The sequence below is a fragment of the Kitasatospora sp. MAP12-44 genome (assembly GCF_029892095.1).
Classification (GTDB): Bacteria; Actinomycetota; Actinomycetes; order Streptomycetales; family Streptomycetaceae; genus Kitasatospora.
This window is the reverse complement of record NZ_JARZAE010000004.1, coordinates 4,347,515-4,404,777: the sequence shown is the minus strand read 5'-3', so window position 1 is coordinate 4,404,777 and position 57,263 is coordinate 4,347,515. Positions and strand designations below refer to the sequence as shown.

The window sequence follows — 57,263 nt, the reverse complement described above, 5'->3', positions numbered from 1 at the left end:
AGCACACAATGGCGAAGCCGCCTGCTCGCAAGCCTAAGAAGAAGGTTTGCGTCTTCTGCAAGGACAAGGTCAACTACGTTGACTACAAGGACACGAACTTGCTCCGCAAGTTCATCTCCGACCGCGGGAAGATCCGCGCCCGCCGGGTCACCGGCAACTGCACCCAGCACCAGCGTGACGTCGCCACGGCCGTGAAGAACAGCCGTGAGATGGCCCTGCTGCCCTACACCAGCACCGCGCGCTAAGAGAGGGTGACCAAAGAATGAAGATCATCCTCACTCACGAGGTCTCCGGCCTCGGTGGCGCCGGCGAGGTTGTCGAGGTCAAGGACGGTTACGCCCGTAACTTCCTCGTCCCGCGCGGCTTCGCCATCCGCTGGACCAAGGGTGGACAGAAGGACGTCGACGCGATCCGTCGCGCCCGCAAGGTCCACCAGATCCAGACCCTTGAGGCTGCCAACGAGTTCAAGGGCAAGCTGGAGGGCCTGCAGGTCAAGCTGGCCGTTCGCTCCGGCGAGGCCGGCCGTCTGTTCGGTTCGGTGACCCAGGCCGATGTCGTCGAGGCCGTCAAGGCCGCCGGTGGCCCGGCTGTGGACAAGCGCGCTGTCACGATCGCCTCGCCGATCAAGACCGTGGGCACCCACAAGGTCTCGGTCAAGCTGCACGCCGACGTCCAGGCCAACCTCGACGTCTCCGTCGTGTCTGCCTGAACTGCCTAGCAGTCGCTTGACCTGAGGGCCGGCGTTCCGTTCGCGGAGCGTCGGCCCTCAGGCTTTGTGCGCCGACCTGCCGGCGATCTCAGGCCCGGACGGCGCCGGTCACCAGCCAGTGGCCACCGCGGACCCGGCCCAGCAGGAAGCCGCCGCGCAGCAGCATGAACAGGTTCATCGCCCACCACAGACCCGGCAGCCCCCAGCCGAGCGCGGGCACCGCCAGCGCCAGCGGGGCGAAGCCGGCCAGCGTGCCGAGCATCGCCCAGGCCAGGTAGGGGCCGTCGCCCGCGCCCATCAGCACGCCGTCCAGGATGAAGACCAGGCCGGCCATCGGCTGGGTCAGCGCGACCAGCAGCAGCACGGCCGAGAGCCGGGCCTGCACCGCCGGGTCCGGGCTGAACAGCGGCACGTACAGCGGACGGGCGGCCACCACCAGCAGGCCGAACAGCACGCCGGAGCCGACGCCCCAGAGCACCATCCGGCGGGTCGCGGCGCGGGCCCCCGGCGCGTCCCCGGCGCCCAGGTAGCGGCCGATGATCGCCTGGCCGGCGATGGCGATGGCGTCCAGGCCGAAGGCGAGGAAGCTCCACAGGGCCATCGCGATCTGGTGGGCCGCGACCTCGCGGTCGCCCAGCCGGGCGGCCACCGCCGTGGCGATCATCAGGACGGCGCGCAGGCTGAGCGTGCGGACCATCAGCGGCCAGCCGGTCCTGGCGCAGGCCCGGATGCCCGCCGCGTCCGGCCGCAGCCCGGCCCGCTCGCGGCGGGCGCCGCGGACCACCACGACCACGTAGGCCACCGCCATCGAGGTCTGCGCCAGCACCGTCCCCCAGGCGGAGCCGGCCACGCCCAGGCCGGCGCCGTAGACCAGGCCGAGGTTGAGGCCGATATTGGCGGTGAAGCCGGCCACCGCGACCACCAGCGGTGTGCGGGTGTCCTGCAGGCCGCGCAGCACGCCGGTGGCCGCCAGCACCATCAGCATCGCCGGGATGCCCAGCGAGCTGATCCGCAGGTAGTCGACCGCGTACGGGGTGGCGGTGGGCGAGGCGCCCAGGGCGGCGGCGATCGAGGGGGCGAGGACGAGGGCGAGCAGGACCAGCGGGACGGCGAGCAGCAGGGCGAGCCAGATGCCGTCGATGCCCTGCTGGATGGCGCCGCGGCGGTCGCCGGCCCCGATCCGGCGGGCCACCGCGGCGGTGGTGGCGTACGCGAGGAAGACGAACACCCCGGTGATGGTGGAGAGCGCCGCGCCTGCCACGCCGAGGCCGGCCAGTTGGGAGGTTCCCAGATGACCGACAATGGCGGAGTCGGCCATCAGGAAGAGCGGCTCGGCGACCAGGGCCCCGAACGCCGGAACGGCCAGTGCGAGGATCTCGCGATCCTGGCGGCGCCGATCGGCTCGCGGGGCCGAGGTGGCTGCCGTGCGGGTGACCGTTCTCATGGGGGTAACCGTAGTCATCCACAGGTAAGTGCTGCAATAGCGTCTCAGCTCTTACTCGTACCTGTGAGCGACCGGCCGGTAGCCGGGTCTGCGGGGGTGGATCCCTACCTGTGTGAAGTATTTCTCATGCACAGCCATCAGATCGTGTCATCGCAGGTCAGCAAGTTGACACCGAGTGGATGGTCTGGTTATCCACAGGTCCGTCCACATGCTCGTGCACAGGTTTCGGGCAGTTGTCCACAGGATAGGTCCCGTCATCCACACGCCCTGTGGATAACCGTCTTGGTCGAAGGCCCCTCGGCCCCTTAGCGTGGGCGCTCGTCCGACGCGCCAGATGCCCACCCGGCGTCCGTTTTGTCGGCCCTGTGGCGTAAGAAGGAGGTGGACCGGTTCGTGACCCCGTCCGCCCGCCTTGGCCCTGATGCCTTCGCACCGCACTCGCACCGCTCGCTGATCGGGGAACACGCGTGACCGGCCCCCAGTACGACGACCACGAGGTGCCTCCGCCCCCGGAGGACGACTGGCAGCCGTCCGACGACGCCTTCTCCGGTCCCTACCAGCCGGACGGGCCGGGCGATCGGCTGCCCGTCTCGCGCAGCCGTACGGCCGTCGCCGCGGGCGGTGGCGGTGGCAAGGGCGGCCCCGGCGGCGGTGGTGGCAAGGGCGACTTCCGCAAGCGCGACCAGGACGGCGACAAGGGCGGCGACCGCGACCGCTCCGGCGGTGTCGAGGGCTTCGAACGGGTGCCCCCGCAGGACCTCGCCGCCGAGCAGTCCGTCCTCGGCGGCATGCTGCTCTCCAAGGACGCCATCGCCGACGTCGTCGAGGTGCTGAAACCGCACGACTACTACCGCCCGGCCCACGAGCTCGTCCACAGCGCGATCCTCGACCTCTACGCCCGCGGCGAGCCGGCCGACCCGATCACCGTCGCCAGCGAGCTCACCAAGCGCGGCGAGCTGGTCCGCGTCGGCGGTCCCGGCTATCTGCACACCCTGGTCAACTCCGTCCCGACCGCCGCCAACGCCGAGTACTACGCCGAGATCGTCCACGAGCGCGCGGTGCTGCGCCGCCTGGTCGAGGCGGGCACCCGGATCGCCGGCATGGGCTACGCCGCCGAAGGCGACGTCGACGAGATCGTCAACGCCGCCCAGGCCGAGATCTACGCCGTCACCGAGCAGCGCACCAGCGAGGACTACGCCCCGCTCGCCGACATCATGGAGGGCGCCCTCGACGAGATCGAGGCCATCGGCTCCCGCCAGGGCCAGATGTCCGGAGTCCCCACCGGCTTCGCCGACCTCGACGCCCTCACCAACGGCCTGCACCCGGGCCAGATGATCGTCATCGCCGCGCGCCCCGCGATGGGAAAGTCGACACTGGCGTTGGACTTCTCGCGGGCCTGCTCGATCACCAACGGCCTGCCGAGCGTGATCTTCTCGCTCGAAATGGGCCGCAACGAGATCGCCATGCGCCTCCTCTCGGCCGAGGCGCGGGTCGCACTGCACCACATGCGCTCGGGCAACATGACGGACGACGACTGGACCCGGGTCGCCCGCCGGATGCCGGACGTCACCGCCGCGCCGCTCTTCATCGACGACTCCCCCAACCTGTCGATGATGGAGATCCGCGCCAAGTGCCGCCGTCTGAAGCAGCGTCAGGACCTCAAGCTGGTGGTCATCGACTACCTCCAGCTGATGCAGTCCGGCGGCTCCCGGCGGGCCGAGAGCCGCCAGCAGGAGGTCTCCGACATGTCGCGAAACCTCAAGCTGCTGGCCAAGGAGCTGGAGGTCCCGGTGATCGCGCTCTCCCAGCTGAACCGTGGTCCCGAACAGCGCACCGACAAGAAGCCGATGGTCTCCGACCTGCGTGAATCGGGCTCCATCGAGCAGGACGCCGACATGGTCATCCTGCTCCACCGCGAGGACGCCTACGAGAAGGAGTCCCCCCGCGCGGGCGAGGCCGACCTGATCGTCGCCAAGCACCGAAACGGCCCCACCGCCACCATCACGGTCGCCTTCCAGGGCCACTACTCCCGCTTCGTCGACATGACGCGGGACTGAGCCGGCCGGTAATTGGTGGGCGGTAATCCGTTTGGCCAGGGCGCCGGCGGGGTGCGCTCGCTCGTGGGCTGAGGCCTCGATCTCGGTGGTCGGAAAAAAGTTCACCCGGGCTGTCGAATCGGTCGACCGCTGTTCGACGCACCGGTAGAGGCTGGGTTCGCCGGGCGGGAGACCACCCGGGGGCCGGGGCCCTGATCCGTCAGCGGATCACCGATCACCGAGGCCGCCAAGGCCGCCCGAGGGAACGAGGAAGACGATGCGATTCATGATGCTGGTCAGGGCCGACGAGGCCACCGAGGCGGGCGTGCTCCCCAGCAGGGAGCTGGTCGAGGAGATGGGCAGGTACAACGAGGAGCTGGTCAAGGCGGGTGTGCTGCTGGCGGCGGACGGGCTGCACCCCAGCTCCAAGGGGGCCAGGGTCGAGTTCCACGCGGGCCGGCCGACGGTCACCGACGGGCCGTTCGCCGAGGCGAAGGAGCTGATCGCCGGCTTCTGGATCATCCAGGTGACGTCGAAGGAGGAGGCCGTCCAGTGGGCCTCGCGGGTGCCCTTCGGTGAGGGCGGAGTGGTGGAGCTGCGCCAGGTGTTCGAGCCGGGGGACTTCCCCGAGGAGATCGTGACGCCCGAGGCCGCCGCGCGCGAGGAGAAGCTGCGCGAGGAGCTGCAGCGGCAGTCCGCGCAGCGGTAGCGGGTGGGGGAGGCACGGAGTTCGCTTGCGGCGGCCCCCGGAGCACTGCTCTGATGGGTTGCCGTGAGCGATTCCGAGGTGCACCGCACCATCGACGCTGTCTGGCGGATCGAGGCGGCCCGGCTGATCGCCGGGCTCGCCCGGTTGGTGCGTGATGTCGGGGTCGCCGAGGAGCTGGCGCAGGACGCGCTGGTCGCGGCGCTGGAGCAGTGGCCGAAGGAGGGCATCCCGGACAATCCGGGCGCCTGGCTGATGGCCACCGCGAAGCACCGCGCGATCGACCTGCTGCGCCGCAAGGAGCGCCTGGCCCACAAGCTGGAGCAGCTCGGCCATGAGCTGGAGACCGGCGCGTCCGGCGCCGCGGCGCCCGCGCCGGACGCGGTGGCGGAGCGGGACGGCACGATCGAGGACGATCTGCTGCGCCTGGTGTTCACCGCCTGCCACCCGGTGCTGTCCACCGAGGCGCGGGTCGCGCTGACCCTGCGGCTGCTCGGCGGGCTGACGACGGACGAGATCGCCCGGGCGTTCCTGGTCGCGGATTCCACCGTCGCGCAGCGCATCGTGCGGGCCAAACGGACGCTGGCCAAGGCGCAGGTGCCGTTCGAGGTGCCGCAGGGCCCGGAGTTGGCGGACCGGCTCTCCTCGGTGCTCGAAGTGGTGTATCTGATCTTCAATGAGGGGTACGCGGCGACCGCCGGCGACGACTGGATGCGGCCGGCGCTCTGCGAGGAGGCGCTGCGGCTGGGCCGGATCCTGGCCGAGCTGGTGCCCAAGGAGCCGGAGGTGCATGGGCTGGTCGCGCTGATGGAGATCCAGGCCTCCCGCGCGGCGGCTCGGACCGGGCCGGGCGGCGTGCCCGTACTGCTGCTCGACCAGGATCGCGGGCGGTGGGACCAGCTGCTGATCCGGCGCGGGCTCGCGGCCCTGGAACGGGCTCAGGAGCTCGGTGGCGCGGGCGGCGGGTACGCCCTGCAGGCCGCGATCGCCGCCTGCCACGCCCGGGCCAGGACGGCGGCGGAGACGGACTGGGTGCGGATCGCCGCGCTGTACGCGGCGCTCGCGCGGCGCACGCCGTCGCCCGTGGTGGAGCTGAACCGGGCGGTGGCGCTGTCGATGGCGTTCGGCCCGGCCACCGGTCTCGAGCTGGTCGACCAGCTCACCGAGGAGCCGTCGCTGAGGACGTACCACCTGCTGCCGAGCGTCCGGGGTGACCTGCTGGCCAGGGTCGGGCGGCTCGACGAGGCGCGCGAGGAGTTCGTCCGCGCGGCCGCGCTGACCCGCAACGAGCGCGAGCGCGCCGTGCTGCTGGCGCGGGCGGCCGACTGCGTTCAGCGGCCGGGTGAGGCCGGCCCGCCGCCTTGACGCAGCAGGTGGCCGCGGCCGGGGGTCAGCAGGAGGAGGGCGGGCAGGACGTGGGCGGGCCGGCGCGGTCCGCGAGGTGGGTGGAGGCCCAGCGGTGCAGTGCCTCCAGCGCCGGGCCGAGGGCGAGGCCCGCTTCGGTGAGCTGGTAGCTGACCCGCAGCGGCGGGCCCTCGTCGACCTGGCGCAGCACCAGGCCGGCCTCGGCCAGTTCGGTCAGCCGGTCGGAGAGCATCCGCTCGCTGATGCCCGGGATCGCCCGGCGCAGTTCGGAGAAGTAGCCGGGTTGCTGGGTGAGGACGGCCAGGATCAGGCCGGACCAGCGCTTGCCGAGGAGCTCGAACACCCGGTGCATGGCGACGTCCACACCGGAACAGGCGTTGGCCGCGGTCGTGGGTGCTGCTGGCTTGCTCATGCCTCCAGGGTACTGGCTCTCCGCTAGTGACTGAAGAAAAGTAAGCTGCTACTGTAAAAGCAGCTGCCGAGGAAAAGGCAGCAACTACCCAGATCTCGGAGGATCGCCATGGCCACGCTGCTGCACATCGACTCGTCGGCTCTTTTCGAGGGTTCCGTCTCCCGCGAGGTCTCGGCCGCCTTCCGTACCGAGTGGGAGGCCGCCAACCCGGGCGGCACGGTGATCTACCGCGACCTCGCCCTCACCCCCACGCCGCACCTGGACGCCGCCGCGATCTCGGGGGCCTTCACCCCGGCCGACCAGCGCACGCCCGAGCAGCTGGCCGCCCACAACGTGCGCGACGAGCTGATCTCCGAGCTGGAGCAGGCCGACCACGTGGTCATCGGCGCCCCGATGTACAACTTCGCCATCCCGTCCTCGCTCAAGGCCTGGATCGACCAGGTGGTCCTCTTCGGCCGTACCGCGGGTGCGGAGAAGTCCGCCGCCGGCACCCCCGTCACCGTGATCGCCTCGCGCGGTGGCTCCTACGCCGCGGGTAGCCCGCGCGAGTCCTTCGAGTTCGCCACCAACTACGTGGAGAAGGTGCTGACCGAGCTGCTGGGCCTGGAGGTCACCCTGGTGGTCCCCGAGTTCACCATGGCCAAGGCCAACCCGGCGCTCGCCGAGTTCGTCGAGACCGCCGAGGCCTCCAAGGCCAAGGCCCTCCAGGACGCCGCCGCGATCGCCAAGGCCACCGCGGAGCGCGTCGCGGTCTGACGCCACACGGCCTCACCCGGCCGGGCGCTCCCACCGGGCGGTCCGGCCGGGCGGCTTCCATGCTGGTCCCGACAGGGCCCCCGCGCGGCGGGGGATCCGTGCACCGCCGTGGACCAGGGAGAGCCAGTGACGTCGTCGCCACCGCCCGAGGAGAGTGCCGACCGGCCCGGCGGCGCGAACGGCGGCGGTCGGCAGGACGGTTCGAGGGGCGCCGCGGCGCCCGGGCCGACGCTGGAGATCGACGTCTTCGTCGGCCCGGAGTCGGCCTTCTTCGTCACCTCCACCCTGATCATCGGCCGGCGCGACGCGATCCTGGTCGACGCCCAGCTCACCCGCAGCGCGGGCCGCGAGCTCGCCGAGTGGATCGCCGGCAAGGACCGCAACCTGCTGGCCATCGTGATCACCCACCCGCACCCCGACCACTACTTCGGTGTGGAGGAGGTGCTGCGGCTGTTCCCGCAGGCGCATGTGCTGGCGGCGCCGCAGGTGGTCGACGAGATCGTCCGGACGGCGGCCGGCAAGGTGGTCCAGTGGCGCCCGGTCTTCGGTGACGACCTCCCCGAGGCGCCGGTCGTCCCGCGCGCCCTGCTGCCGCAGCCGCTGATGATCGACCGCCAGCTGATCCGGGTGCTCTACCTCGGGCAGGGCGACAGCGCGCACTGCACGGTCGTGCACGTCCCCGGCGCCCGGACGGTGATCGCCGGCGACCTCGTCTACAACGGGACGCACGTGTGGACCGCCGAGACCACCCCCGCCGAGCGCGGCGTCTGGGCGCAGAACCTGGGGCGGATCGCCGACCTGGGCGTCGAGCGGGTGATCGCCGGGCACCGGGCACCGGACCAGGACGACGACGCGGCGCGGGTGCTCACCTTCACCGACGACTACCTCAAGGAGTTCGACCGGCTGCTCGCCGAGCACCCGGGCGACCCGGAGGGGCTGGTCACCGCGATGAGCGAGCGCTTCTGGCTGACGCTGCCGCAGTTCCTGGAGCTGGGCGCGGCGGCGAACACCGCGCGGCCCGCGGAGCCCGTGAGCCCGGAGGAGGGCGACGAAGGCAGCGAGGGCGACGAGGGCGACGAAGGCGCGGAGGACGAGGAAGCCTGAGCGCCGGATACTGGCCGCATGACGACGCCCTATGACGCGATCGTGCTGGCCGGCGGCGCCGCCCGCCGGCTGGACGGCGCGGACAAGCCGCAGCTGACCGTCGGCGGCCGCCCGCTGCTCGACCGCGTCCTGGCCGCCTGCGCCGGTGCCCGGAGCATCGTGGTGGTCGGCCCGCCCCGCCCGGCCGCCCGGCCCGGCCCCGTCCCGCACTGGACCCGCGAGCAGCCGCCCGGCGGCGGACCGGTGGCCGCCGTCGCGGCCGCCCTCGCCGAGCCGGCGATCTCGGCGGAGCGGGTGCTGCTGCTCGCCGCCGACCTGCCGTTCCTGGACGCCGCCACCCTGGGGCAGCTGCTGTCCGCCGTCACCGGCGAGGTCGAGGCCGCCGTCCTGGTGGACGCCGACGGCCGGGACCAGCCGCTGGTGGCGGCCTACCGTACCGCCGCGCTGCGCACCGCCCTGGCCGCGCTCGGCGACCCAGTCGGTGCCCCGCTGCGCCGCCTCACCGCCGGCCTGCGCACCGCCCGGGTGGCGGACCGCGACGGCGTCTCGTACGACTGCGACACCTGGGCCGAGCTGGCCGAGGCCCGCCGCCGGGCGCCCGAACGGGGCGGGCTCACCGCGCCGGACAGCGCGGTGTGAGCGCTCCGAAGCACCTTGGTCATCCGGATGGCACAGCAGGACCCGGTGGATCGGGCAGCATGTCCACCATGGAGCGCACGCTGGACGACTGGATCGCCGAGGCCAAGACCGAGCTGGGTATCGACCTGGAGGTCGACATCCCCGGCCTGCTCGACCTGGCCCGGGTGGTCGCACACGGGGTGGCCCGGCCGGCCGCGCCGCTGACCGCCTTCCTGGTCGGCTACGCGGCCGCGACGCGCGGCGGCGGGGCGACCGAGGTGGCCGAGGCCAACCGGCGGATCGCCGCCCTGGCCGAGCGCTGGGCCGACCAGCAGGCGCCGGGGCCGCAGTGAACGCGGCGGTGCCCTCGCTCGGCCCGGGCAGCCGGCCCGCCGACCGACCGTCGCGGTCGGCGGCGGCCGGGCACGACTGCCCCTGGCCGAAGGCCCGCGAGCTGGCCGGGCAGGCCGTCCGCGCGCCACTGCCCGCCGAGCGGCTCGACCTCGCGGCGGCGCTCGGCCGCACGCTGGCCGACCCGCTCACCGCGCTGACCGACCTGCCCGCCTTCGACACCTCCGCGATGGACGGCTGGGCGGTGGCAGGACCCGGCCCCTGGCGGCTGGCCGGACGCGTGCTGGCCGGCCGCACGCCGCCCCCGCTGGCGGACGGCTGGGCGACCGAGATCGCCACCGGCGCCCAGCTCCCGCCGGGCGCCACCGCCGTGCTGCGCCGCGAGCACGGCCGGGCCGAGGGCGGCACGAGCCTGCACGAGCTGGTCGCCAGCGGGCTGCCGCCGGGCCAGGACGTCCGGCCGCGCGGCCAGGAGTGCCGCCGGGCGGAGGCGCTGCTGCCCGCCGGGACCGTCGTCACCCCCGCCGTCCTCGGGCTCGCCGCGGCCTGCGGCTACGACCGCCTGCCGGTCCGGCGCCGGCCGACCGTGGAGCTGCTGGTGCTCGGCGACGAGTTGCTCGCCGCGGGTCTGCCCCGCCCCGGGCTGGTCCGCGACGCGCTGGGACCGCTGCTGGAGCCCTGGTTGTCGGCGGCCGGCGCGGAGTTGATCGGCCGTCGCTTCGTACAGGACGATCTCGGACTGCTCCAGGACGCCATCGGGCAGTCCCCGGCCGAGGTGGTGGTGACCACCGGCGGCACGGCGGCCGGTCCGGTCGACTTCCTGCACCCGGCGCTCGCGGCGGCCGGCGGGCGGCTGCTGGTGGACGGGGTGGCCGTCCGCCCCGGGCACCCGATGCTGCTCGCCGAGCTGCCCGGTGGCCGGCACCTGGTGGGACTGCCCGGCAACCCGCTGGCGGCGGTGGCCGGGACGGCGACCCTCGCGCTGCCGCTGCTGCACGGGCTCGCCGGCCGCCCGCCCGGGCCCGGCCGCTTCGCGCGGACGCAGGCGGCGCTGCCCGGCCACCCGTCCGACACCCGGCTGCTGCCGGTGCGGCTCACCGAGCACGGCCCGGTGCCGCTGGCCTTCGATGGCCCGGCGATGCTGCGCGGCCTCGCGCTCGCCGACGCCCTGGCGGTCGTCCCCCCGGGCGGACTGCCCGCCGGCGGACGGGTCGAGCTGCTCGCCACGCCGTAGCGCGCGGGCGGCTACTTGGCGATCTCCTCGCGGACGGCGGCGGTGATCCGCTCGGCGCGGGTGGCGATCTCGTCCACCCGCGCGGTCTCGGCGACCAGTCCGCTGCGCACCCGTTCGTCCCGCAGCCCGGTGAGATTCACCTCGACGTTGACCCGCGCGGTGACGGCCGCCGCGCGGGCCGCCTCGGCCGCCGCCGCGATGTCCGTGATCACGTTGGGGTTGCCGATCGGCAGCAGCGCCTCGGCGAGCTCGACCAGGTCCAGGGCGACCGCGATCACGTCGGCCGGCGGGCGGGCCGCTCCGGCCAGCGCCTCGGCGATGGCGGCGGTCCTGGCGGCCTTGTCCTGATCGCTCTCGCGGGGCAGCCGGTAGGCGTCGGTGACGGCGGTGAACGCGGCCGCGTCCTGCTCGGCGAGGGTCAGCGCCCGGGCCCGCAGGGTGTCGCTCTCGCGGCGGATCCGCTCCACCACCTGCTGGTGGGCGGCGTACTTCTCGCCGCTCGTGTAGCGGGCCACCATGCCCAGCAGGGCGCCCGCCTGGGCGGCCTGCAGGGCGGCCGACGCGCCGCCGCCGGGGGCGGGGACCCGGTCGGCCAGGCGGTCGAGGAAAACACTGATCGGCTCGTCGCGCACGGGACTCTTCCTTCGGAGGATCGGTGATCGCATCCTCGCATGACTGATGGACCGTCAGTTCATCCGGTCGGCACGGGAGTCGGCAGGGTGACGGCATGGTGGCGGCACGGGGTCGGCGCGCTGCGCCGGGCCATCGCCGAGTCATCGTCGATCTTCGGCACCGCTGACGGTAGCTTCGGGGCATGTATGCGATGACGATTCCAGAGCCCGGTGGACCCGACGCACTCGTCTGGGCCAAGGTGCCCGACCCGACGCCCGGCGAGGGCGAAGTCCTGGTCGAGGTGGCGGCGACCGCCGTCAACCGCGCCGACCTGCTGCAGCGCCAGGGGTTCTACAACCCGCCGCCCGGCGCCTCGCCCTACCCCGGCCTGGAGTGCTCGGGCCGGATCGTGGCGCTGGGTCCCGGGGTGGCCGGCTGGGCGGTGGGCGACGAGGTCTGCGCCCTGCTGGCCGGCGGCGGCTACGCCGAGCGGGTGGCCGTGCCGGTGGGCCAACTGCTGCCGATCCCCAAGGGCCTGGGCCTGGTGGCCGCCGCCGCGCTGCCCGAGGTGGCCTGCACGGTCTGGTCCAACGTCTTCATGGTGGCCCATCTGCGGCCCGCCGAGACGGTGCTGCTGCACGGCGGGGCGAGCGGGATCGGGACGATGGCGATCCAGCTGGCCAAGGCGGTCGGGGCGAAGGTGATCGTGACGGCGGGCAGCGCGAAGAAGCTCGACCGCTGTGCGGAGCTGGGCGCGGATGTCGGGATCAACTACCGCGAGCAGGACTTCGTGGAGGCGGTCCGCGAGGCCACCGGCGGGGCCGGGGTGGATGTGATCCTGGACATCATGGGCGCCAAGTACCTGCAGCGGAACGTGGACGCGCTGGCGGTGAACGGGCGGCTGGTGATCATCGGTCTGCAGGGCGGTGTGGAGGGCCAGTTGAACCTCTCAACGCTGCTGGCCAAGCGCGCCGCGGTGGCGGCCACCTCGCTGCGTCCGCGGCCGCTGGCGGAGAAGGCGGCGATCGTGGCGGCGGTGCGTGAGCACGTCTGGCCGCTGATCGAGTCGGGGGTGGTGAAACCGGTGGTGGACCGGGTGATGCCGCTGACCGCCGTCGCCGACGCGCACCGGGTGGTGGAGGCGAGCGAGCAGGTGGGGAAGATCGTGCTGCAGGCCTGAGAGCGGGAGATTCTCCGCAACGGAGTTCCGTGAGAGCGGGCAGTCGTTCACGGCAGCCTCACTCGAAGGAACTCCGTTTCCCCTCCCATTATGCTGTCTGGGTGACGGATCTGATCGAGCTGGTGATCTTCGACTGCGACGGCGTGCTGATAGACAGTGAGCGCCTCGCGGTTCGGGTGGATGCGGTGGTTCTCGCCTCGCTCGGGTGGGAACTGTCCGAGGAGGAGATCATCCGCCGCTTCGTGGGACGCTCGCACGCCTACATGGTCTCGGAGATCGAGGCGCACCTGGGCCGTCCGCTGCCGGCGGGGTGGGAGGAGGAGGTCCAGCCGCTCTACGACCGGGCCTTCGAAGACGAGTTGACGCCGGTCGAGGGGATCGTCGAGGCGCTGGACCTGATCACCCTGCCGACCTGTGTCGCCTCCAGCAGCAGCCATCAGCGCCTGCGCCGCACCCTCGGGCAGACCGGGCTCTACCCCCGCTTCGAAGGTCGTGTGTTCAGCGCGAGCGAAGTGGCGAACGGCAAGCCGGCCCCCGACCTGTTCCTGCACGCGGCCACCCGGTTGGGGGTCGACCCGGCGAAGTGCGTTGTCGTCGAGGACAGTCAGTACGGGGTTGCCGCGGGTCGGGCCGCCGGGATGCGGACCCTCGGGTTCGCGGGCGGCCTGACGCCTGCGGAGTGGCTGGAGGGGCCGGGCACGCTGGTCTTCGAGAAGATGCGGGACCTTCCGGATCTCCTTCGGTAGTCGGTAGGTGCTCAGCGCGCAGGATCGGTCGTCGACCTCTTGCCGAGGAGGACGCCGCGCCCTGCGTAGTAGCGCCGCACGGTCGGCCAGGGGACCTCGACGAACTCCTGCGAAACCCCGTACCAGCCGGACGGGTTGTGGATGGTCAGCGAGTCGGCGTCGGCGCCCACTGCCAGGACCAGATGGCCGCCCCGGGTGGGTGGTTCGATCTCGGCGCTGCGGATGCCCGGGTGCACGGACAGCATGACCAGGCGTCCTGAGCGGACCTGCCAGCCGATCTCGTGCAGTGGCAGCCACGGGCGGGACTCGGCGTAGAGGCCGAACCGTTCCCGTGTGTGGCGGGCGAACGGCTCGTAGATCAGCCCGTGCAGGCCGCCCTCGCGCCGTACGTACGCACCGGCATCCAGGTACTCCTGGCCGAGCGTGACGGTGGGCGGCGGGGTGATCCCCCAGTGGTCGAGCGCCATCCGGAGGCAGGCCATTCCGCACGCGCGCCAGGACCAGAACCGGTAGTCCTCGGCGGAGGTCGCGCCGGAGGCGGACCAGTTCGGATCGTGGGCGGCGTCCATCGCGCCTGTGACGATCGAGGAGACCAGCTCCGGCGACTCCCATTGCGCGTAGTACGGCACGTCATGACGGACCCGCGCCGGGAGGCCGGAAGTCCCCGGGGTCGCGTACGTCACGGGTTGGCACCCGTCTGCGGCTCGGGTTCCCAGTCGACGGGCCCGTAGTGGGCCTCCGGGCGGTCGGTCAGCAGGGCCCAGTACCGGTCTCCGTACGACCAGTGCCACCACTCCGTGGGGTAGTTGACGAATCCTGCCCGGGTGAGAGCGGTACCGAGCAGAAGCCGGTTGGCGCGGCTCTCGGCGTCGATGCCGTCGGCCTGGGTGTAGCACTGGAGCCGGCTGTCCTCGGGCGACGCGTTGACGATCGTCCCCATCGGCAGTTCCTGGCCGCCGGCGGTGCACAGGGTGAGATCGATCGCGGCTCCGGCGGAGTGCGGGGCGATGTGCGGGGGCGAGACGTAGCGACTGGCCGCCATGTCCAGCCCGGCCTCGTCCAGTTCCGGACGCAGTCGCCGCAGTTTGTCGCGGTAGGCGGTGAAGTACTGCCGCTGGAGGCGGGGCGGACGGTAGCCCTCGACGAACCGGAACCGGATGCCGTCCGGGAGCGCAGCGGAGGCTTCGGCCAGCCGCTGCGCCACTCCCTCGCGTACCTGGGCGAAATACCCGTCGGGGTCCGCCTTGCGGGTGTCGACGTCGAGGAACCCGCTGGTCCGCAGGTCGAGCAGATCCTCTCCGCATTCGGTGACGGGTATCGCGGCCACCCGGGGATCGGCCATAAGGATCACGTCGTTCGTCAAAGGGGCCTCCTTGGGGTGTCGCCGGCTCGGACGGCCGGCCGGTTCTTCGTACCAGGTCCGTGCGGGGCCTAGCCGGTCATGCTCCTGACGTCCTTGACCAGGAGCGGGACCACCATCGCCAGCAATGACAGGACGGCCGCGCAGACCAGTGTCGCCGACATGCCGCAGACGACGGCTATCGGGCCCACCACGGCCATGCCGAGCGGGCGCAGCGCCATGGATCCGAAGCGGTTGACCGCGTCCACCCGGGAGAGCAGGTCGCGTGGGACCTCCTTGGCGATCGCCGCCGACTCCACGGCACCGAAGACGGCGATCGCCACGCCCGAGACGAACTCGGACGCCGCGAGGACGGGAAGCGGGGCGGGGACGGCCAGCAGGAGCAGTGTCGGTCCGGCTCCGGCGAGCATGCTGAGGTAGCCGACGAGCAGCGGGCGGGTCATCCGCATCCGCAGGGACCAGGCGGTACCGCACAGTCCTCCGGCGCCCAGGGCGGCGACGATCACGGCCCAGGACGAGGCACCGCCCAGGCGCTGCTGCGCCACGATCGGCCCGAGGACGTTGAGTGCCGACAGTAGGCAGAGCTGGAACACGCTGGCGCTGGCGATCAGCGCTGTCAGCCAGCGCCGGTCGGTGACACAGCGCAGCCCGGCCATGATCTCCTTGCCCATCGGTCCGCGAGCGGTTCCGGCGGCCTGGCCCATCGGCCCGATCGCGGTGATCAGCAGGGCGCTGACGAGGAAGGTGGTTCCGTCGGCGACCAGCAGCCATCCCGGGTCGACCACGGTCAGCAGACCGGCGGCCAGCATCGGCCCGGCCACCTCGGCGGTGTTGCCGGCGAGTGAGAAGAGGCTGTAGGTCTGACGCTGCCGGTCCGCGGGGGCTACCTCGGCGATGGCCGCGGTCGAGGCCGGGTTGAAGAACGAGCCCGTTGCCCCGCGTCCGGCGGCCAGCAGCGCGATGGTCCACAGCGGGGCATGGTGCAGGAGGATCAGCACTCCGGTGAGCGTCTGTGTGACGAAGCCGGCGAGGTTGGACCAGGCCATCACCGTCCTGCGCGGGTACCGATCGCCGACCACCCCGCCGATCAGGACGAGGGCGACGCTCGGCAGGGCGCGGGCCGCGAGCACGAGCCCCACGCCGGAGGCGCCGGCGCCCAGCGACAGGACGGCGAAGACCAGCGCGACCGGTGCGACCATGTCCCCCAGCACCGAGCTGCTGCGGGCGAGGAACAGCAGGCGCAGCGGCCTGCTGCGCAGGAGCGCGCGAGTGCTGTCGTCCGGCCGTGCGGTGGAGGGCTGTTGCTCCTGAGCGGAGTTCACCTGGGCGTTGATGGCTGGTTCCTCAGGGGTGTCGGAAGGATCGGGTAGGGGCTGCCGCCGCGTGCCGTGGTGGTACGGCCAGGTGGCCGCGAGCGTCAGTCGGCCACCACGGCCCGAGTGAACTCGGACTGCTCCCAGGCCCTGACGGCCTGGTAGTCGCGGTCGAGCTGGTCGGCGTCCTCGTGGCACAGGTAGAGACCGCCGGGCTTGGTCCAGAGATCGACGGTGCGCGTCACCCGGTCGCCCACCTGCAGCGGGAGGCGGATGCCGTGGAACGACGGCAGTGCGGTCACCGGCCGCAGGTCCAGGGGCCGTTGGAGCGTCCCGGTGGCGGGTGAGATCAGGCTGACGCCCAGGGCGCGCCGCCGCAGGGGGCGTACCGGGCCGCGGTCGGCCACCTCGTCGGGAGCGAGGTAGGACTCCACGACCTCGTCGAGGTGGCTGGTGCCGAGAGCGCTGAGGCCGAGCGAGGGGTCGTGGCCGCCGGGCAGCCGGGTGCCGGTCTCCAGCAGCAGTGGGCCGCGGTCGGTGACGATCACCTCGGTGTGGGCAGCTCCCCAGCGGACACCCAGTCGGGTGAGCACCTGATCGACGTACGCGAGGAGTTCGCGTATGCCGGTGTCGCTCGGGTCTTGCAGGACCTGGCGGTCGTAGACCGGGCTGCCGTCGACCACGTGCTTGTCGGACCGCCAGATCTCGACGGCCGCGTGGAACCCGTCCACGGAGACGGTGTTGACCATGTACTCCGGGCCTGCCAGGAACTCCTGGATCACCGCGCCGTCGTTCTCCTGGCCGTAGGTGTTGGCCTGGGCCACCACCTGGTCGATGGCGGCGTCCCGTTCGGCGGCGCTGTGGCAGAGGTGGACGCCGTCCGTTCCCGCGCTGGCCGGTGGTTTGACGACTACCGTGCCCCGCGGGATGCCACCGACCTCCCAGCGGACGTTCTTCGCGCCGTTCAGGTGCTGCTGGGCGGGAACAGCGACGCCTTGCTCATGCAGGATCCGGTGCATGGTGCGCTTGTCCCGGCGGGCCTGGGCGAATCCCGGCGCGTTCGCCGTCGACAGGTCCATCTTGGTGGCGAGCAGGTCGGCGACGTCGCTGCCGCTCTCGGCGCCGGCCAGCAGGTGCCGGACGCCCAGGGCGTGCAGCCGTTCCGCGGTGCCGTCCGTCGGGTCGGTGCAGTCGAGCGCCTCACGGAAGTCGGACGCGTGGAAGGTGTCGAGCTGCCGCTCGAACGTCGCGTTCCGATTGCGGACGTGCACCACGGGGACTCCCCGTGAGCGGAACGCGGGGCCGAGCAGGTGGCCGGATCCGAAGGCGTCGACCACGGCGACCGCCCGGGCGTTGTAGCCGTCGTAGAGCATGTGCTCCCCGTTCTCTGGGTCTCTAAGCGTCAAGGCCCCTGTGGAAGAGGGGCATTGGTGTAGGCGCGCGGTATCAGAGAGCCGCTGCGGGCAGCAGCCCGCGGTCACCGTCGAGTCGGGACGGGTCGGGTTGCGGCCTCTTCCAGGGAGCGAGCTTGGCGGTGTTGGACGCGCTGGCCAGGACGATCCCGAGCAGGTCGGGGTAGGAGATGCCAGCGGCCGCGGCGGACAGCACGAGGTTGCTGCCGTGCTGGACGCCGGGAATCGTGTTGAGTTCCAGCAGGACCGGTTCGCCGTCCTGGGGAAGGATGAAGTCGACCCGGATCGATCCCTCGAAGTCGAACACGGACAGGATTTCCCGTGCGGCGTCGTGCAGGCGGCGCAGCCGGGGGTCGTCGGGATCGGTGAGTGCCTCGTAGCGGACGGTTCCGCTCTGCTCGCCGTGCAGCTTGCTGTACTCGTCGTAGTACTCTCGGTCGGTGACGCAGGCGATCGGTGGCAGGAGCAGCACCTGCTGGTCGATCCGGACCGCTGAGACGGTGACCGTGGCCCCGTCGACGAAAGACTCCGCGATCACGTCGTCGAAGCCGGCGTCCCACAACTGCCGCAGTGTGTGGTCAAGTTCATCCGGTTCGGTGACCAGGACCGTGCCCACGCTGCTGCCGCCGTTCACGGCCTTGAGCATGACCGGGCACGCGGGGGCCGGGTTCGGCAACACTCCGGGCGCCAGCCTGCGGTAGGCGGGTATGGCGACACTGCTGCCGCCGAGCACCAGCTTGGTGAGGCGCTTGTCCGCACCGATGACGCTGGTGGCGACCGCGCTGCCGGTGTAAGGGACGCCGAGATAGGCCAGGGTGCCCTGCAGGTTCCCGTCCTCGCCGAAGTCTCCGTGGACGTTGAGGAACGCGGCGTCGAATGCCGCGACGTCAGCGGTGAATCCAGGGACGGTCGGGTCGAGCCACTCCGCGTCGACTCCCAGCTCCCGCAGGCCCGCCAGCACGTCGTTCACCGACCATTCGGACTGCGGCTTGCTCTCCATGTAGAGCTGGTCCTCCGTCGAGGTGCCGCCGTAGAGCACCGCCACCCGCCGGTTCGCCATGCGGGAACCTGCGGTCCGGACCAGCTCTTCCAGCCGCGCGGGGTCGTACTCCAGCCAGCTCTTGATGTTCATCGGGTTTCTCCGTTGTCCGGGACGGTCGTTGGGAAGGGCCGGCTCAGGCCCGGTGCACGAAGGGCAGTACCGACGCGGTGGTCAGGGGCTCGGCCGGCAGGTCGGCGAGCAGCCGCTCCTCGTGCGGCACCGGGCTGGTGTCGCGTGCCTGTGCCACCTCGGGGTTGCCGTGGAAGCCGAGTTGCGACCAGATCTCGCCTGCGAGACGGGGGACCAGCGGTCCGCCGAGCAGCGCGAGGCCGAGCAGCCACTGCGCAGGGTCCTCGGGAGCGGCGTGCATCCAGCGGACCAGCGCCGCGACGGCGGCGGCCAGGTCCATTCGGTACGGACTCAGCAGGGCTTGCTGTTCCTCGACCGCTTGGAGCACCCGGGCGGTGCAGAGCACCGCGGTGCCGTTCGTGCGGACCCGGTCGACGGCCGGCAGGAGGGCCTCCTGCTGCCAGCTTCGGAACTCGTTGACCGCGGCGACCAGTCCGTCCAGGGTGACGTCGGCGGTGTCGTGGTCGAGCGGGGCGTGCAGCAGATGGAAGCGCAGCTCGTCCGAGCTGATGGAGGTGCCTTCGAGGAGCTCACTCAGCCAGATGCCGTGGCCCTTGCTGGTCGAGCACTTCTGGCCTTCGAAGTGCAGCATGGCGTTCACCACGGCCGCGTCGAAGGGCTTGAGTGCGCCGCCCGAACCCTGGGCGATGACATGGGGGGAGACGAACCCGGGCCGTGAGTTGTCGCTGCCGAAGAGGCCGACCGTGGTGACACCGCTGTCGGCGGCGAACGGGTTGGTGTCGGCTCCGGTGAGCCGGCGGTGGATCTCTCCGCAGTACACGCTGTAGAGGTAGTAGCTGTTGGCGATCACTTTGCCCGCCGGGAGGGTCGAGCTCTGGATCCCCCAGGTCCCCTGGCCGGTGAGGTGGATCCGGCCCGCCCGCTTGCCGAGGTAGCGGCTCACCGTCTCCAGGAAGGCGGGCCGCACGCCGGTTCGGCGGTGGTGGTCGAGGATCGCGTCGGTGTCGGCCGGATAGGCGAACCAGTTCTCCTCGTCCCGCCACTCCAGTGTGCTGTCGTCCAGCCTGGAGCGGGGGTTGACCACTTCCTCGGGCTGGAAGAACTGGCCGCAGAAGGTGCAGGTGGCACCGCCGCAGGGCTGTCCGCAGTGCGGGCAGTCGCCGGCGATCCAGGTCCCCACCACGGCGCGGCCGGTCTGCACCGAGAACGGGATCCGCTCGGTCTCCAGCCGGGCGGCGCCGGTGGACCGGAGCAGCGCGATGGTGTCCTCGTGCACGCTGCGGTAGGCGGCGGTGTGCTCGGCCGAGGTCGGGTCGATCCACTCGTCCAGCGCGATCGCCAGATTGTCCAAGTCCCGCTTGATACCGGCGTGGTAGTGGCCGCAGGTCTCCTCGGGCGTGCGGCCGTCGGCTCGGGAGGCTGCCACCACCCAGTCCTCGAATCCGTCGCTTCCGGTGATCACCGAAACCTGGTGGCCGCGGCTCCGCAGGGCACGCGCGAGGACGTCCGCCCGCAGGTAGGTGCCCGCACCGTGGCCGACGTGCAGACGGCCGTTGGGCGTCGGCTGCATCGGCACCAGGAGGACGGTCTGACTGACGTGCACGAAAGGGCCTTTCGGTAAGGAGCGGAAGGAGTGCGCAGGAGCGGGCCGTTATTCGCCTTCGGACGCCGCGAGCGGCTCGATCTCGGTGGCGTTGGAGAACCAGCGCACGGCTGTCTCGAGGCTGTTCTCGACCTCCGCACGGTTGCGACCTGCCACCACGACCGAAGCGATCCGCGCGCTGCTGTGCTCGGCCCGGCCGAGGACGGTGCCGACCGGCACGTTCAGCCGGTACTGGTCGACCCCGTCGACGGGGCATTCCTGCGGGGCTGCCACCAGCGTCCCCGGACTGCCGGGGAAGATGGCGAAGCCGCCCGCTCGTTCCGGCCTGGAGACCGGCTCCCGCCCTGTGCGGCCGCTGCCGACAGCCTGGACGTACTCACGGACCAGGTCGACGCCGAACGCCAGCCTGGTCGCCTCGTAGATCTTGCCGCCACCGACCCGGCAGGCGATCTCGTTCAGCAGCAGATCGCCGTTCGGGGTCAGGAATGCCTCCGCGTGGAAGGCCAACGTCTCCGAGCCGGACAGCGTCGCGAGGGCTTGCAGGGTGAGCCGACGCAGGGACTCGGTCAGCGGGTCTTCGGGGTCGAGCATCGCGCTGGTGAGCACGGCGCCCTCCCGGTAGGCGAGGCACGAGCTGCATGCGGACGGCCAGATGAGCACCGGCGTGCCGTCGACGATCAGGCCGTCGATGTGGAAGAGATCGTGCTCGATGTACTTCTCCGCGAGCAGGGGGGCTCCGTCGTCGCCGCCGAGCTCGGGGTGGGCCTCGAGATAGGCCGTCAGGTCGTCAGCCCCCCGCAGGACCTCGACCCCCATGGAGCCCGCTCCCCGCCTCGGCTTCACCACGACGGGATACCCGTGCTCGGCCACGAAGGTGTGCAGCGCGGTGGCGTGGGCGATCGGGGCGAACGGCGCGACGGGTATCCCCGCAGCCGTGAGGAGTTCCTTCATCCGCAGCTTGTCGCGGAACGCCTCGGCCTGCGCACGCTGCTGGCCTGCCACGCCCATGGCCTCGCGCAGGCGGGCGGCGCGGAGCAGGTCGAACTCGTTCATGGCGATGAGCGCGTCGAATCCGTGTCGGCCGTGCAGCTCCAGCGCGGCCGTCTCCACCGCCGGGTTCTCGTGAAAGCGGTCGAAAGTGACGACCTCCTCGTAGCCGGCGAGTTCGGCTGCCGCCAGGTCGGGATCCTGGCTCGCTGCGCCGGCGGAGGTGAGCAGGACCGCCTCGTCATCGGCGCCGAGCCAGTCCAGGTACGGCGTGGTGGCCAGGTTGGAGCGGTTCAGGATGAGGATCTTCACGGTGTCTTCTCCTCCGGGGCAGCGGTGTGCGACTCGGCGGCCGCCGGAGGCAGGGTCTCCAGCCGGAAGGCGCTCTCGATGGCGCGGCCGATGTCGAGCGGCCCCTGGGCGGCCGTCCGGGCGAAGACGAGCCCGCTGACCGTCGAGGAGTCCATCAGGCCGCCGACGACATCGCCCTCCTTCAGCCGCATGTCGACCTCGATCAGACCGGGGACGGCGGCGAAGTCCGCCGCGGTGCTGATCGAGGCCACGGTGCCGCGCCGTGCGGGGAGCAGGACATGGACGAGCTGTCCGGAGACGTCCTCCGGTGCGTGCGCCGGGATCTCGTACGCCTCGCCCAGGCTGGAGGCGATATAGGCGGCCCAGCTGTCGAAGCCGCTGTCCAGCTGCAGCAAGCGGCGGATGCCTCCGCCGCCGGGGCGGCAGGCGATCTCACCGGCGAACAGGCCCTGCTCGGTGCCCAGTACCTCGAAATGCGTCACGCCGTCGCGCAGGCCGACGGCGTGCACCGCCCGCTCGTGCATGGCGCGGATCTCGGCGGCCTCCGCGGAGTCCTGGTCGAGCAGATAGGAGCCGAAGACTCCCGAGGAGTAGTCGAGTACAGGCCGGAGATAGCGCGAGACCCGGACGTACGCCACGCGTCCCTCCACGACCGACCCGTCGCAGTGGTACTCGTGGGCGACGTCCAGGAACTGCTCCACCAGGACGGGGAAGCCTTTCTCGGACGTCGTCGCGGGTCGGGCCAGCCGGTCGAGGTAGGCCTTGACGGGCGGGGAAGCCATCTCCTCGTCCGAGCGGATCACCTCGGTCGCGTCCACGCCCGCACCCAGAACCGGCTTGACGATGACGGGGTAGCCGATCTCCCGTGCCGCCGCGGCGACTTCGTCGGGAGTGTGCGCGACGGCGAGGCGGGCGCAGGGCAGGCCGGCGTCCTGGAACCGCTGCTTCATGAGGTGCTTGTCCGTGCAGTTGACCACGGTGTCGAACGACGGCCCCGGCAGGCCGAGGTGGCTGCGCAGGTGGCCTGCCGTCTGAGCGGCACGCTCGGACAGCGCCAGCACGTGGGAGAACTCCTTCAGTGGCAGCTGGGCGACGACGGCCGCAGTTGCGGCGACTGGGTCGTTGAGGTCGTCGACCAGGGCCAGTTCGGTCCCCGGCGGGTACTGGTCGACGAACCGGGGTTCGGTGACGAAGAGCACGCGCAGGTCCGCCCTGGCTGCCAACTGCGTTGCGTACGTGGTGTTTCCGGTATTGGTCACGATGATGTGCTTCACAAGCGGTTCCCCTGTCAGGGCGTGACGGCCAGCGGGCGGGCGCAGTGCGCCACCGCCCGGCTGCGCGCGGATGGTTGAGTCAGCTGAGGCCGGCGAGCGGAAGGACGTCCGCAAGGGTGCTGATCCTGGCGCCGGCCCAGGGATGGCCCTCCGCGAGATCGAGCAGGATCGGGGCCATGCCCGCCTGCGCCGCGCCGTCCAGCTCGTTGTCGTTGCCGTCCCCGACGTACAGGCAGGCGCTGCTGTCCACGCCCAGGCGTTCGGCGGCAAGTCGGAAGATCGCCGGGTCGGGCTTCATCAGCCCGGCCTCGGCGGAGAGCACCGTCGTGTCGAGCAGCGGGGCCAGGGCGGAGCTGTCGAGCATGCTCCGCACGTCCGAACTGCAGTTGGAGACCAGGCCGATGCGCAGGCCACCCTGGTGCAGCCGGGAGAGCGTCTGCACCGCGCCGAGGGCAGGGGTGGCGAAGCCCGCTCCGTGGGTGGTCCGGCGCACTCGCATCGCCTCCGTCGCCTGGTCCTCGTCCCAGTCGGCGTTCAGCTCGACCCGCAGGGCCGCCAGGTACCGGGAGAGCGGGCCGGTCTCGCGTTGCACGCGGGTACGCGACCAGGGACCCGCCAGCTGTTGCGGGGACTGCCCCAGGGCGCGGGCGGTCTCGGTGAATGCGCGTCGCTTGACCTCGTCGGGGAGCGGGACCAGTGTCTTCCACAGGTCGAAGACCACGGCTCGGATGGTCGTGTCACCGCTCACGGTCGGTCGTCCCCTCGGTGGTGGCCGGCCAGCTCAGCACGACCGGTGCCGACCAGTCCGCGTTGTCGACGATCACTTCGGCGTGCTTCTCCGGCGGGTATGCGGTGAGATAACCGCGTTGGGCCGGCAGGTACTTGGTGTGGTACTTGCCCATGACCTGCTCGCCCTGGGCGGGAACGTCCCGGACGCGTCCTCGGCTGAGGACGACGTCTTCCGGGACGTCCAGATAGACGAAGAGGTCGATCAGGTCGGAGATCTCGGGACGGAACAAGAACACGCCTTCGACCAGCACGATCGTGTCTGCCGAGACCGAGTACGTCCTGACCAGCGTGTGCGTGTCGGTGGGAAGGTCGAGCAGGGTCAGCGTGGTTTCGAGCCGGCCGGCGACCCGCACGGGCTGCAGGACCTCTTTCGCGGCCCGCTCGAAGTCGATGCTGTGCTGGTAGTACTGCTCGGGTTCCGGCAACTCGGGGAGGTAGCGGCGGGATCGCGGATGGTGGAAGTCGTCGATCCGGACGACCTGGTGGGCCAGACCGCGACGACCGAGCTCGGTGGCGAGTTCAGTGGCCAGCCGGGACTTTCCGGAGGTGTCCATGCCGGTGAGGCCGGCTACCAGCGGCCGCTGCGGGGCCTTGCGGTGCTGGAGGAGATCGGCGAGCTCCTCGACCAGCTGCCGTTGGTCGAGGGCGGCGGGCAGATCGTTCAGTCGGGTCGAGATGCTCATGCCGTCGCCTCCTCGGCCACGGGAGCCGGCCGGCCGAGGCGTGCCAGGATGCGGGTGGCCAGTCGGCCGTACAACCCGCTGCCGTAGACCGCGTGGTCGCGCAGTTCGTGGGGTGTCGGCTCGACTCTGAGGACGGACAGTGCGGCCTGTGCCCGTCCGGCGATGAGCGCGGCTCCGTCGGGGGTGTGGGTGAGCCGCTGCGCGGCGTCCGGCTGCCGTACGACCAGTCCGTCCACCCTGATCTCCGGCACGTTGCCGTGGTAGCCCAGTGCCTGGACCACGAGCGCGGCATCGTCGAGCAGGTCTGCGGCATCGGCGATGCGGGGGGTCCGGACCAGCCGCACACCGGGCACCTCCCCGTCCCACAGTGCGCAGTACAGGGAGCGTGACTCGTGCCGCAGCCCCGAGTCACGGAAGACGATGCCGGTGACGGGGCACACATCGGTTTCCGGCTCGGCGGAAGGCTCGCGGCCCGGCACGTGTTGCTCACGCGCCTCGGCGAGGCTCGCGTAGGTGAGCCGCGCGGGTCCCCGCTGGAGGACGTCGACGGTCGGGGCGCGGTAACCGGGGGAGAGCACCCGGATCTCGTCGAGCACCTCCAACAGCACCCGCACCGCGGACATCGCACTGTGCGAGGACCCGGCGACCACGATCCGGCCGCCGCTGATCTCCTCGAGTTCACGACGCAGCCGGTCGCGGCCGGTGCGGCTGATCACCTGCGCCGAACGGAGCACCTTCGCCTGCCACGGGGCGAGTTCGGGGTGCTGCCGTTCGATCCGGCCGGTGGCCAGGACCGCGTGCCGGCAGCGGACCGTGCCGCCGTCGGCGAGGCTCAGCACGACGGCTGATCCGCCGTCCACGATGTCGAGCGCCGTCACTTCCGCTCCCAGATGCAGCCGCTCGTGGCCGAGAGCGTCCGCCACAGTCGATCCGACCCGGCGCAGGGCTGCGGCGAGGCGTTCCATCCGGACGGGCTGGTCGGCGAGTGCCACCTCTGCCACGTCGGGATCGTCCCGCAGTGCCGCGAACGGACCGTGGTAGCTGAGTTCCTTGAGGAAGCGCGAGCCGACCGAAGTGCTGGTGATCGCGTAGTCGAGGAAGCCGCCCGGACCGAACGTGTCACTGCGCTCGAAGACGTCGATCCGCTGTGCGAGGAGTTCGGGTGCCGAGGCGAGGAAGGTGGTCGTGCGGAATCCGCCGCCGACGAAGACGAGGTCGCGTTCCATCAGCGTTCCCCGGCCGACCGGTACGTTCGGAGGCCCGCACCGCTGCGACAGTCGCTCATGCCGCATGCTCCTGCAGCAGGGCGTCGAACCGGTCGCAGATGAGGTCGGCCTCGTCGAGGGTGAGCACCAGCGGCGGGCGGATCTTGAGTACGTTGCCGTTCCCGTAGCGCGACGTGCGCAGGATGAGACCGTGCTCCATCGCCTTGTCCGCCAGGTGGTTGGTGAGAGCCGTGTCGGGGACTCCGGAGCGGTCCACGATCTCGATACCGATCATCAGGCCGACGCCGCGGACGTCGGAGATGCAGCCGTGACGCTGCTTCATCTCCTCCAGGCGACCCATGATGCGCTCGCCGGTGGCCCGCACGTTCGCGAGGAAGGCCGGGTTGTCGATGACGTCCAGAGTGGCCAGCGCGGCGGACGCCGCCAGCAGGTTGGAGCCGTAGGTGAACGAGTGGTCGTTCGTGGGAAGGCCCGAGAGTTCGTCGCTGGCGAGGATGGCCGCGACCTGGGCACCTGAACCGCCCAGGCCCTTCGCCACCGTCATGGCGTCCGGCTCCACTCCGAAGTGCTCCGCCGCGAACATCCGTCCTGTGCGCCCGATACCCGTCTGGATCTCGTCGAAGATGAGCTTGATGCCGTGGTCGTCGCACAGCTCGCGAAGCTTGGCGAAGTAGCCGTCCGGGGGGACGATGTTGCCGCCGTTGCCGGAGATCGGCTCGACCAGGATGGCGGCGACGCTGCCGCTGCTGGCGAACTCCAGGAAGTCGTTGATCCGGTCGACGCACATGAGCTTGCAGCTGCCGGCCTGCTGACCGTAGAAGCAGCGGTGGCAGTACGGGTCGGGCACCTGCATGCCACCGGGGTAGAGCTGGGCGAACGGCGCCCGGCGGAAGGCGTTGCCGGACAGGCTCGCCATCATCATCGTCTGGCCGACGTGACTACGGAAGAGCGTGATGACGTCGCGCTTGCCGGTGGCTCGCTGAGCCATCTTGATTGCGCCCTCGTTGGCCACCGATCCACCGGACACCTTGAGGTGGGTCCGGGTCAGCCGCTTGGGCGCGAGGTCGACCAAGCGCTGGGAGAGCCGGTTGATCGGCTCGGTCTGGAAGCTCGACGTGACGTGGATCAGCTCGTCGGCCTGGTCCTTGATGGCCTGGACGACGGCCGGGTGCCGGTAACCGAGGCTCAGATTGAACGTGGCGGAAGCACAGTCGATATAGCCTCGACCGTCCGAGTCGTAGAGGTAGACGCCCTCGCCGGTGACCATCCGAAGATCGGTCACGGGATAGTAGACGGCTTCTGGAGTCGTAGCGACAGACATGATTGTCCCCCAATGCATTGTGGTGACAGGAAGCTCCTGAGGCGCGAGGAAACAGACGTCCGGTCGCGCAGAAGAAGGAGCCTTCGAAGTTATTGGCGCAGAGCAGAGCTCGGTTTCCGCGGAGGCGGATCGAAGCCCGATGAAACGGATACGAGCCAGGCCGGAACCAGCACGGCCAAAGATCCCCCGATCCCCCATGTCCCCCGAACCATCGACAGGGGGCGCACTACACCCCTTGTCGGACCTTCACATCCCCCGCTTCCCCCTACCTTTTAGCCGTAGATCATACGTCTCATCTGACGTGCGGACAGCTCTGCCGCAGTCACCCGCCGATGAGGCAGTTCACGACCAATGACCTCGAAGATCGCATCATTGGTCAACCCCGTTCTCTGTAGCTCCCGATGGCGCCGGCGCACGTAGACGTCCACCGGCTCGGAAAAGTACGAGAGCACTTCAGAAATAGCACGCGCCGCAGCACCGGGCCCCAAGGGAGTGGTTCGGGTGAGGTGTGCGACCAGATCCCCGTGAGGGTGTCTCGTTTCGATCACGAGAAGAAGACTAGAGGGTTAACAGGAGCCGAACAAGGGCTTTGCCCGGAATCGGGCAAGGCATCCGAGCAGGCACTTTCTGCCGAAGCTGGGTGCGCAGCCGGTCCTTTCTGGAAATTGGTCCAGACAAATCTGGGTGAGTGGTCAATCTATCGCCCATCGCACTTCCCAGCTCCATCTGGGCGAACGCTCTGGCGTCAGGGTGTCCGCGTCGGCAGTCGTCGGACTCTTCATCTGATCGACATCAGGCCGTCCATCATCAAGCATGCAAATCAAGGGAATTGGCTGGCAAGACTCCGGTGGTTCGGGGTCTCCCTACTTCTGATTGCCCGTCAGTTCTGTTTGGGAGATGGCTCGATGTCGAGACCGGTGGCCGCTTCGTGGATCCAGCTACTAAGCCCCGGCGTTGCTCGTCGGGGATGCTCGGAAGCTGTCAAGTCAAATGAGACGGTTTGATGCTATGAAGACTGTTGTGCGGCTTCTGTCTCCTGCTTCGGCTCGTTGATCCAGGATTGCTCGGGTATCCGGGGCGGTCTGGGCCGGCGGGCGAAGCGTTCGGGGTGACGGGTGTATGCCTCGGCCAGCGTGGCGGTGCGCTGCTCGCGGACCAGGTCGGCGGTCCCGAAATGGACGGACGCCGGGGTGTGCAGGCCGATGCCCGAGTGTCGGTGCTCGTGGTTGTAGTACGAGAAGAAGCCGCCGCACCAATCACGTGCATCAGTAAGGGAGTTGAAACTTCCGGGGAAGTCGCCCATGTACTTCATGGTCTTGAGATGCGACTCGCCGTAGGGGTTGTCATTGGAGACTTTGGGGCGCGAATGGCTCCTGGTGACACCGAGGTCGATCAGCAGTTGGGAGACCTTCTTGGAGGTCATCGAGGTGCCGCGGTCGGCGTGCACGGTCTCGCGAACGATGCCGTTGCGGGCGATGGTCTCGCGGATCAACTCCTCGGCGCGCTCGGCGGATTCGGCCCGCTCCACAGTCCAGCCGCAGATGTAGCGGCTGTAGATGTCGATGATGACGTAGGCGTGGTACCACTCACCCTTGTTCGGCCTCTGGAGCTTGGTGACGTCCCGGGTCAGGACCTGCCCCGGGGCAGGGGCCAGCAGTTGCGGCACGGCCTTGGCCGGGTGGGTGGCCAGGCGGCGGCGCTCGCCGTTCTGCCCGGCAGCGGTCAGGATCCGGTACATCGTGCGTTCCGAGCAGTGGTAGCGGCCCTCGTCCAGCTCGCGGGCCCAGACCTGCGCGGGTGGCAGGTCGGCGTAGTCGGGCCGGTTGAGCAGGGCCAGGACTTCGGCGCGCTCGGCCGGCGTCAACGCCGAAGGCGGCGCGGGGCGCGGGGCCCGCTTCCTGGGTTCGGGCGGATGGAGTCTTCGGTAGTGCGTGGCCCGCGAGCGCCCGGACAGCCGGCAAGCGGCCGTGGTGCTCAACTCCAGTTCCAGGCCGGGGAACAGCTCATCGACGACCTGCTCGACGTCGTGCTTCAGTCCGCGCTCTCGGAGAGCATTTCCAAGAGTGCATGTGCTTTTCCCAGCAGTTCCAGAGCCGCGTCCTTCTGCGCCCCCTCCTTCTCCAGCCGGGCGACCTTCTTGCGCAGCCGCTCGAGCTCGGCCTGCTCGGCGGCCTTCTTCGACTGGGCCGGCGAGGTGCGCTTGTCGACCAGGGTGGCCATCGCGCCCGCGTCCCGGGCGGCCCGCCACTCGATGATGTGCGAGTGGTACAGCCGCTCGCGGCGCAGGATCGCGCCCTTCTCCCCGTTCGGGGCCGCGTCGTACTCGGCGACGATTCGCAGCTTGTACTCCGCCGGGAACGTCCGCCGCTTCGGGCGCGGTGCCGGGTCCTGCTCGGGGTGGGTGGTGCTGGCCATGCCGGTGATACTCCTGTCTCGCCGATCCAGACTAACCCGACATACCGGGCGTCTCAGCCGAGACGGTCAGAGAGGGGCTGGCCTCGCGGGTGACGTGCGGGTGGCCGCTGGCGAGGCATACGGCGGCAGGGAACTTCGTCAGGCATCAACACTCAGTCGAACCTCGGCGGCGAACTGCATCCGATCCGATAGACACGCCGCTGGCGCGCTCCGCTGCAGGGGCTCAGGGCCAGCGACAGGTCGAGTCGGACTACAGGATGATCGGGCCTCGGGTGCCGCCATCATCCAGGCAGGACCTGGTGGGTATGCCCTGATTTGGCCCCTGGGGGTATGTTGACACGCTCCAACGTCTTCATGGTGGCCCATCTGCGGCCCGCCGAGACGGTGTTGCTGCACGGCGGGGCGAGCGGGATCGGGACGATGGCGATCCAGCTGGCCAAGGCGGTCGGGGCGAAGGTGATCGTGGCGGCGGTGCGTGAGCACGTCTGGCCGCTGATCGAGTCGGGGGTGGTGAAGCCGGTGGTGGACCGGGTGATGCCGCTGACCGCCGTCGCCGACGCGCACCGGGTGGTGGAGGCGAGCGAGCAGGTGGGGAAGATCGTGCTGCAGGCCTGAACGGGGGCGGACGCCCTTCCCTGCCGAGTGCCCATCCCTGGTCGGCCAGGGGTGGGCACTGCGCGATTTCGGTCGCGGCTCGACTGGTGGTCAGTTGTTGAACCAGCCGCTTCGGCGCGCGTAGCTGCCGGCCTGGAAGCGGCTCTCGGCGCCGAGGTCGTTCATCAGGTCGGTGACGTGTCGGCGGTACGTGCTGGTCGACATGGAGAGGCGTTTGGCGGCGACCTCATCCTTCATCCCCGACTCCAGCAACTGGACGACGGAGCGCCGCAGCTCGTCCTTGGCGGAGCCGTAGCCGATGCCGCTCGGCGCCGAGGCGAACGGGAGCGCCGAGTCCCAGTTGCTCTCCCAGGCCCGGTGCAGGTGCCCGACCAGCGCGGGATCCCGGATGACGACGGCGCCGGGCCCGCGCTCGCTCTGGCTGTCCGCGATGACGGCGGTCTCCCAGTCGAAGAAGATGATCCGGTCGGGAATATGGCCGACAGTCCGTACTTTCGCCCCCACTGAGGTCATCTTGGTCAGATGCTGCTGCATGTACCGGTGGGCGAGCACGGAATGGGGATAGATGGTACGCATGGAGATGCCCCGGTTGATGAGTTCCATCGTGCGGGCCAGGCCCTCCTCCAGTGTCTCCACCAGGGGAAGGTCAGGATGGGCCGCAGCCACTTCGGTGCGTGTTCCCGATGAAAGATGCCCGAGTGTGGAGCGGATGGCGTCCAGTAGCGTGAGATGCTCGATCGGATTCTGCGTGACGCCTTGCCATGATTCCTCGAATATCGGCTTCATGGCCATGACGTGGCTTCTCAGGCTTTCGGCTTCCCGATATCGCTTCTGGATTTCTGCCTCGATGGGGCCGGCCAGGTGGGCTGCCGCGGCGTTCGGGCTGCACGGGATGTACCCGACAGTTCCGATTTCATCACATTCATCAGGAGTTCCGGCCTGCTGATCGTTCTGTCCGTCCTGCTGGCTGCGCAGCAGGTGCAACCGCGCCAGGTCCCGGACGGCGGCGTCGACCGCTGCCAGGGGGGCACCCAGCCGCATCGCGGCCTTCGCCGGATCCAGCCAACCCTGCTCCAGCGCCCACCTGTAGAGGGCCACGTGCAGCTCCCCCAGCTGCGGTGCGTCACTCGGGTTCGAGGTCGGATCAGGCATCGTCAGGTCCTTGGCTGGTGAGTGGTTGTCACTTGCGAGTTCTTACCACCGGACTTCGCTGGCGCCCGGTAGTCCGAGTCGGGCACGGTTGACCCAGTCAGAGAAACGCAGGCTTCCGATACCGAAGCCGACCATCTCAGGGGGACTGTCATGAAGCTCAAGCTCGCCATCCTGTCACTCATCTCCATATTCGCGCTGGCGGGATGGGTCGGCTCGGCGACTCCGGCAGCATCGGCGGGTCACGTGGCCGCGGGTTCGGCTACCGCTCCGATGGCCCCTGGCGACGTCATCTGGCAGTAGTGCCACGACTCGGCCGTTCTGGGCCGTGAAATCGGCGACCTGGAGTATTCCCGACGACAGGCGTCAGCGGTAACGATTCGGAGTATAACCGTGCGCTCAGCATGGGAAACCGGTGCATTGAAGGAGCCGTTTCCCTGCTGAGCGGCGGTGGCCCGCTTTCCGTCCTCGGCGCCCGGGGCCGACGCGTCTTTTTGTTCTGACGAAACATCACATCACGTGTGGGCGGCAGCAATTGTCCGCCACCGCGAGCTTTCGCCTGCCCTGAGCAGCCGGTTCAGTGCTGCCTGGAAGCGGGCGATCGCGAAGAAATGCCTCAGAAGCACCATAGAAGGGATAAGACAGATGACCACAGCCATCGACACGCCCCAGTGCCTGGTGTGCGACACCGATTTCGAGGTCCAGTCGGACTGGGAGAAGGGTGAGATCACCGAGTGCGGGGCCTGCGGCCAGGAGCACGAGGTCGTCGAGAAGACCGACGCCACGGTCCGCGTCGAGTTGGCCCCCGAGGTTGAAGAGGACTGGGGCGAGTGACCATCGCTGAACTCACCGAGCCCTCCGAGTTCGAGGTGATGCTTTCGGTCACCATGCTGCGTCCGGACGAGAAGCTGCTGCTGGAGGCGCTGCGCGCCCAGGGGCTGAAGGTTCGTCCGACGTTGCTGGAGGATCTGGCGGGGGTGGTGGCGGGGCACACGGCCCCGCCCGGCCTCGCCCTGATCAGAAACCTGTCCCACCGGGAGGCGATGGGCGTCGCCCGCCGTCTGGAGTTCGTGGGGGTGGAGACCCTCAACCGGGCCGCCACCATCGAGACCTGCAACGACAAGGGCCTGCAGGCCCTGCTCTTCGCCCGGCACGGCATCCCGCACCCGGTCTCGCAGCACGCGTACAGCTATGCGCAGGTCCGCGAGGCGGTCGGCCGGCTCGGCTGGCCCGCTGTCCTCAAGCCGGTCAGCGGTTCCTGGGGCCGCGGGGTCACCAGGATGACGGACGAGGAGTGCGTGGACGCCTGGGTCGGCGGGCGGGAGTCCGCGGACGCCGGCGGGAAGCTCTTCCCGGTGCTGGTCCAGCAGTACATCGACAAGCCCGGCCATGACCTGCGGGTCGTCGTCGTGGGCCGGACCCCGGTGGTCGCGATCCAGCGGGTCTCGTCCGACTGGCGTACCAACACGCACCTCGGTGCCGAGGTCAGGCGGGTGGAGATCACCGACGAGATCGAGAAGCGCTGCTTGCAGGTGGTGGAGGCGCTCGGTGAGGGCTTCTACGGAGTCGACCTGGTGGAGGACCGCTCCACCGGCGAGCTGATGGTCCTGGAGGTGAACGCCAACCCGGAGTTCGCCCGGTCCTCGGCCAAGCACGGTGTGAACGTGGCCGGCCTGCTGGCCGCCTACGTGGCCGAGACGTACAGCCGTGGTCCGGCCGGGCTCACCCCTGCCCGCGCGGCCGCGTGAGACGGAGACAAAATCTATGGAGCTGTTCGACACGGCCACCGTACTGACCCGGGTGCTGACCTCGGGCGTGGTCATGAGCATTGAGAAGAGTGACCGGGAACTCCCCGGTCTGGAACGGCTGTTGACCAAGCAGACCGGCCGCTCGCGGGCGGTCCTGCTGAACAGTCGCAGCGCGGCCGTGCACGCCGCACTGGCGGGCCAGGGCATCGGGCACGGCGATGAGATCACCCAACCGGGCCTCAGCGCCAAGGACCTGGCCTTCCTGACCTGGCTCGGCGTCAAGGTTCGTGAGGACGCGGACCCGGATGCGAGCGGCACCCCTGCCTTCGACCACCTCGCCTTCGATGCCGAGAACGCCCACCTGCTGGGCGAGTCGGCCCGCACGTCGACCGCGCCGACCCTGGTCGTCGACCTCACCGGTCTGGGCTTCGGCCCGGCGGCCGCCGTACTGACCGACGACCCGACGGTCTGGGCCCGGGCCGAGCGTCTGAAGATCTTCGGCGCCTACGACCTGCGCACCATGTGGACCCAGGAGGAGGAGTCTCCCGAGCTGGTGCCCGGCGTCCAGTTCAACTACCGGCTGAGCCCGCTGGTCGCCGCCTGCGTCCGGATGGCGCTGAGCCAGGCGGCCCGGCCCCTCACCACTTCCGGAGCTGTTTCATGATCACCGATTTCCCGGCAAAGCCCCTGCCGCTGCCCGATCAGGCCGATCTCACCGCCGAGTTGGCCGCCTTCGGCGGCGGGGCGATGATCCCCAAGGAGCTGCGGCGCACCATCTTCCCGGTCATCACCAAGGAGGATGTCTTCAACCTGATGCTCGCCCAACGAGCCAGGCCCGAACGGGTGGTGGCCGACTTCGCGGAGGCCTACCGCCAGTACGTGGGCGCGCAGTACGCGCTGCCCACCGCGAGCGGCACCTCCAGCCTGCATCTGGCGCTGGTCGGCGCCGGTGTGCAGCCCGGTGACGAGGTGATCGTCCCGGCGTTCACCTTCATCGCCACCGCGCAGGCCGTGGTCGCGGCGCACGCCATCCCGGTCTTCGTCGACATCGACCCGCGCACCTACTGCATGGACCCGCAGGCCGCTGCCGCAGCCGTCACCGAGCGGACCCGGGCGATCATGCCGGTCCACGTGCACGGCCTGCCGGCCGACGTCCCGGCCCTGCGCGCGCTCGCCGACCAGCACGGCATCGCGCTGGTCGAGGACGCCTCGCACGCCCACTCGGCGAAGATCGGCGACCAGGTCGCGGGCTCGTTCGGCGACGCCGCGGGCCAGAGCCTGATGGCCGACAAGAACTTCCCGCTCGGCGGCGAGGGCGGCATCGCCTTCTTCGCCACCGCCGAGGCCCACCAGCGCGCCGCCGACTACGTGGCGCGCAACGGCATCGACTACGAGATGTCGTGGGTGGCGGGCGCCTTCGGTGCCAGCCAGCTCAAGCGCCTGCCGTACTACGACGAGGTGCGGGCCCGTAACGCCGCCCTGCTGGGCGAGGCGCTGAACGGCACCGGTCTCTTCCGCGCCCCGTATGTTCCCGAGGGCCACACGCACGCGTACAACATGTACCGGATCACGCTGCTCCCCGACGCGGTCGGCCTCGGTGACCTGCCGGTCCACGCGGTCAAGGAGGCGGTGCACGAGCTGCTGGTGGCCGAGGGCGTCCCGGCCCGCGAGTGGCAGAACACCCCGATCCCCTGCCACCTGCCCTTCCAGCACCGCTCGGGCTTCGGCAACGGCTACCCGTTCTCGCTCAACCCCGGCGCCGTGCGCACGCACCGCCCGGAGGACTTCCCGGTCACCCTGGGCATGTTGGACTCCACCCTGGTGCTCTGCCGCGAGCTGCGCGCGCCGGTCGAGTACGAGCGGGCGCTGCGCTACGCCGACGCGTTCGAGAAGGTGGCCCGCCGCCCCGACGCGATCCGCAAGCTGGTCGCGGACGGCGACTACCGCCGCCCGTACGAGAAGGCGGCCCGCCTTGGCTGAGCAGAAGATCCGCGTAGCGGTCGCGGGGGCCAGCGGCTACACCGGCGGCGAGGTGATCCGGCTGCTGCTGGACCACCCGCACGTGGAGCTGGCCTTCCTGTCCGCCGAACGCAGCGCCGGTACGCCGGTGGGTGCGGTGCACCCGTGGCTGCGCAACCACCCGGGCGCAGCCGGGCTCAAGTTCAGGCCGTTGGCCGAGCTGGAGGAGGTCGATGTCGCCTTCGGCTGCCTGCCGACCGGCACCCTGCCGGCCCGGCTTCCGCTGCTCGCCGAGCGGGCCAAGCGGGTGCTGAACCTTGCCGGTGACTTCCGGCTGCGTGACCCGCAGGAGGTGAAGGAGCACTACCCGAAGACGGCGGCCGACCCGGCGAGCGAAGAATTCGCCTACTACGTACCAGAGTTGTCCGACAGTGTGCCGCAGGGAAGGTTCATCAACCTGCCGGGCTGCATGGCGGTCGCGACCATCTACGCCCTGTACCCGCTCTTCGCCGAGTCGCTTGTGCTGCCCCAGGTGGTGGTCGACGCGAAGACCGGCTCCAGTGGCGGCGGACGCGGCGGCAGTGAGCAGCCCGCCGAGCGGTCCGGGAACTTCCGGGTCCACAAGCTGCACGGCCACCGGCACACGCCGGAGATCCGCCAGGCGCTCGCCGAGTTCACCGGTACCGCCCCCGACCTGCGGTTCTCCACCCACAGCATGGACGTGCCGCGCGGCATCATGGTCACCGCGTACAGCAGGCTCCGGCCGGAGGCGACCGCACTGGACGTCAAGCGGGCCTACGCCAAGGCGTACGTCGGCAAGCCCTTCGTCCGGGTGCGCCCCGCGCCCAAGGCTCCGCAGGACTTCCCGATGCTCAAGGCCGTGAACGGCTCGAACGTCGCCGAGGTGGCGATCGCCGTCAAGGGTGACCAGTGCGTCGCCGTGGCCGCGCTCGACAATCTGATCAAGGGCGCGGCCGGGCAGGCGATCCAGGCGATGAACCTGGTCAGCGGCTTCGACGAGACCGCGGGCCTGCCCCGGACGGCGGTGTCCCCGTGAGGCCGCTGTACGTGGTCAAGGTCGGCAGCGCCACGCTCGACCGGGGTGCGATCCACGCCGAGCTGGCGCAGCTCGTCGAACGGGGTGCCCGGGTCCTGCTGGTGGCCGGCGGTGCGGTCGGGATCGAGCGGCACTACCGCTCGATCGGCCGCCCGATGCCCGAACTGCGGCTGCCCAACGGCGATGCGGTGCGCTACTGCCCGCCCGAGGAGATGGCCCACCTGGTCGACGCGTACGAGCGGGTCACGCTGCCCGCCGTCGAGGAGGGCCTGCGCCGGCACGGCGTGAGCGTCTTCACGGCGGTCGCCGCCCGCGGCGGCCTGGTCACCGGGCGGGCCAACCGGCCGCTCAAGGCGGTCTCCGAGGCGGGGAAGGCCACGGTGGTCCGTGACCACCGGGCCGGCGTCCCCGAGGAGGTCGACACGGTACGGCTGAACGCGCTGCTCGACACATACGACGTGGTCTGCCTCTCCCCGCCGGTCCGCGACCGAGATGGTGGCAGCCCGCTGAACGTGGACGCCGACGTGCTGGCGGCGGCGCTCAGCAACGCGCTGGACGCCGACCACCTCCGGCTGGTGACCGGCACCGCCGGTCTGCTCACCGACCCGTCGGACCCCGGCTCGACGCTGGCGCACGCCCACTCGGGTGAGGCGGGACAGTACGCCGGCGGTCGGATGCGGCAGAAGGTGCGGGCCGCCGAACTGGCCCTGGCCGGCGCCGCCGACGTCGCCATCACGGGTCCGCACACCATGGCGGACCCGGCCGGGTGGACCCGCTTCTGGCGTACCCGCGAGCCGGAGCCCGACCTGACCCTGCTCAGCCGCGCGGTCGGCGTGCCGTCCGTCTCCGGCGACGAGCAGGAGCTCGCGGCCTACCTGCTCGGCTGGTGCGCCGAGCAGGGGATCGACGCGCGGATCGACGAGGTCGGCAACCTGGTCGCGACCCGGGGCGCCGGCAGGCGCCGGCTGCTGCTGCTCGGACACCTGGACACCGTCCCCTACCGGTGGCCTGTCGAGTGGCGCGACGGCGAACTGCACGGTCGAGGCAGTGTGGACGCCAAGGGATCGCTGATGGCCTTCCTGGAGGTACTGGCCGCCGCCGAGCTCCCCGCCGACGGCGAACTGCGGGTGGTCGGCGCGGTGGAGGAGGAGATCTCCTCCTCCAAGGGTGCCTTCCACGTCCGCGACCACTACCCGGCCGACGCGGTGGTGATCGGCGAGCCCAGTGGCTCGCAGAAACTGACGCTCGGCTACTTCGGTCTCTTCAAGCTGAAGGTCACGGCCTCCGTGACCAGCGGCCACTCTGCCGGGATGGACGCGATCTCCGCGCCCGACGCGCTGGTCCGCACCCTGGAGGACATCCGGAGCGCGGTCGAGAAGGAGGCGTCGGACGCACTCAGCGCCGTCATCGACATCCGATGCGAGCCGGGCCGCGAGAGCCACCGGGCGATCGGCATCCTCAACTTCCGGGTGCCGCCGCTCGCCGACCTCGACGCGCTGCGCGAGGCCGCGCTCGCCCAGGCCGGAACCGGCGTCGAGATCGAGGTGCTGCGGGCCACCCCGGGCCATGCCGGCGGCCGGTCGACCTCGCTGGTCAAGGTCTTCACCCGGGCCTTCGGTCAGGCCGGTATCCGACCCACCTACGTCGTGAAGAAGGGCACCTCGGACATGAACACCCTCGCCACCACCTGGCACGACATCCCGATGGTGGCCTACGGGCCGGGCGACTCCGCGCTCGACCACACCGATGAGGAGCGGATCGCCGCCGCCGACCACCGCCTCGCCCGCACCGTTCTCGCGGACGCCGTCGCCCGATGGTTCGCCCTTCCGGAAGGGAGCCGGCCGTGACCCTGCTCGAAGGCACTGCGATCGACCTCGCCCCGGCCACCTCCGAGCTGCTCGCGCAGCGGGCGGTCGAGGCCCGCAAGCTGGTGATCGACATGGCTGCGAGCCCGCGCGGCTGCCACCTCGGCGGCAGCCTCTCGGTGCTCGACATCCTGATCGCCGCGCTGCACCGGGCCGGATCGCACGACGGGACCCAGGTGGTCCTGAGTAAGGGCCACGCCGCCGCCGGCCTGTATGCGGCGCTGTACGTCAGCGGCATCCTGCCGGAGAACCCGGCTCCGCTGTACGGGCAGCTCGGCCACCCGTACACCGGGCACCCCGGCCCCAAGGTGCCCGGGGTGCTCTTCCCCACCGGGAGCCTGGGCCACGGCGTGCCGTACGCCGCGGGCTGGGCGCTGGCCCGTCGGATCGGCGGCCGCACCGGCCTCGGCATCGCGATCGCCGGCGACGGTGAGCTGCAGGAGGGCCTGGTCTGGGAGACCTGCCAGGTGGCGGCCGCACAGCAGTTGGGCAACTTCGTGCTGGTGGTCGACCGCAACGGCGGCCAGAACGACGGCCTGGTCCAGGACATCTCGCCGCTGCCGAACCTCGCCGAGCGGTTCGCCGCCTTCGGCTTCGAAACGGCCGAGGTGGACGGACACGACCTGACGGCGCTCACCGGGGTGCTGCGCGCGGACCGTTCGGGCGCCCGCCGTCCGCTCGCCGTGATCGCCGACACCGTCAAGGGCAAGGGCGTACCGGCAGTCGAGGGCAAGCCCGGTTCCCACTACGTCACCATCGACGCCGCGCGCGCCGCCAAGTGGAAGCGGATGATCCGATGACTCTCTCCGGCCGTGACGCCTACCGCGACGAACTCACCCGGCTCGCCGCCGACGACCCCGACATCGTCTGCCTGGAGGCCGACCTGGGCGGCAAGGGCCACCCTTTCCAGGCCGCGCACCCCGACCGCTTCTTCAACCTCGGCATCGCCGAGGGAGCCATGATCGACATGGCGGCCGGGCTGGCCGTCGCCGGCTACAAGCCCTTCGTCTCCACCTTCGCGCCGTTCGCGGCGCTCCGGGCGGCCGAGAGCCTGAAGCTCACCCTGGGCTACCTGGCCGCCGGGGTCACCGTGGTCGCGCCGTACGCCGGGGTCTCCGGCGCCTGGTTCGGCACCACGCACCACTGCCTGGAGGACCTGGCGATCCTGCGCAGCATCCCCGGTGTGACCATCGCGGCCCCGTACGGCGAGGCCGAGACCCGCGCGGTGGTCCGCGCCGCCGTCGAGTCGGGCCGCCCGCACTACATCAGGACCGGGCGCAACGCGCTGTACGACAGCCTGCCGGTGGACAGCGCCGGTATCGCGGGTGTCGAACTCCCGTCGGTGACCTGGGAGCACCGCGGCACCCCGGGATCGACCTGCCTGGTCTCGGTCGGCGAGGAGGGCACCCGGCTGGCGCTGGCCGCCCGCGAGCTGCGCCCCGAGCTGGCACACGCCCACCTGACCTACCTGGATCACGCGCGGCTGGCTCTGGCAGCACCGGAGTTGGCCGCCGAGCACACCCGGTTCACGGTGGTCGAGGAGCACCGCCAGGAGGGCGGTGTGGCCGAAGCGCTGGCCTTGCTGCTCCCCGGGTGCCACATCACCGGCGTCAACGCCGGTCACAGCTGGCCCACCCAGGGCGGCGATCACCACGAGGTGATGGGCCAACTCGGTCTCGACCTGCCCGCGGTGCTCGCCGCACTGCCGAACCACTGAACCTCATCCAGCCAACCCCGCCTCAGGTCATCGGACTTGAGGGAACCGCGAAAGGATTTCCCATGCACATCGTCATGGTGGAGTGCAACCCGAACGGCATCGCCGGCATCGCCAACGCCCTGGAGCTCGGCCACCAGGTCACCCTCGTCACGGCCGACCCCGACTTCTACCTGAACGCGTCGCCACTGGCGAAGGACGCCTTCGCCCACCCCGGCTGCCACGTCCTGAAGAGCGGCACCGCCTTCTCCATCGACGTGCTGGAGCAGCTGGTCAAGGAGGTGCACGCCGCCAACCCGGTGGACGGCGTGATGACCTACAGCGAGTACCACACCGTCCACGCGGCTTCGGTGGCCCGCGCCCTGGGCCTGCCGGGGATGAGCGTGGAGGGCGCGCTGAACGCCCGCCACAAGCACCGCACCCGCCTGACGCTGGAGCACACCGACGTACGGCAGCCGCGTTTCGCCCACGTCCAGGACCCCGCGGAGATCGAGGCCGCCATCCGCAAGGTCGGTTTCCCCTGCGTGGTGAAGCCCTCGGACGGCACCGCCAGCCTGCACGTGCTGCACCTCACCAACGAGCAGGAGCTTGAGGAGTACCTCGCGGACCTCGCCAAGGTCGACGACTACGGGCGTGGCGTGACCCGGATTCCGGACATCCTGGTCGAGGAGTTCGTCACCGGTGAGCTGGTCTCGGTCGAGGCCTGCGTGCTGGCCGACGGTTCGATCGTCAACCTCGGCATCACCGACCGGACCCTCAGCGGGTTCCCCTACTTCATCGAGATGGGCGCGACCTACTTCCGCGGCCACGCGCAGGAGGAGGAGCTCTTCGAGATGAACGAGCGGGTGCTGAAGGGCCTCGGCATCGACTTCGGCTTCATCCACGCCGAGTACATCCTCGGCAGCGAGGGCCCGGTCCTCTGCGAGGTCAACGGGCGCCTGGTCGGCGGCATCGTCCCCAGCCTGATGAAGATCTCGACCGGTGTCGACCCGTACCTCGAGGTGATCCGGCAGGCGCTGGGCGAGACCCCCGAGCTGCCGTTCCCCGGCGAGGTCACGGCCAGCGGCCGCTGGTTCGGTTCGCCGATCGAGGGCACGCTCAAGACCATCGACTTCTCCCAGCTGAAGGAGCTCCCGGGCTACTTCGACGCGCTGAGCTACCGCGAGCCGGGCCGCGCCGTCACCAAGCTCTCCAAGAGCAACTTCGACTGGCTCGGCCACCTCGTCTTCACCGGTACGAGCCGCGACGAGGCCGCTCAGCGCTGCGAGAGCGCGCTGGACGAGATCGGCGTCGAGGTGGCCGTCCGGGTCGCGCGATGAGCAGCCCGGACAACGGCATGACGCTCCGTCGGGTGGCGATCCCCAGCCTCGACCCGACCGCGCTCTTCGAGGTGGGCGTCGAGGACGGGGTCATCGCCCGGATCGACGCGGTGGCCGACCGCGCCGACGGCGCCGCGCCGGAGCTGTGGCCCGGCTACGTCGAGCCGCACGCCCACCTCGCCCTACCGGCGAACTTCGACGACTCGCTGGACGACCCGCGGCTGATCGCCCTGCAGTACCTGTACCACGGCGTCACCCACGTGGTGGACATGTTCGGATTCCCGCTGGTGCAGTCGCGCTGGGAGTCCGGACGTGCCGAATCCGCGCTGCCCTACCCGGAGTTGGCGCACTGCGGTTACGCCGCGACGGCCACCAGGGACCGCGAAGGACGCACCGGCCACGGCGTCGAGTTCCCCTCGCCGGTCTTCATGCTGGGCGGGCCGGAGGACCTCGCCTCGGTCCTGCGCTCCAACCGCGAGCGGGGCGGCACCTTCCTCAAGGTGATGTTCACGGACGGCACCGAGCAGCCCGAGATGGCCAAGCGCTTCTCGCGGCTGTCAACGCAGGTACTGGAGCACACGGCGCGGGTGACCCGCGAACAGGGCGTCCCCGCCGTCCTCGACTGCAACACCCGCGCGGAGGTCCTGCAGGCGTACCGGTGCGGATTCCGCAACTTCGCCCATCCCGTACGGGACTTCGAGCTCTCCGCCGCCGACTGGCGCGAGCTCGACGGGGCACGCTTCATCTCGACCCTGAGCGGCCTGCGCCCCATGATCATGGAGCGGGCGGAGTTCCTCCAGGAGTACGGCCGACCCGGCTTCCTGGAGACCCAGGACGGCGCCAACCTGCGCTTCGTGGCCGGGGTCGAGGAGCCGTACGGCATCCAGTACAAGTGCCAGGACACCCGGACGGCCGCGCTCGTCACCATGCGCCGCAACAGCCTGGAGGCACTGCGTCGCGGTCGACTCCTGGTGGGGACCGACTGCGGCAACACCGGGGCGTTCCACGGCTACAGCCTGCTGGGCGAACTCGACCTGCTGGCCGGGGACGAGTTCGGGGCGGCGCAGCTGCGCCACGGACTCCGACTGGCCGCGACGGCAGACGGCTGGCGCTTCTTCAACGAGCTCGCCGGACGCGAGGCCGCCGACCACCCCCTGACGGTCGGCAGCGCCGCGACCTTCAACCTCTTCACCGCACCGGCGCCCGGCGCAACGCCGGCCGCACTCTCCGCACTTCCGGACTCCACCGTCGTCCACGGCGTCGCCATCGACCGCCGGGCCCTCGCGCGGGAGATCCGCGCCATCCGTGAATCCGCAGCAGAAGGAAAGGTCGTACTGTGAGCACCGAGCTGAGGAAAACCCTCTGGGGTATCAACTTCGGTATCGCCCTGGCGCATATCGGGAACTACATCTACTTCCCGCTGCTGGTCTCGAACCTGGGCGTGGCGTACAGCGGGTTCTGGGCCGGCTTCGTGATGTTCCTGACCTACGTCGGCCGACTGGCCTCGACGTTCTGCTACGAGGGCGTCTCGCAGCGGCTGGGCGTCCGCAGCGGGGTCATCGCAGGTGTGGCCGTCGAGGCCTTCGCACTCCTGGGCATGGGCTTCGTCCACGGCATCGCCCTCTACAGCGTGCTGGCCTTCTTCGTGGGCCTCGGCTCGGGCATCTCGTTCCCCGGCCTGAAGAACATCCTGAGCACCTTCCCCGAGGCGGACCGGCCCAAGGCCTTCTCCTCCTTCCAGATGTCCTGCCAGCTCGGCGCGATCAGCGGCGCCATGATCGGTGGTCTCTTCGTCGGCGTCGACATGCGGATCCTCTTCTCCGCGGTGTTCGCCCTCTTCGCGGTGTACTGCCTGGCCGCGGTCTTCGTCATCCCCGCCGATGCCGCCGCAGCCACTGCGGAGCCGGGCGCCCCGAAGGCCCCGCTGTTCAGCGCCTCCGTCCTGAAGGGTCTGCGACTGGGCGGTGGCGGGCACTACTTCATCCTGTCCAGCGTGTTCTGGCTGCTCTCGATCAGCTTCCTGGTGGGCATTCCGCTGCACATGCAGGAGTACGTCAAGGGCCTGCCGATCTCGATGCCGTTCTGGATCACCGGTATCACTCTGCTGGTGCTCCAGTACCCGGTGCTGCGATTCATGAACAAGCACCTCAAGCCGGGCCAGGTCATGGCCGTCGCATTCGCCGCGATGACCCTCGCCTATCTCTTCTTCGGTGCCGGACGTTCCGCGCTCTGGGTCGTGGTCGGCTGCTTCGTGGTCGTCTTCGGCGACATCCTCTTCACCCCGTCCTTCGACCTCTGGGTGACGAAGCAGATTCCCCGGGAGGGCCTGGCCCGGGCCATGGGCTCCATGCACTTCTTCCGCAGCTTCGGAAACATGGTCGGGACGCTCTCGGCCGGCGCGCTGTACGACCTCGCCCGGACCACCGGAATTCCCGGCCTGAACTGGTACGTCATCGCGGTGATCGCGGCCGGCTGCGCGGTGTTCAGCCTCGCCGGCGCCAAGCAGAAGGCGCCGGAGGAGCTGCCGGTGGCCGATCTCGCGACGGCCGGGCAGCCCGCCTGACCATTCGGCCACGTGCGTCGGACAGAACCGTATGAACCTCCAACTCCGCTCCAGTGAAAGACGAGTGACCATCAGTTATGTTGACCGTCTGAGATCCGGGGAGCAGCACGGATGGACCCTCTGTCAAACGGGAAGGGCTGACGGCGTGAGCGCCGCACTTTCGCTCCCCGAACCGGGAGAAACCCACGTGTGGTTCGGCGACGGGGACACCGCCGAACCGAATCGGGACCTGGAACTCCTCTCGGCGGACGAACGGGCCAGGTGCGCCCGGTACTCGTACCGCCTCGACCGGTCGCGCTTCGCGGCCGCCCGGGCGGGAGCGCGCCGAGTGCTGGCGCGCTACGTGGGCGGGGAGCCCGCTCAGGTCCGCTTCGACCGGGCCGAAGCGGACGTCCTCGGTGATCCGGCCGATCGCGGCGACCACCGGCACCGCCCGCTCGTCGTCGCGGTCCGCGGTACGCCGCTCTACCTGAGCGTCGCCAGGTCCGAGGGCCTCTGGCTGCTCGGCCTGGCGGTGGACGAGCGGATCGGCGTGGACGTGGAACACGTCCGTGATTTCGACACCGCGGGACTCATCAACCGCTGCCTGGCGACGGAGGAGCGCGAGCAGGTCAACGCACTCGCGCCCGAGGAGCGCGGCGCGGCCTTCGTCCGGGCCTGGACCCGGAAAGAGGCGCTGATCAAGGCGGCCGGCTTGCCCCGGAGCACCCCACACCACCGCATACCGGTGCAGCCGACCCGGCCGGGAGCGGTACGTGTCGCTCAACCCGACCACAGCGGGCGGCAGTCGGGCAGCTGGACCGTCCAGGACCTGCCGCTCGGCGGCCTCGTACGGGCCTCGCTTGCCCGGCCCGCCGCCTGCGCCGGGCCGGTGCGCTGGACCGACACCACCACCACGGGGGAGCCGCGCCTGGACACGTGGCGCGCTCAACTGCCCGACCTTCAGGTCGGCTGAGCGCAACCCCCGCTACCCCAGGGCGTTGCGGATGGCCGGCATCCGCAGGGTGGTCATCCGGCGCCAGCCGATCGCGCGCTCGTACAGGTACACCACGTGGATGCCGAGCGCCAGCACCGCCGACTTGGGCTTGGACCAGCGCAGGAGGGCGCCCATCCGGTCCATCACGGCGAGGCTGACGTCCCGGTAGGTCCTGACCTCGGCGCGGGCCGTGCTGCGCAGCAGGTCGAGGATCACAGGCCTGTGACCGTTCGCCGCGAGGCGGAGCAACTCCTCGTGGCAGTAGGCGAGATGGTTGTCCTCGTCGGCGGAGATCATCCGCACCGCACGGCCGATCTCCGGGTGCTCGTTGAAGACCTTGCGCAGCAGGCGCATCTGCTCGGCCGCGCGCTGCTCGGTGACCCTGCTGTGGGCCAGGTAGACCACGATGTCGTACTCGGTCAGCGGCTCGTCGCGGCGCAGCCGGCTGTGCGCCAGACCGATGCCCTGGTGTTCGAGGAGCATCGTGTAGTCGGTCGCGTCCGGGACGTCGACGGCGCGCAGCCCGCGCTTGTGCAGCAGCGCGGTGAAGATCCTGCCGTGCTTGTCCTCGTCGGCGCCGTGCCGGGCGATCTTCGGGGCGAGCTCCTGATCGGCCACCAGGGCGGCGATCCGGCCGTTCTCCCAGCCGCCCTGGTCCTCGCCCTTGGCGGCGATGCTGCAGAACAGCCGGAACGACTCGTCGTTGTCGTGAATCTCCTGGAACAGGCTGCGGGCCGAGAGCACTCGGTACCACCTCTCCCGGCTGCCGCAGCGCCGAACGGGTCCTACGTCGCACCTTGCCGATCCAGTCAAGGGCGACGGCGTGGCGGGTCGCAACCGGAGTTGGCCCAGCTGGGCGGCGCGGCTGGGCGGCATCCGGGTTGAGGTGCCCGGGTGAGTGGAGTGTGTGACGCTGGTGCGGAGCTGTCCCGCCGCCGGTGCCGCCCTCGGGCCGCCGGCCGTCGGAAGGACCGTCCGTCCGTGGCCAAGACCTCGCACTCGCAGTCCCCGCTCGCTCCGCCCGTCCCGGTTTCCGCAGGCGATACGCCTCCTGGGCCGGTGGAGCCGCTCCTTCGCAGCCGTCGCGCTCCTGGCGGGCGGCGCTCGCTTCGCTCGACCCGCCGGGCGCTGGCCCGTCGGCTGGTGGCCGGTGCGGGGCTCACGGCGCCGGTGCTGCTGGCGCTGGTCATCCCGGCGGCCGCGCAGGTGGCGTCCTCCGGTGGGGCCGCGGTGCACGGCGAGGCGGTGCCGAACGGCGCGGCTGGAGCCGGGCCGTTGGACGGTTCCTCGGCGGGCTCGCCGCTGCGGCCGATACCCGGGGCGCCGCCGGCTCAGCCGTCGGCGCCGATACCGGCGGACACCGACCCGCTGCCGGGCGGTCCGTCCGAGAGCACGCCGAGGCCTGAGCCGCCCGTGACCCCTGAGCCGTCCGCGGCGGGCCCGACCCGCACCGGCGCCGCGCCCGCCTCTCCGTCGCTTCCGTCGCTCCCGTCGACGCCGACCGCGACCGCGCAGCCCGGCTCCGCCGCCACCCCCACCCCCACGCCCGCCGCGGGCCCGACGCCCGGCCGGCCGCCGACCGCGGTCGCCGGCGCCCCGGTGTCCGGCACCCGGCCCTCGGCCCCCGCCCGCCCGTCCCGCCCGTCCCGCCCCGCCGGCTTCCCGGCGCCGCAGGGCGCCGTGCCCGACGGCCCCTGGAGCCCGGACCCGCCGTCCGGCGAGCCGGCCGCCGACTCGCCCACCCCCGAGCCGAGTTGCTCCCCGATGGCCGTGCGGCCCGGCGCCGCGCCGCCGAGCCTGCTGGACGCGGTGGCCGCGCAGGACGACGCGGACGGTTCCGGCGCCGCCGACGGATTCGTGCTGCCGACGCCGGACCCGGCCCAGCCCACCGCCGACGGGCTGCCGGCGGGCGCCCAGAGCACCGCGCGGACGGCGGCGCGCTGGCGGGACCCGTCGAACCTGCAACTCCCGCTGGGCGCCGGGCTGGCCCTGATCGGTCTCGGCCTGGCGCTGGTCGGCTACCGCCTGCGCCACAGCTGACCGGGCCGCCGCGAACCACCCGCCGGTTGACCCTCCGGAGGCCAGAAGCATATGAAGGAGCTATGACGAAGCCGCTGGACGAACGGCCGGAGTACGAGCCGTATCAGGGATCGACGGGATCGAACGGCCCGTCGCAGGAAGGACCGCCGCAGGTGCTGATCGTGGGCCCGGACGGCATGGCGGTCGGGACCGGCGCGGGAGGCGGCGGCCGGGCCTTCGGCCGGGCGGACGACGGGACCGGGTCGCGGGAACTGCCGGTGACCGAGATGGTCGAGCAGCCGGCCAAGGTGATGCGGATCGGCAGCATGATCAAGCAGCTGCTCGAAGAGGTTCGGGCGGCTCCGCTCGACGAGGCGAGCCGGGTCCGGCTGAAGGCCATCCACGCCAGCTCCATCAAGGAGCTGGAGCTCGGCCTGGCGCCGGAGCTGGTCGAGGAGCTGGAGCGGCTGTCGCTGCCGTTCATGGACGACACCATCCCCACCGAGGCCGAGCTGCGGATCGCGCAGGCCCAGCTGGTCGGCTGGCTGGAGGGGCTCTTCCACGGCATCCAGACCGCGCTGTTCGCCCAGCAGATGGCCGCCCGGGCGCAGCTGGAGCAGATGCGGCGCGCGCTGCCGCCCGGCAGCCAGCCGGCCGACCACGACTTCGACGACCCGGACGAGGGCCGCGGCATGCGCTCGGGGCCCTACCTCTAAGACCGACCGGCAAATGGAGGGTGGGAGAAGGAGCGGGTCGAGGGCCGAGTCCAGGCGGTGCCGACGAAGGAGCCATGGCGGAGCCCTGGCGACTGAGGAGAAGCCGTCTGGGCGAGAGCCGTCGGCCCGCGACGCCGCCCTCCATTTGCCGGTCGGTCTAAGGATCGGTAGGAGGCGAAGCACGGCCCGGCGGCCCCTGCACGGCCCGCCGGGCCGAGGTGCCGATACCCTGGCCCCTGTCGACGGCCGATACCGGTCGCCGGCCGGGGTCGGCCCGGTCGGTGGCACCGGGCGCGGCGGCTCTGACGAGCCGTCCGGCAGGCTGGTGCGGCGGACCGGTTCGCGGGGGCCGGGCCGGCGGGTCGTTCGACAGGCCGCCTGACAGGCCATCTGACAGGGCATCCGATCAACCACGTCGCGGCAGCGGTGTTCGGCCGTGCCGAGGGGGAAGCAGAGGACGATGAGCGAGGACGGCAGCACGGGTCAGGGCCAGCCGCAGACACAGCACTCGCTGGGCAACGGCAGGTACGTCCTCCAGCACCTGCTGGGCCAAGGCGGCATGGCCGCTGTCCACCTGGCGTACGACACGGTCCTTGACCGCCAGGTGGCGGTGAAGACGCTGCACACCGAGCTGGGCCGCGAGTCGTCGTTCCGCGAGCGCTTCCGCCGCGAGGCGCAGGCCGTCGCCCGGCTCCAGCACACCAACATCGTCTCCGTCTTCGACAGCGGCGAGGAGGTCGCGCCGGACGGAGCGACCACGCCGTACATCGTCATGGAGTACGTCGAGGGGCCCTCGCTGCGCGATGTGCTCAACGAGGCCGTCGCCCAGCACGGCGCGATGCCCACCGAGCAGGCGCTGAAGATCACCGCCGCGGTGCTGGCCGCCCTGGACACCTCGCACGACCAGGGCCTGGTGCACCGCGACATCAAGCCCGGCAACGTCATGGTCAACACCAAGGGCGTCGTCAAGGTGATGGACTTCGGCATCGCCCGGGCCATGCAGTCCGGCGTGACGTCGATGACCCAGACCGGCATGGTGGTCGGCACCCCGCAGTACCTCTCGCCCGAGCAGGCGCTGGGCAAGAGCGTGGACGCCCGCTCCGACCTCTACTCGGTCGGCTGCATGCTCTTCGAGCTGCTCACCGGCCGGCTGCCGTTCGACGGCGACTCGCCGTTCTCGATCGCCTACAAGCACGTCCAGGAGGAGCCGCCGGCGCCGTCCTCCCTCAACCGCGCGGTCACTCCCGCGGTGGACGCGCTGGTCGCCCGCGCGCTGCGCAAGGACCCCTCGCACCGCTTCCCGACCGCCGAGGCCATGCGCGAGGAGGTCGAGCGGGTGCAGGCGGGTGCGGCGACCGAGGGCGGCACGCCGCTGATGGCCAGCACCCCGCTGGTGATCGGCGAGGGCCCGCGCTCCGCGCATGCGGCCTCCTCCTCGCTGACCAACTTCCCGCAGGTCGGCGGCGACATCCGGACGCCGGCGCCGCACGTCCAGCAGCCGTACCAGCCGGTCCAGGCGCCGCCCTACGGCCCGCAGACCCCGCCGCCGGCGTTCAACCAGCAGACGCCGCAGCCGTTCCAGGGCTACCAGACCCCGCCGCCGCAGCAGCAGTACCAGACCCCGCCCCCTCAGCAGCAGCAGTACCAGACCCCGCCGCCGCAGCAGCAGTACCAGACGCCGCCGGTCGCCTTCCCGCAGCAGGCGCACAACCCGGCGCCGATGCAGCGGCCGATGCCGCAGCAGGCCGGTCCGTTTGTGCCGCAGCGCCCGGCGCAGACCGGAACCAGCGGGTGCTCGACCGCTCTGGTCGTGCTCGGTGTGATCATCGGCCTGATCGTGCTGTTCGCGATCATCATCGCGATCGTGGCGAGCAAGGCCTCGAACACCAACTCGTCCACCGACCAGTACGGCGGCGCACACCAGCCCTCGTCGGTGGTCTCCCAGCTCTCCCAGCGGTCCGAGGAGCTGCCACCGGTGCTCTGACGCGTTCCACGCCTGGGTGTCCGAGGCGGTAGCGTTCTGGAGAAGTGAATCGAATGGGCGACCGCGACCAGAGCGCCGGGCCCGGGGCGAGGAGTAATGGCACAGACGCAGCAGCCGGGCGACGGCGAGGGAGACTTCGCCCCCGGCACCGGCTCGGGCCAGGAGCAGGACGACGCCACGCACGAGACACCACGCTTCCCCGACCGGGAGCCGGGCGCCGCCGGTTCCGAGGAGACCGCCGCCACCCGGGTGGTGGGCGGCGCCGCGGGCTTCGACGGTCCGCCGACCCCGAGCCGCGGCACCGCCGCCCCGCTCGGCACCCTCGGTGACGGCCGCTACCGGCTGACCCACCGGCTCGGCCGGGGCGGCATGGCCGAGGTGCTCGCCGCCCAGGACGTCCGGCTCGGCCGGACCGTCGCGGTCAAGCTGCTCCGCGCCGAGCTGGCCCAGGACGACGTCGCCCGGCAGCGGTTCACCCGTGAGGCTCACTCCGTCGCGGGGCTCAACCACCACTCGATCGTCGCTGTCTACGACACCGGCGAGGACTTCCTCGGCGGCGAGTCGACGCCGTACATCGTGATGGAGCTGGTCGAGGGCCGCACCGTCCGCGAGCTGCTGCTGGCCGAGGACGCGCCGCCGGTCGACCAGGCGCTGATCATCATCGCCGGGGTGCTGGAGGCGCTGGACTACAGCCACCGGCACGGCATCGTGCACCGCGACATCAAGCCCGCCAATGTGATCATCACGACCGCGGGCGCGGTCAAGGTGATGGACTTCGGCATCGCCCGGGCGCTCACCGGCGCGGCCAGCACCATGACGCAGACCGGCATGGTGATGGGCACCCCGCAGTACCTGTCGCCCGAGCAGGCGCTCGGCAAGCCGGTGGACCACCGCTCCGACCTGTACGCGGCCGGCTGCATGCTCTACGAGCTGCTGACGCTGCGCCCGCCGTTCACCGGCGACACGCCGCTCGCGGTGGTGTACCAGCACGTCCAGGACGCGCCGGTGCCGCCGTCCCAGATGAACCCGCGCGTGCCGCAGCAGTTCGACGCCCTGGTGCTCCGCTCGCTGGCGAAGAGCCCGGACGACCGCTTCCAGAGCGCGGACGAGTTCCGCGCGCACCTGCAGCACGCGCTGCGCGAGATGCACGGCGCGGCCGGGGCCGGCGGCTACGGCGGCTACGGCGGCTACCAGGGCACGCCTGCCGACGGCACGGCGATCACCGAGGCCTTCGGCATGCCCGCCGGCCCGCCGGACGCCACCACCGTGCTGCCGTACGGCGGTGCGGCCACCGCCGCGTACGGGACGCCGGCCACGCCCTACCAGGGCGTCGGCGGTCCGGGCGACACCGGCCACGGCGGCGGGTACGGGCAGGGCGGCTACGGGCAGGGCGGGTACGGCGGCTCCGGCGGGGCCGGCGGTGGCGACGACCACGAGCCGCCGCGCCGCCGCCGTGCCGCGCTGGCCTGGGTGGTCGGCCTGCTGCTGCTGGTCGGCGGCGGGGTCGGGATCGCGCTGGCGGTGGACAACGGCAGCACGAAGCCGCCGGCGCCGGCGACCAGCTCGCCGACCGACCAGCTGACCGACCAGCCGTCCGAGACCCCGTCGGTGACGCCGTCGCCGACCCCCGGCCACTCGTACACCCCGACGCAGTCGAACACCAACACCGGTCAGTACCCACCGTCGACCGGTTACACGCGCACGCGCACCTCCTCGCCCTCGGCGTCCGCGTCGGCCTCGGCTTCGGCGTCCTCCTCGGCTTCGGACTCCGCGTCCTCGTCCGCTTCGCCGCCCCCCAGTCCGCCGTCGTCGAACACGTCCTCCGCGCCGCCGAGCTCGCAGCCGCCGCCCACCAAGGCGTCGGAGCACCCCGTGCCCGGCCAGTAGCCGGCTCAGTTCACGAAGGCGTCCAGCACCTGCTCGTACTCCTGGCACCACCAGGCGGTCTGTGCAGAGGCGGCGGCGAAGAGGTGGTCGGCGCGCTGGTCGGCGCGCTGGTAGCGCCACTGGAGCATCCAGAAGTCGTTCAGCCGCTCCCACCAGACCCGGTGCGCCGCCGCCGCCAGCTCCTCGGGTGGCGCGGCGGCGGCCTCGCGGTAGGCGCGGGCGTAGCGGCGGACCCGGGCGAGGTCGAGTTCGCCGGTCACCGGGTCGTTGAAGATCAGCGTGGCGGCCCGTACCGCCTCCTCGCCGCGCGGCCGCACGCCGAGCCGGTCCCAGTCCAGCACGGCGACCACCCGCCCGCCCCGGTGCAGCAGGTTGAGCCCGTGGAAGTCCCCGTGCACCCAGCCCACCGGCCCGGCCGCGTCGGGGGCGGGCCGCCGGTGCCGGTAGGCCTCCAGCAGTTCGGCGCGCTCGGTCAGCCGGCGCTCGGCGAGCAGGTCGAACGGGCCGTACGGGCGGTGCCGGCGGGCCAGCCCGAGCAGCTCGCCGAGCAGGGCCGTGCTGGCCCGCGGATCGGCCGTCGGCGTCCGGACCGGTTGCACGACGGGGGCGCAGACGCGCGCGAGCGCGCCGTGCAACCGGCCGAGCAGCGCGCCGAGTTCCCCGCACTGCGAGAGGTCCAGCTCGGCTCCGGTGCGATGGGTGCCCGGTACCCAGGGGTAGAGCGCGAAGCGCCGGCCGTCACAGTCGGTGACGGTCTGGCCGTCGCGAGCGGCCAGCGGAGGTGCGATCGGCAACCCCCGGGCGTACAGCGCGGCGGTGGCCCGGTGCTGCGCGGTGATCGCGGGCAGCGTCGCGGTGGCCCGGTCCACATAGCACTTGAGGAAGTACACACCGCTGCTGCTGGTCACCCGGTAGCCCCGGTTGAGCAGCCCCTCGGCGACCGGTTCCGCCTCGATCAACCGCCCGGAGCGGTAGCCGCGAAAGACTCGGGCGAGTACGAACCGCGAGACCGGCGGGCTCAGCGTCCCGACCGGCGGTGCGGTGGCGTCCGGTCCCTCCAACAGCACTGCGGTGGCGGCCGACTGACTCTCTGTCACGCTCGGTCATCGTAGCCGGGCGGCGCGCGCGGGGGACGGTTGCTCGGAAATGCCCAATTGTGATCATCATTTCGATGATCGTGCCCGATGACTGAGCGTTAACTGTCGTGCTGTGTGCGGACAGTGTCGCAAGTGATCAGTGGTGCGGATGGGGCGGCTGCTCAGTCGGTCGGCGGGTCAGCGCTGCTGCTCGGCGCCCAACCGGGCGACGTACGCGGCGGCTTGGGTGCGGCGCTCCATGCCGAGCTTGGCGAGCAGGCTGGAGACGTAGTTCTTCACGGTCTTCTCGGCCAGGTGCAGTTCGTTGCCGATCTGCCGGTTGGTCATCCCCTCGCCGATCAGCTCCAGGATCCGGCGCTCCTGCTTCGTCAACTGGGCGAGCCGCTCGTCCTCCTTCTCGCCGCCCTCCCGCAGCCGCTCCAGCACCCGGCTGGTGGCCACCGGGTCGAGCAGCGACTTGCCCGCCGCCACGTCCCGCACCGCCGAGATCAGGTCGCTGCCGCGGATCGCCTTGAGCACGTACCCCGAGGCCCCGGCCATGATCGCGTCGAAGAGCGCCTCGTCGTCCGAGAAGGAGGTGAGCATCAGGCACCGGATGTCGGGGTGCAGCGAGCGGATCTCCCGGCAGACCTCCACGCCGTTGCCGTCGGGCAGCCGGACGTCCAGCACGGCCACGTCGGGGTGGGCGGCGGGGATCCGGGTGATCGCCTCGGTGGCCGTGCCGGCCTCGCCGACCACCTCGATGTCGTCCTCGACGGTGAGCAACTCGTGAACTCCGCGTCGGACCACCTCATGATCATCTAGAAGGAAAACCCTGATTTGTCCGTTTTTGGTCACCGGTCAAGGCTCCCATATCGTCATAGAGAAGGCCTATCGCCCGCACTGGGCTCCCACACAATCTGTCTCATCCACCCCCTTACGCGAAACGCGCTGCCCGGATAGCGTGCGCAGGTGTCCTGTACGGCACCGCCGGAGCTAGCTTCGAGCCCGGCCCGACCCCCATCCAGGTCGGAACAACTAGGACGTCCTTACGCAGGCGCGACAAGCGCGCCCGCTGGGTAACGTTCTCGTGAGGACGCCGTCGGAAAAGGATCACCACCTGCCACGTCATCGGTGCGCCCACCCCGCGCACTGTGCGAGGAGGTGACCGGACCGGTCACCGGCGACCCCGGGCGGCCGGACAGACCGAGGAGTAAACGTGACCGTCAAAAGCACGGCGAGGGCGCGCAAGAAGGCCGCCCCCGGCGTCCCTGACAATCTCCCAGCGGGGAAGGACGCCCCGACCGAGCTCGTGCAGCTGCTGACGCCGGAGGGTGAACGGGTCGAGCACCCGGACTACCCGCTGGCCATCGAGGCGGACGAGCTGCGCTCGCTCTACCGGGACCTGGTGCTGGTTCGGCGGTTCGACGCCGAGGCGACCGCGCTGCAGCGGCAGGGCGAGCTGGGCCTGTGGGCCTCGCTGCTCGGCCAGGAGGCGGCCCAGGTCGGCAGCGGCCGCGCGATGCGCGAGAAGGACTACGCCTTCCCGACCTACCGCGAGCACGGCGTCGCCTGGTGCCGCGGAGTCGACCCGCTCAACCTGCTCGGGATGTTCCGCGGGGTGAACCACGGCGGGTGGGACCCCAACGAGAAGAACTTCCACCTCTACACCATCGTGATCGGCTCGCAGACGCTGCACGCGACCGGCTACGCGATGGGCATCACCAAGGACGGCGCCGAGGACGCGGTGATCGCCTACTTCGGTGACGGCGCCTCCAGCCAGGGCGACGTCAGCGAGGCCTTCACCTTCGCGTCGGTCTACAACGCGCCGGTGGTCTTCTTCTGCCAGAACAACCAGTGGGCGATCTCCGAGCCCACCACCAACCAGACGAAGATCCCGCTCTACCGCCGCGCCTCCGGCTTCGGCTTCCCCGGCGTGCGGGTGGACGGCAACGACGTGCTGGCCTGCCTGGCGGTCACCCGCTGGGCGCTGGACCGCGCCCGCAACGGCGGCGGCCCGGTGCTGATCGAGGCCTTCACCTACCGGATGGGCGCGCACACCACCTCGGACGACCCGACCCGCTACCGCGCGGCCGAGGAGACCGAGGCCTGGCGCGCCAAGGACCCGATCTCGCGGCTCAAGGCCTACCTGGAGCGCGAGCAGCTGGCCGACGAGGCCTTCTTCACGGCGGTCGACGCCGAGAGCGAGACGCTCGGCCTGCGGGTGCGCGAGGGCGTCCGGTCGATGCCCGACCCGGACCCGACCCTGATCTTCGACCATGTGTACGCCGAGCCGCATGCCTTGGTGACCGAGGAGCGGGCCGAGTACGTCGCGTATGCGGAGTCTTTCGAGGGCGGGGAGTAGTCCGATCATGTCCAAGCTCACCATGTCGAAAGCCATCAACGAAGGCTTGCGCCACTGCCTGGAGACCGACCCCAAGACCCTGATCATGGGTGAGGACGTCGGCAAGCTCGGCGGCGTCTTCCGGGTCACCGACGGCCTGCAGAAGGACTTCGGCGAGGACCGGGTGATCGACACCCCGCTCGCCGAGTCCGGCATCGTCGGCACCGCGATCGGCCTCGCGCTGCGCGGCTACCGCCCGATCGTGGAGATCCAGTTCGACGGCTTCGTCTACCCGGCCTTCGACCAGATCGTCACCCAGCTCGCCAAGATGCACGCCCGCGCGCTGGGCCACGTCAAGATGCCGGTGACGATCCGCATCCCCTACGCGGGTGGAATCGGCGCCGTCGAGCACCACAGCGAGTCGCACGAGGCGTACTTCGCGCACACCGCCGGTCTGCGGGTGGTCACGCCGTCCAACCCGGACGACGCGTACTGGATGCTCCGCCAGTCGGTCGAGTCCGACGACCCGGTGATCTTCCTGGAGCCGAAGGCCCGCTACTGGGACAAGGCCGAGATCAGCGCCGCCCCGGCGCTGGGCCTGCACAGCGCGCGGGTGGTCCGCCCCGGCACCGACCTGACGCTGCTGGCCTACGGCCCGATGATCAAGGTCTGCCTGGAGGTGGCCGCGGCCGCCGAGGAGGACGGCCGCAAGATCGAGGTCGTCGACCTGCGTTCGCTTTCGCCGATCGACTTCGACACCCTGGAGGCGTCGGTCAAGCGCACCGGGCGCGCCGTCGTGGTGCACGAGGCACCGGTCTTCATGGGCATGGGCGCGGAACTCGCGGCCCGGCTCACCGAGCGGTGCTTCTACCACCTGGAGGCGCCGATCCTGCGGGTCGGCGGCTACCACGCGCCGTACCCGCCGTCCCGGGTCGAGGAGCAGTTCCTGCCCGACCTGGACCGGGTGCTGGACGCCGTCGACCGCGCGCTGGCGTTCTGAGAAGGAGTGGCGATGACCACCGAAGTTCGCTCACTCCGTGAGTTCAAGATGCCCGACGTCGGCGAGGGGCTGACCGAGGCCGAGATCCTCAAGTGGTACGTCCAGCCGGGTGACACCGTCACGGACGGTCAGGTCGTCTGCGAGGTCGAGACGGCGAAGGCGGCCGTGGAGCTGCCGATCCCGTTCAACGGCGTCGTCGAGGCCCTGTTCTTCCCCGAGGGGTCGACGGTTGACGTCGGCACCTCGATCATCGCGGTCGCGGTGCTCGGGGCCGCTCCGGCGCCCGCTGCCGCCGCCGCGCCCGCTCCGGCGCCCGCCGCCGCCCCGGTGGCCGAGGCCGTCGAGGGTGAGCCGGCCCGCCGCGAGGTGCTGGTCGGCTACGGACCGCGCACCGGCGCCGTGCAGCGCCGCGCCCGCCGTACGACGGCGGCTGCTCCGGCAGCTCCCGTCGCCGCTCCGGTGGCCCCCGCGGCCCTGGCCGCGCCGGCTCCGGTGGCCGCCCCCGTGGAGGCCGGCGAGCGGCCGCTGGCGAAGCCGCCGGTCCGCAAGCTGGCCAAGGACCTCGGCATCGACCTGCGTGCCGTACGGGCGACCGGGCCGGACGGGATCATCACCCGCGAGGACGTGCACGCCGCCGCAGCCCCGGCCGCGCCGGCCGTGGTCGAGGCGACGGCCCCGGTCGCCGTCCCGGTGGAGGCACCCGTGCCCGCCACCGGCGCCGACCAGCGGATCCCGGTCAAGGGCGTCCGCAAGGCCACCGCGCAGGCGATGGTGGCCTCCGCCTTCACCGCGCCGCACGTCACCGAGTTCGTCCAGGTCGACGTCACCCGCACGATGAAGCTGGTCCGCACGCTCAAGGAGAGCGGCGAGCTGGGCCCGGGGGTGCGGGTCAGCCCGCTGCTGCTGGTCGCCAAGGCGCTGCTCACCGCGTTCAAGCGGCACCCGGAGATCAACGCCAGCTGGGACGAGGCCAGCCAGGAGATCATCCTGCGCGGCCAGATCAACCTGGGTATCGCCGCGGCGACCCCGCGCGGGCTGCTCGTGCCGAACATCAAGAACGCCGGTGCGCTGACCCTCGCCGGCCTCGCGATCGAGCTCGGCTCGCTGGTCGACACCGCCCGGCAGGGCAAGACCTCGCCCGCCGACATGCAGGGCGGCACGGTCACCATCACCAACGTCGGCGTCTTCGGCGTCGACACCGGCACCCCGATCCTCAACCCCGGCGAGGCCGCCATCCTGGCCTTCGGCGCGGTCCGGGAGCTGCCGTGGGTGCACAAGGGCCGGGTGGTGCCGCGCCAGGTCACCACGCTGGCGCTCTCCTTCGACCACCGGATGGTCGACGGCGAGCTGGGCTCCAAGGTGCTGGCCGATGTCGCGGCCATCCTGGAGCGCCCCAAGCGCCTGATCACCTGGGCCTGACGCCCGCTGAACGACAGAAGGGCCCCATCCCCCCGGCCGGGGGGATGGGGCCCTTCGGCTGTGCGCCCTACCGGCGGGCGGAGCGGCGCCGGCGTCCGAGGACGAAGGTGAGGGCAGCGGCGGCCAGGGCGACCAGCGCGCCACCGGCGCCGAGCAGCGGGACGGCGGAGCTGTCGGAGGCGGTGGCGGCGAGTCGCGGTGCCGAGGTGGCGGGGGTCGCGGGCTGCGCGGCGGCCGGGGCCACGGCGGCTGCGGCAGGCACCGCGGGCTGGGCGACCGCGACGGCCGGGGCAGCCGCGATCGGCGCGGCAGGCGCGGCGGCGGCGACGGCCGCGGTGGTCGGGGCAGCGACGTGCGCGGCGGGCTTGACGGGCTTGGCCGGCTTGGCGCTGGGCGCGGCGATGCGCAGCACCTTGAGGGTGTGCACGCCGGGCCGACCGTTGGCGTCCGGGCTGGAGAACATCTGGATCGAGGTCTGGCTGCTCGGCGCGTTGGCCGAGAGCGTGATCCGGAACAGGACCCGCATGGCGTGACCCGCCGCGACCTGCTGGGCGACCGAGGAGGTGTCGGCGTGGATGGTCGGGTCGCAGCCGTGCAGCACCGGCAGCGTCTTCCACTGGTTGTCGACCATCGCCTGGACGGTGAAGTCCGCGGGCCGCAGGTTGGACGCGCCCGGCTGGCCGGCGCCGGGGTTGTAGAACGCCAGATAGGGGGCGATCCAGCCACCGGCGCTCCCGGCGGCCGGGCCGACCT

General features: G+C 71.2%; 52 protein-coding genes and 2 pseudogenes (1 of these 54 cut by a window edge). 31 read left to right on the top strand and 23 right to left on the bottom strand.

Annotated elements, in window-relative coordinates:
- Positions 1–8 precede the first annotated feature (8 nt).
- Entirely contained in the window at positions 9–245 is a 237-nt protein-coding gene (gene rpsR, locus P3T34_RS20490; RefSeq protein WP_030304537.1) for a 30S ribosomal protein S18, read from the top strand.
- Positions 246–262: 17 nt separating this feature from the next.
- Positions 263–709, top strand: coding sequence for a 50S ribosomal protein L9 (gene rplI / locus P3T34_RS20485; RefSeq protein ID WP_280667481.1), 447 nt, complete (start codon positions 263–265; stop codon positions 707–709).
- Positions 710–797: 88 nt separating this feature from the next.
- Here the strand turns inward: rplI and P3T34_RS20480 are convergent, their stop codons facing one another.
- On the bottom strand, positions 798–2,153 hold the full coding sequence (locus tag P3T34_RS20480; protein WP_280667480.1) for an MATE family efflux transporter: 1,356 nt from the start codon (positions 2,151–2,153) through the stop codon (positions 798–800).
- Positions 2,154–2,734: 581 nt separating this feature from the next.
- Here P3T34_RS20480 and dnaB point away from each other — a divergent pair.
- The 3 genes from dnaB (at position 2,735) to P3T34_RS20465 (ending at position 6,260) form a co-directional block, all read left to right on the top strand.
- Positions 2,735–4,210 (top strand): replicative DNA helicase, encoded by a 1,476-nt coding sequence (gene dnaB, locus P3T34_RS20475; RefSeq protein ID WP_280672253.1) that lies wholly within the window; start codon positions 2,735–2,737, stop codon positions 4,208–4,210.
- Positions 4,211–4,475: 265 nt separating this feature from the next.
- Positions 4,476–4,898, top strand: coding sequence for a YciI family protein (locus tag P3T34_RS20470; RefSeq protein ID WP_280667479.1), 423 nt, complete (start codon positions 4,476–4,478; stop codon positions 4,896–4,898).
- Between the two features lie 63 nt (positions 4,899–4,961).
- Positions 4,962–6,260 (top strand): RNA polymerase sigma factor, encoded by a 1,299-nt coding sequence (locus P3T34_RS20465; RefSeq protein ID WP_280667478.1) that lies wholly within the window; start codon positions 4,962–4,964, stop codon positions 6,258–6,260.
- Between the two features lie 25 nt (positions 6,261–6,285).
- Here P3T34_RS20465 and P3T34_RS20460 read toward each other — a convergent pair whose 3' ends face one another.
- Complete coding sequence (locus tag P3T34_RS20460; RefSeq protein ID WP_280667477.1) at positions 6,286–6,672, bottom strand: helix-turn-helix domain-containing protein; 387 nt, start codon at positions 6,670–6,672, stop codon at positions 6,286–6,288.
- Between the two features lie 108 nt (positions 6,673–6,780).
- Between P3T34_RS20460 and P3T34_RS20455 the strand changes: the two genes are divergently transcribed.
- From P3T34_RS20455 to P3T34_RS20440, 4 genes and pseudogenes are all read left to right on the top strand, one after another.
- Complete coding sequence (locus P3T34_RS20455; RefSeq protein ID WP_280667476.1) at positions 6,781–7,428, top strand: NAD(P)H-dependent oxidoreductase; 648 nt, start codon at positions 6,781–6,783, stop codon at positions 7,426–7,428.
- 126 nt (positions 7,429–7,554) lie between these two features.
- Positions 7,555–8,532, top strand: coding sequence for an MBL fold metallo-hydrolase (locus P3T34_RS20450; RefSeq protein WP_280667475.1), 978 nt, complete (start codon positions 7,555–7,557; stop codon positions 8,530–8,532).
- 18 nt (positions 8,533–8,550) lie between these two features.
- A pseudogene (locus P3T34_RS20445) lies at positions 8,551–9,482 on the top strand (NTP transferase domain-containing protein); the annotation flags it as partial.
- A 122-nt stretch (positions 9,483–9,604) separates the two neighbouring features.
- Entirely contained in the window at positions 9,605–10,735 is a 1,131-nt protein-coding gene (locus P3T34_RS20440; RefSeq protein WP_280672251.1) for a molybdopterin molybdotransferase MoeA, read from the top strand.
- An 11-nt stretch (positions 10,736–10,746) separates the two neighbouring features.
- Here P3T34_RS20440 and P3T34_RS20435 read toward each other — a convergent pair whose 3' ends face one another.
- Complete coding sequence (locus P3T34_RS20435) at positions 10,747–11,367, bottom strand: cyclodeaminase/cyclohydrolase family protein (RefSeq protein WP_280667474.1); 621 nt, start codon at positions 11,365–11,367, stop codon at positions 10,747–10,749.
- A gap of 182 nt (positions 11,368–11,549) precedes the next feature.
- Between P3T34_RS20435 and P3T34_RS20430 the strand changes: the two genes are divergently transcribed.
- Positions 11,550–12,527 (top strand): NAD(P)H-quinone oxidoreductase, encoded by a 978-nt coding sequence (locus tag P3T34_RS20430; RefSeq protein ID WP_280667473.1) that lies wholly within the window; start codon positions 11,550–11,552, stop codon positions 12,525–12,527.
- A 101-nt stretch (positions 12,528–12,628) separates the two neighbouring features.
- Complete coding sequence (locus P3T34_RS20425; RefSeq protein ID WP_280667472.1) at positions 12,629–13,273, top strand: HAD family hydrolase; 645 nt, start codon at positions 12,629–12,631, stop codon at positions 13,271–13,273.
- A gap of 11 nt (positions 13,274–13,284) precedes the next feature.
- On the opposite strand, the gene P3T34_RS20420 is transcribed toward P3T34_RS20425, so the two are convergent.
- The 15 genes from P3T34_RS20420 to P3T34_RS20350 all read right to left on the bottom strand — a co-directional run bounded on the left by P3T34_RS20420 (position 13,285) and on the right by P3T34_RS20350 (position 29,100).
- Positions 13,285–13,956, bottom strand: coding sequence for a C39 family peptidase (locus P3T34_RS20420; protein ID WP_280667471.1), 672 nt, complete (start codon positions 13,954–13,956; stop codon positions 13,285–13,287).
- Positions 13,953–14,615: a M15 family metallopeptidase gene (locus tag P3T34_RS20415; protein ID WP_280672249.1), complete on the bottom strand. Its 663-nt coding sequence runs from the start codon at positions 14,613–14,615 to the stop codon at positions 13,953–13,955. Before P3T34_RS20415 ends, P3T34_RS20420 begins: the two co-directional genes overlap by 4 nt.
- Before the next feature lie 89 nt (positions 14,616–14,704).
- A complete protein-coding gene (locus P3T34_RS20410) occupies positions 14,705–15,955 on the bottom strand; it encodes an MFS transporter (RefSeq protein ID WP_280667470.1) in 1,251 nt (416 codons plus the stop codon).
- Between the two features lie 95 nt (positions 15,956–16,050).
- Entirely contained in the window at positions 16,051–17,319 is a 1,269-nt protein-coding gene (locus P3T34_RS20405) for an ATP-grasp domain-containing protein (RefSeq protein WP_280667469.1), read from the bottom strand.
- A 73-nt stretch (positions 17,320–17,392) separates the two neighbouring features.
- Positions 17,393–18,490: an ATP-grasp domain-containing protein gene (locus P3T34_RS20400; protein ID WP_280667468.1), complete on the bottom strand. Its 1,098-nt coding sequence runs from the start codon at positions 18,488–18,490 to the stop codon at positions 17,393–17,395.
- A gap of 43 nt (positions 18,491–18,533) precedes the next feature.
- Positions 18,534–20,093 carry a class I tRNA ligase family protein gene (locus P3T34_RS20395; RefSeq protein ID WP_280667467.1) on the bottom strand — a complete coding sequence of 520 codons (1,560 nt, stop codon included), beginning with the start codon at positions 20,091–20,093 and terminating at the stop codon, positions 18,534–18,536.
- A gap of 48 nt (positions 20,094–20,141) precedes the next feature.
- Complete coding sequence (locus P3T34_RS20390) at positions 20,142–21,392, bottom strand: ATP-grasp domain-containing protein (RefSeq protein ID WP_280667466.1); 1,251 nt, start codon at positions 21,390–21,392, stop codon at positions 20,142–20,144.
- Positions 21,389–22,651 carry an ATP-grasp domain-containing protein gene (locus P3T34_RS20385; protein ID WP_280667465.1) on the bottom strand — a complete coding sequence of 421 codons (1,263 nt, stop codon included), beginning with the start codon at positions 22,649–22,651 and terminating at the stop codon, positions 21,389–21,391. The genes P3T34_RS20390 and P3T34_RS20385 overlap by 4 nt, the downstream gene beginning before the upstream one ends.
- A gap of 94 nt (positions 22,652–22,745) precedes the next feature.
- Positions 22,746–23,414: an HAD family hydrolase gene (locus P3T34_RS20380; RefSeq protein ID WP_280667464.1), complete on the bottom strand. Its 669-nt coding sequence runs from the start codon at positions 23,412–23,414 to the stop codon at positions 22,746–22,748.
- Positions 23,404–24,138, bottom strand: coding sequence for a hypothetical protein (locus P3T34_RS20375; protein ID WP_280667463.1), 735 nt, complete (start codon positions 24,136–24,138; stop codon positions 23,404–23,406). Before P3T34_RS20375 ends, P3T34_RS20380 begins: the two co-directional genes overlap by 11 nt.
- Entirely contained in the window at positions 24,135–25,364 is a 1,230-nt protein-coding gene (locus tag P3T34_RS20370) for a hypothetical protein (RefSeq protein WP_280667462.1), read from the bottom strand. The genes P3T34_RS20375 and P3T34_RS20370 overlap by 4 nt, the downstream gene beginning before the upstream one ends.
- A 55-nt stretch (positions 25,365–25,419) precedes the next feature.
- Positions 25,420–26,646 (bottom strand): aspartate aminotransferase family protein, encoded by a 1,227-nt coding sequence (locus tag P3T34_RS20365; protein ID WP_280667461.1) that lies wholly within the window; start codon positions 26,644–26,646, stop codon positions 25,420–25,422.
- A gap of 311 nt (positions 26,647–26,957) precedes the next feature.
- Positions 26,958–27,233: a hypothetical protein gene (locus P3T34_RS20360; protein ID WP_280667460.1), complete on the bottom strand. Its 276-nt coding sequence runs from the start codon at positions 27,231–27,233 to the stop codon at positions 26,958–26,960.
- A 458-nt stretch (positions 27,234–27,691) separates the two neighbouring features.
- Complete coding sequence (locus tag P3T34_RS20355) at positions 27,692–28,549, bottom strand: DDE-type integrase/transposase/recombinase (RefSeq protein WP_280667459.1); 858 nt, start codon at positions 28,547–28,549, stop codon at positions 27,692–27,694.
- Between the two features lie 167 nt (positions 28,550–28,716).
- On the bottom strand, positions 28,717–29,100 hold the full coding sequence (locus P3T34_RS20350) for a hypothetical protein (RefSeq protein ID WP_280667458.1): 384 nt from the start codon (positions 29,098–29,100) through the stop codon (positions 28,717–28,719).
- 342 nt (positions 29,101–29,442) lie between these two features.
- Here P3T34_RS20350 and P3T34_RS20345 point away from each other — a divergent pair.
- A pseudogene (locus P3T34_RS20345) lies at positions 29,443–29,715 on the top strand (zinc-binding dehydrogenase); the annotation flags it as partial.
- A gap of 90 nt (positions 29,716–29,805) precedes the next feature.
- Here the strand turns inward: P3T34_RS20345 and P3T34_RS20340 are convergent.
- Positions 29,806–30,867, bottom strand: a complete 1,062-nt coding sequence (locus P3T34_RS20340; RefSeq protein WP_280667457.1) for a hypothetical protein — start codon at positions 30,865–30,867, stop codon at positions 29,806–29,808.
- Between the two features lie 642 nt (positions 30,868–31,509).
- Between P3T34_RS20340 and P3T34_RS20335 the strand changes: the two genes are divergently transcribed.
- The 12 genes from P3T34_RS20335 to P3T34_RS20280 all read left to right on the top strand — a co-directional run bounded on the left by P3T34_RS20335 (position 31,510) and on the right by P3T34_RS20280 (position 44,044).
- On the top strand, positions 31,510–31,698 hold the full coding sequence (locus P3T34_RS20335; protein WP_280667456.1) for a lysine biosynthesis protein LysW: 189 nt from the start codon (positions 31,510–31,512) through the stop codon (positions 31,696–31,698).
- Positions 31,695–32,612, top strand: a complete 918-nt coding sequence (locus tag P3T34_RS20330) for a RimK family alpha-L-glutamate ligase (RefSeq protein WP_280667455.1) — start codon at positions 31,695–31,697, stop codon at positions 32,610–32,612. The genes P3T34_RS20335 and P3T34_RS20330 overlap by 4 nt, the downstream gene beginning before the upstream one ends.
- A gap of 16 nt (positions 32,613–32,628) precedes the next feature.
- Entirely contained in the window at positions 32,629–33,276 is a 648-nt protein-coding gene (locus P3T34_RS20325) for a degT/DnrJ/EryC1/StrS aminotransferase (protein ID WP_280667454.1), read from the top strand.
- A complete protein-coding gene (locus P3T34_RS20320) occupies positions 33,273–34,592 on the top strand; it encodes a DegT/DnrJ/EryC1/StrS family aminotransferase (protein WP_280667453.1) in 1,320 nt (439 codons plus the stop codon). Before P3T34_RS20325 ends, P3T34_RS20320 begins: the two co-directional genes overlap by 4 nt.
- Complete coding sequence (gene argC, locus P3T34_RS20315) at positions 34,585–35,628, top strand: N-acetyl-gamma-glutamyl-phosphate reductase (protein ID WP_280667452.1); 1,044 nt, start codon at positions 34,585–34,587, stop codon at positions 35,626–35,628. The genes P3T34_RS20320 and argC overlap by 8 nt, the downstream gene beginning before the upstream one ends.
- Complete coding sequence (locus tag P3T34_RS20310; protein WP_280667451.1) at positions 35,625–37,475, top strand: M20/M25/M40 family metallo-hydrolase; 1,851 nt, start codon at positions 35,625–35,627, stop codon at positions 37,473–37,475. Before argC ends, P3T34_RS20310 begins: the two co-directional genes overlap by 4 nt.
- Entirely contained in the window at positions 37,472–38,293 is an 822-nt protein-coding gene (locus P3T34_RS20305; protein ID WP_280667450.1) for a thiamine pyrophosphate-dependent enzyme, read from the top strand. Before P3T34_RS20310 ends, P3T34_RS20305 begins: the two co-directional genes overlap by 4 nt.
- Positions 38,290–39,210, top strand: coding sequence for a transketolase (locus P3T34_RS20300; protein WP_280667449.1), 921 nt, complete (start codon positions 38,290–38,292; stop codon positions 39,208–39,210). The genes P3T34_RS20305 and P3T34_RS20300 overlap by 4 nt, the downstream gene beginning before the upstream one ends.
- Before the next feature lie 62 nt (positions 39,211–39,272).
- Positions 39,273–40,526, top strand: a complete 1,254-nt coding sequence (locus tag P3T34_RS20295) for an ATP-grasp domain-containing protein (protein WP_280667448.1) — start codon at positions 39,273–39,275, stop codon at positions 40,524–40,526.
- Positions 40,523–41,866 (top strand): hydrolase, encoded by a 1,344-nt coding sequence (locus P3T34_RS20290; protein ID WP_280667447.1) that lies wholly within the window; start codon positions 40,523–40,525, stop codon positions 41,864–41,866. The genes P3T34_RS20295 and P3T34_RS20290 overlap by 4 nt, the downstream gene beginning before the upstream one ends.
- Complete coding sequence (locus P3T34_RS20285; protein WP_280667446.1) at positions 41,863–43,089, top strand: MFS transporter; 1,227 nt, start codon at positions 41,863–41,865, stop codon at positions 43,087–43,089. Before P3T34_RS20290 ends, P3T34_RS20285 begins: the two co-directional genes overlap by 4 nt.
- A gap of 145 nt (positions 43,090–43,234) precedes the next feature.
- A complete protein-coding gene (locus P3T34_RS20280; RefSeq protein ID WP_280667445.1) occupies positions 43,235–44,044 on the top strand; it encodes a 4'-phosphopantetheinyl transferase family protein in 810 nt (269 codons plus the stop codon).
- A gap of 12 nt (positions 44,045–44,056) precedes the next feature.
- Here the strand turns inward: P3T34_RS20280 and P3T34_RS20275 are convergent, their stop codons facing one another.
- Positions 44,057–44,809, bottom strand: a complete 753-nt coding sequence (locus tag P3T34_RS20275; protein WP_280667444.1) for a ferritin-like domain-containing protein — start codon at positions 44,807–44,809, stop codon at positions 44,057–44,059.
- Positions 44,810–45,124: 315 nt separating this feature from the next.
- Between P3T34_RS20275 and P3T34_RS20270 the strand changes: the two genes are divergently transcribed.
- The 4 genes from P3T34_RS20270 to P3T34_RS20255 all read left to right on the top strand — a co-directional run bounded on the left by P3T34_RS20270 (position 45,125) and on the right by P3T34_RS20255 (position 50,671).
- Complete coding sequence (locus tag P3T34_RS20270; protein ID WP_280667443.1) at positions 45,125–46,105, top strand: hypothetical protein; 981 nt, start codon at positions 45,125–45,127, stop codon at positions 46,103–46,105.
- A 176-nt stretch (positions 46,106–46,281) separates the two neighbouring features.
- Complete coding sequence (locus tag P3T34_RS20265; protein WP_280672247.1) at positions 46,282–46,800, top strand: bacterial proteasome activator family protein; 519 nt, start codon at positions 46,282–46,284, stop codon at positions 46,798–46,800.
- Between the two features lie 460 nt (positions 46,801–47,260).
- A complete protein-coding gene (locus P3T34_RS20260) occupies positions 47,261–48,784 on the top strand; it encodes a protein kinase (protein WP_280667442.1) in 1,524 nt (507 codons plus the stop codon).
- A 96-nt stretch (positions 48,785–48,880) separates the two neighbouring features.
- Positions 48,881–50,671, top strand: coding sequence for a protein kinase (locus P3T34_RS20255; RefSeq protein WP_280667441.1), 1,791 nt, complete (start codon positions 48,881–48,883; stop codon positions 50,669–50,671).
- A 5-nt stretch (positions 50,672–50,676) separates the two neighbouring features.
- Here P3T34_RS20255 and P3T34_RS20250 read toward each other — a convergent pair whose 3' ends face one another.
- Positions 50,677–51,768, bottom strand: a complete 1,092-nt coding sequence (locus P3T34_RS20250; RefSeq protein WP_280667440.1) for a phosphotransferase — start codon at positions 51,766–51,768, stop codon at positions 50,677–50,679.
- Between the two features lie 177 nt (positions 51,769–51,945).
- Positions 51,946–52,605 carry a response regulator transcription factor gene (locus tag P3T34_RS20245; protein ID WP_280667439.1) on the bottom strand — a complete coding sequence of 220 codons (660 nt, stop codon included), beginning with the start codon at positions 52,603–52,605 and terminating at the stop codon, positions 51,946–51,948.
- A 361-nt stretch (positions 52,606–52,966) separates the two neighbouring features.
- On the opposite strand from P3T34_RS20245, the gene pdhA reads away from it, so the two are divergent.
- Genes pdhA through P3T34_RS20230 form a run of 3 tightly spaced genes read left to right on the top strand, consistent with a single transcriptional unit; the run spans position 52,967 to position 56,510 of the window.
- Positions 52,967–54,112, top strand: coding sequence for a pyruvate dehydrogenase (acetyl-transferring) E1 component subunit alpha (gene pdhA / locus P3T34_RS20240; RefSeq protein WP_280667438.1), 1,146 nt, complete (start codon positions 52,967–52,969; stop codon positions 54,110–54,112).
- A 7-nt stretch (positions 54,113–54,119) separates the two neighbouring features.
- The gene (locus tag P3T34_RS20235; RefSeq protein WP_280667437.1) at positions 54,120–55,091 is read left to right on the top strand and encodes an alpha-ketoacid dehydrogenase subunit beta; all 972 of its coding nucleotides are present in this window, start codon (positions 54,120–54,122) and stop codon (positions 55,089–55,091) included.
- A gap of 12 nt (positions 55,092–55,103) precedes the next feature.
- Positions 55,104–56,510 carry a dihydrolipoamide acetyltransferase family protein gene (locus P3T34_RS20230; RefSeq protein ID WP_280667436.1) on the top strand — a complete coding sequence of 469 codons (1,407 nt, stop codon included), beginning with the start codon at positions 55,104–55,106 and terminating at the stop codon, positions 56,508–56,510.
- Positions 56,511–56,577: 67 nt separating this feature from the next.
- Here the strand turns inward: P3T34_RS20230 and P3T34_RS20225 are convergent, their stop codons facing one another.
- Positions 56,578–57,263 carry the 3' portion of a hypothetical protein gene (locus tag P3T34_RS20225; protein ID WP_280667435.1) on the bottom strand. It continues 253 nt past the right edge of the window, so the window shows 686 of its 939 coding nt (coding positions 254–939); its start codon lies off the right edge, out of view; its stop codon occupies positions 56,578–56,580.

Bases quoted from the DNA above. Each gene is read 5' to 3' on its own strand.
- rpsR (WP_030304537.1), top strand. From the start codon at position 9: ATGGCGAAGCCGCCTGCTCGCAAGCCTAAGAAGAAGGTTTGCGTCTTC.
- rplI (WP_280667481.1), top strand. From the start codon at position 263: ATGAAGATCATCCTCACTCACGAGGTCTCCGGCCTCGGTGGCGCCGGC.
- P3T34_RS20480 (WP_280667480.1), bottom strand. From the start codon at position 2,153: ATGAGAACGGTCACCCGCACGGCAGCCACCTCGGCCCCGCGAGCCGAT.
- P3T34_RS20470 (WP_280667479.1), top strand. From the start codon at position 4,476: ATGATGCTGGTCAGGGCCGACGAGGCCACCGAGGCGGGCGTGCTCCCC.
- P3T34_RS20460 (WP_280667477.1), bottom strand. From the start codon at position 6,672: ATGAGCAAGCCAGCAGCACCCACGACCGCGGCCAACGCCTGTTCCGGT.
- P3T34_RS20455 (WP_280667476.1), top strand. From the start codon at position 6,781: ATGGCCACGCTGCTGCACATCGACTCGTCGGCTCTTTTCGAGGGTTCC.
- P3T34_RS20430 (WP_280667473.1), top strand. From the start codon at position 11,550: ATGTATGCGATGACGATTCCAGAGCCCGGTGGACCCGACGCACTCGTC.
- P3T34_RS20415 (WP_280672249.1), bottom strand. From the start codon at position 14,615: ATGGCCGATCCCCGGGTGGCCGCGATACCCGTCACCGAATGCGGAGAG.
- P3T34_RS20405 (WP_280667469.1), bottom strand. From the start codon at position 17,319: ATGCTCTACGACGGCTACAACGCCCGGGCGGTCGCCGTGGTCGACGCC.
- P3T34_RS20400 (WP_280667468.1), bottom strand. From the start codon at position 18,490: ATGAACATCAAGAGCTGGCTGGAGTACGACCCCGCGCGGCTGGAAGAG.
- P3T34_RS20375 (WP_280667463.1), bottom strand. From the start codon at position 24,138: ATGAGCATCTCGACCCGACTGAACGATCTGCCCGCCGCCCTCGACCAA.
- P3T34_RS20370 (WP_280667462.1), bottom strand. From the start codon at position 25,364: ATGGAACGCGACCTCGTCTTCGTCGGCGGCGGATTCCGCACGACCACC.
- P3T34_RS20350 (WP_280667458.1), bottom strand. From the start codon at position 29,100: ATGGCCAGCACCACCCACCCCGAGCAGGACCCGGCACCGCGCCCGAAG.
- P3T34_RS20340 (WP_280667457.1), bottom strand. From the start codon at position 30,867: ATGCCTGATCCGACCTCGAACCCGAGTGACGCACCGCAGCTGGGGGAG.
- P3T34_RS20335 (WP_280667456.1), top strand. From the start codon at position 31,510: ATGACCACAGCCATCGACACGCCCCAGTGCCTGGTGTGCGACACCGAT.
- P3T34_RS20325 (WP_280667454.1), top strand. From the start codon at position 32,629: ATGGAGCTGTTCGACACGGCCACCGTACTGACCCGGGTGCTGACCTCG.
- P3T34_RS20320 (WP_280667453.1), top strand. From the start codon at position 33,273: ATGATCACCGATTTCCCGGCAAAGCCCCTGCCGCTGCCCGATCAGGCC.
- P3T34_RS20300 (WP_280667449.1), top strand. From the start codon at position 38,290: ATGACTCTCTCCGGCCGTGACGCCTACCGCGACGAACTCACCCGGCTC.
- P3T34_RS20295 (WP_280667448.1), top strand. From the start codon at position 39,273: ATGCACATCGTCATGGTGGAGTGCAACCCGAACGGCATCGCCGGCATC.
- P3T34_RS20290 (WP_280667447.1), top strand. From the start codon at position 40,523: ATGAGCAGCCCGGACAACGGCATGACGCTCCGTCGGGTGGCGATCCCC.
- P3T34_RS20265 (WP_280672247.1), top strand. From the start codon at position 46,282: ATGGCGGTCGGGACCGGCGCGGGAGGCGGCGGCCGGGCCTTCGGCCGG.
- P3T34_RS20260 (WP_280667442.1), top strand. From the start codon at position 47,261: ATGAGCGAGGACGGCAGCACGGGTCAGGGCCAGCCGCAGACACAGCAC.
- P3T34_RS20255 (WP_280667441.1), top strand. From the start codon at position 48,881: ATGGCACAGACGCAGCAGCCGGGCGACGGCGAGGGAGACTTCGCCCCC.
- P3T34_RS20235 (WP_280667437.1), top strand. From the start codon at position 54,120: ATGTCCAAGCTCACCATGTCGAAAGCCATCAACGAAGGCTTGCGCCAC.
- P3T34_RS20230 (WP_280667436.1), top strand. From the start codon at position 55,104: ATGACCACCGAAGTTCGCTCACTCCGTGAGTTCAAGATGCCCGACGTC.